Annotated in this window: 52 protein-coding genes and 1 tRNA gene (2 of these 53 cut by a window edge); 30 read left to right on the forward strand and 23 right to left on the reverse strand. The window is 58.3% G+C overall.

From position 1 onward, the window contains the following. The 6 genes from MRBLMR1_RS17165 to MRBLMR1_RS17190 form a co-directional block, all read left to right on the forward strand. Positions 1–259, forward strand: the end of a protein-coding gene (locus MRBLMR1_RS17165) for a DUF4910 domain-containing protein (RefSeq protein WP_500065367.1). 1,073 nt of this gene lie to the left of the window's left edge; the window shows 259 of its 1,332 coding nt (coding positions 1,074–1,332); its start codon lies beyond the left edge, outside the window; it ends in the stop codon at positions 257–259. Further along, positions 256–1,533 (forward strand): class I SAM-dependent methyltransferase, encoded by a 1,278-nt coding sequence (locus MRBLMR1_RS17170; protein WP_148144046.1) that lies wholly within the window; start codon positions 256–258, stop codon positions 1,531–1,533. The genes MRBLMR1_RS17165 and MRBLMR1_RS17170 overlap by 4 nt, the downstream gene beginning before the upstream one ends. Beyond that, on the forward strand, positions 1,533–2,474 hold the full coding sequence (locus MRBLMR1_RS17175) for a DUF707 domain-containing protein (protein WP_148144045.1): 942 nt from the start codon (positions 1,533–1,535) through the stop codon (positions 2,472–2,474). Before MRBLMR1_RS17170 ends, MRBLMR1_RS17175 begins: the two co-directional genes overlap by 1 nt. A gap of 13 nt (positions 2,475–2,487) precedes the next feature. Then, positions 2,488–3,534, forward strand: a complete 1,047-nt coding sequence (locus MRBLMR1_RS17180) for an NAD-dependent epimerase/dehydratase family protein (RefSeq protein ID WP_148144044.1) — start codon at positions 2,488–2,490, stop codon at positions 3,532–3,534. Between the two features lie 43 nt (positions 3,535–3,577). Next, positions 3,578–4,903 (forward strand): FAD-dependent oxidoreductase, encoded by a 1,326-nt coding sequence (locus MRBLMR1_RS17185; RefSeq protein ID WP_210297761.1) that lies wholly within the window; start codon positions 3,578–3,580, stop codon positions 4,901–4,903. 150 nt (positions 4,904–5,053) lie between these two features. Continuing rightward, positions 5,054–6,451 carry a hypothetical protein gene (locus MRBLMR1_RS17190; RefSeq protein WP_148144043.1) on the forward strand — a complete coding sequence of 466 codons (1,398 nt, stop codon included), beginning with the start codon at positions 5,054–5,056 and terminating at the stop codon, positions 6,449–6,451. Here the strand turns inward: MRBLMR1_RS17190 and MRBLMR1_RS17195 are convergent. The 4 genes from MRBLMR1_RS17195 to MRBLMR1_RS17210 all read right to left on the reverse strand — a co-directional run bounded on the left by MRBLMR1_RS17195 (position 6,442) and on the right by MRBLMR1_RS17210 (position 10,619). Further along, entirely contained in the window at positions 6,442–7,356 is a 915-nt protein-coding gene (locus MRBLMR1_RS17195) for a LamG domain-containing protein (protein ID WP_148144042.1), read from the reverse strand. The two genes, MRBLMR1_RS17190 and MRBLMR1_RS17195, sit on opposite strands and share 10 nt — an antisense overlap. Positions 7,357–7,719: 363 nt before the next feature. Continuing rightward, positions 7,720–8,028 carry a hypothetical protein gene (locus MRBLMR1_RS17200; RefSeq protein WP_148144041.1) on the reverse strand — a complete coding sequence of 103 codons (309 nt, stop codon included), beginning with the start codon at positions 8,026–8,028 and terminating at the stop codon, positions 7,720–7,722. Positions 8,029–8,144: 116 nt separating this feature from the next. Next, positions 8,145–9,461 carry a polysaccharide biosynthesis/export family protein gene (locus tag MRBLMR1_RS17205; protein ID WP_343062393.1) on the reverse strand — a complete coding sequence of 439 codons (1,317 nt, stop codon included), beginning with the start codon at positions 9,459–9,461 and terminating at the stop codon, positions 8,145–8,147. 33 nt (positions 9,462–9,494) lie between these two features. Beyond that, positions 9,495–10,619, reverse strand: coding sequence for a glycosyltransferase (locus tag MRBLMR1_RS17210; RefSeq protein WP_183684982.1), 1,125 nt, complete (start codon positions 10,617–10,619; stop codon positions 9,495–9,497). 279 nt (positions 10,620–10,898) lie between these two features. On the opposite strand from MRBLMR1_RS17210, the gene MRBLMR1_RS17215 reads away from it, so the two are divergent. The 4 genes from MRBLMR1_RS17215 (at position 10,899) to MRBLMR1_RS17230 (ending at position 16,588) form a co-directional block, all read left to right on the forward strand. Next, positions 10,899–11,597 (forward strand): sugar transferase, encoded by a 699-nt coding sequence (locus MRBLMR1_RS17215; RefSeq protein WP_500065372.1) that lies wholly within the window; start codon positions 10,899–10,901, stop codon positions 11,595–11,597. A 223-nt stretch (positions 11,598–11,820) separates the two neighbouring features. After that, positions 11,821–13,860, forward strand: coding sequence for a glycosyltransferase (locus tag MRBLMR1_RS17220; protein WP_148144039.1), 2,040 nt, complete (start codon positions 11,821–11,823; stop codon positions 13,858–13,860). Further along, positions 13,857–15,500, forward strand: a complete 1,644-nt coding sequence (locus MRBLMR1_RS17225) for a Wzz/FepE/Etk N-terminal domain-containing protein (RefSeq protein WP_500065373.1) — start codon at positions 13,857–13,859, stop codon at positions 15,498–15,500. The genes MRBLMR1_RS17220 and MRBLMR1_RS17225 overlap by 4 nt, the downstream gene beginning before the upstream one ends. After that, entirely contained in the window at positions 15,497–16,588 is a 1,092-nt protein-coding gene (locus MRBLMR1_RS17230; RefSeq protein ID WP_500065375.1) for a glycosyltransferase family 2 protein, read from the forward strand. The genes MRBLMR1_RS17225 and MRBLMR1_RS17230 overlap by 4 nt, the downstream gene beginning before the upstream one ends. A gap of 11 nt (positions 16,589–16,599) precedes the next feature. Here MRBLMR1_RS17230 and MRBLMR1_RS17235 read toward each other — a convergent pair whose 3' ends face one another. The 5 genes from MRBLMR1_RS17235 to MRBLMR1_RS17255 form a co-directional block, all read right to left on the reverse strand. Continuing rightward, entirely contained in the window at positions 16,600–17,370 is a 771-nt protein-coding gene (locus MRBLMR1_RS17235; protein WP_148144037.1) for an ABC transporter permease, read from the reverse strand. Positions 17,371–17,436: 66 nt separating this feature from the next. After that, a complete protein-coding gene (locus MRBLMR1_RS17240; RefSeq protein ID WP_148144036.1) occupies positions 17,437–18,543 on the reverse strand; it encodes an RkpR, polysaccharide export protein in 1,107 nt (368 codons plus the stop codon). 242 nt (positions 18,544–18,785) lie between these two features. Beyond that, a complete protein-coding gene (locus MRBLMR1_RS17245) occupies positions 18,786–19,445 on the reverse strand; it encodes an ABC transporter ATP-binding protein (protein WP_148144035.1) in 660 nt (219 codons plus the stop codon). Next, positions 19,442–20,212 (reverse strand): ABC transporter permease, encoded by a 771-nt coding sequence (locus MRBLMR1_RS17250; RefSeq protein ID WP_148144034.1) that lies wholly within the window; start codon positions 20,210–20,212, stop codon positions 19,442–19,444. The genes MRBLMR1_RS17245 and MRBLMR1_RS17250 overlap by 4 nt, the downstream gene beginning before the upstream one ends. Positions 20,213–20,397: 185 nt before the next feature. Next, positions 20,398–20,754 carry a hypothetical protein gene (locus MRBLMR1_RS17255; RefSeq protein WP_148144033.1) on the reverse strand — a complete coding sequence of 119 codons (357 nt, stop codon included), beginning with the start codon at positions 20,752–20,754 and terminating at the stop codon, positions 20,398–20,400. Positions 20,755–21,016: 262 nt separating this feature from the next. Between MRBLMR1_RS17255 and MRBLMR1_RS17260 the strand changes: the two genes are divergently transcribed. Continuing rightward, positions 21,017–21,093 (forward strand) — tRNA-Pro (locus tag MRBLMR1_RS17260). A gap of 583 nt (positions 21,094–21,676) precedes the next feature. On the opposite strand, the gene cysN is transcribed toward MRBLMR1_RS17260, so the two are convergent. Genes cysN through MRBLMR1_RS17275 form a run of 3 tightly spaced genes read right to left on the reverse strand, consistent with a single transcriptional unit; the run spans position 21,677 to position 25,000 of the window. Next, on the reverse strand, positions 21,677–23,194 hold the full coding sequence (cysN, locus tag MRBLMR1_RS17265; protein ID WP_148144032.1) for a sulfate adenylyltransferase subunit CysN: 1,518 nt from the start codon (positions 23,192–23,194) through the stop codon (positions 21,677–21,679). 1 nt (position 23,195) lies between these two features. Beyond that, entirely contained in the window at positions 23,196–24,149 is a 954-nt protein-coding gene (gene cysD / locus MRBLMR1_RS17270) for a sulfate adenylyltransferase subunit CysD (protein ID WP_148144031.1), read from the reverse strand. Between the two features lie 53 nt (positions 24,150–24,202). Then, the gene (locus tag MRBLMR1_RS17275; RefSeq protein ID WP_148144030.1) at positions 24,203–25,000 is read right to left on the reverse strand and encodes a phosphoadenylyl-sulfate reductase; all 798 of its coding nucleotides are present in this window, start codon (positions 24,998–25,000) and stop codon (positions 24,203–24,205) included. Positions 25,001–25,361: 361 nt separating this feature from the next. Between MRBLMR1_RS17275 and MRBLMR1_RS17280 the strand changes: the two genes are divergently transcribed. The 8 genes from MRBLMR1_RS17280 (at position 25,362) to MRBLMR1_RS17315 (ending at position 33,304) form a co-directional block, all read left to right on the forward strand. After that, positions 25,362–25,826 (forward strand): RrF2 family transcriptional regulator, encoded by a 465-nt coding sequence (locus MRBLMR1_RS17280; protein ID WP_148144029.1) that lies wholly within the window; start codon positions 25,362–25,364, stop codon positions 25,824–25,826. Between the two features lie 80 nt (positions 25,827–25,906). Then, the gene (locus tag MRBLMR1_RS17285) at positions 25,907–26,419 is read left to right on the forward strand and encodes a GNAT family N-acetyltransferase (protein WP_246435927.1); all 513 of its coding nucleotides are present in this window, start codon (positions 25,907–25,909) and stop codon (positions 26,417–26,419) included. Between the two features lie 252 nt (positions 26,420–26,671). After that, positions 26,672–27,709 (forward strand): sulfate ABC transporter substrate-binding protein, encoded by a 1,038-nt coding sequence (locus MRBLMR1_RS17290; protein ID WP_183684984.1) that lies wholly within the window; start codon positions 26,672–26,674, stop codon positions 27,707–27,709. A gap of 88 nt (positions 27,710–27,797) precedes the next feature. Next, positions 27,798–28,655, forward strand: coding sequence for a sulfate ABC transporter permease subunit CysT (cysT, locus tag MRBLMR1_RS17295; protein WP_148144027.1), 858 nt, complete (start codon positions 27,798–27,800; stop codon positions 28,653–28,655). Next, complete coding sequence (gene cysW / locus MRBLMR1_RS17300; protein ID WP_148144026.1) at positions 28,648–29,508, forward strand: sulfate ABC transporter permease subunit CysW; 861 nt, start codon at positions 28,648–28,650, stop codon at positions 29,506–29,508. The genes cysT and cysW overlap by 8 nt, the downstream gene beginning before the upstream one ends. A 12-nt stretch (positions 29,509–29,520) precedes the next feature. Next, complete coding sequence (locus MRBLMR1_RS17305) at positions 29,521–30,558, forward strand: sulfate/molybdate ABC transporter ATP-binding protein (protein ID WP_148144025.1); 1,038 nt, start codon at positions 29,521–29,523, stop codon at positions 30,556–30,558. A 404-nt stretch (positions 30,559–30,962) separates the two neighbouring features. Further along, complete coding sequence (locus tag MRBLMR1_RS17310) at positions 30,963–31,940, forward strand: GNAT family N-acetyltransferase (protein WP_500065383.1); 978 nt, start codon at positions 30,963–30,965, stop codon at positions 31,938–31,940. Next, the gene (locus MRBLMR1_RS17315) at positions 31,937–33,304 is read left to right on the forward strand and encodes an AcvB/VirJ family lysyl-phosphatidylglycerol hydrolase (protein ID WP_148144023.1); all 1,368 of its coding nucleotides are present in this window, start codon (positions 31,937–31,939) and stop codon (positions 33,302–33,304) included. The genes MRBLMR1_RS17310 and MRBLMR1_RS17315 overlap by 4 nt, the downstream gene beginning before the upstream one ends. A gap of 54 nt (positions 33,305–33,358) precedes the next feature. Here MRBLMR1_RS17315 and MRBLMR1_RS17320 read toward each other — a convergent pair whose 3' ends face one another. The 6 genes from MRBLMR1_RS17320 to betC all read right to left on the reverse strand — a co-directional run bounded on the left by MRBLMR1_RS17320 (position 33,359) and on the right by betC (position 40,510). Further along, positions 33,359–33,718, reverse strand: a complete 360-nt coding sequence (locus MRBLMR1_RS17320; RefSeq protein WP_148144022.1) for a hypothetical protein — start codon at positions 33,716–33,718, stop codon at positions 33,359–33,361. 29 nt (positions 33,719–33,747) lie between these two features. Then, the gene (locus tag MRBLMR1_RS17325; RefSeq protein ID WP_500065386.1) at positions 33,748–35,304 is read right to left on the reverse strand and encodes a S8 family peptidase; all 1,557 of its coding nucleotides are present in this window, start codon (positions 35,302–35,304) and stop codon (positions 33,748–33,750) included. A gap of 96 nt (positions 35,305–35,400) precedes the next feature. After that, positions 35,401–37,050: a choline dehydrogenase gene (gene betA, locus MRBLMR1_RS17330; protein ID WP_148144020.1), complete on the reverse strand. Its 1,650-nt coding sequence runs from the start codon at positions 37,048–37,050 to the stop codon at positions 35,401–35,403. A gap of 100 nt (positions 37,051–37,150) precedes the next feature. Beyond that, a complete protein-coding gene (locus MRBLMR1_RS17335; protein ID WP_148144019.1) occupies positions 37,151–37,510 on the reverse strand; it encodes a hypothetical protein in 360 nt (119 codons plus the stop codon). A 2-nt stretch (positions 37,511–37,512) separates the two neighbouring features. Further along, positions 37,513–38,976 (reverse strand): betaine-aldehyde dehydrogenase, encoded by a 1,464-nt coding sequence (gene betB / locus MRBLMR1_RS17340; protein ID WP_148144018.1) that lies wholly within the window; start codon positions 38,974–38,976, stop codon positions 37,513–37,515. Positions 38,977–38,992: 16 nt separating this feature from the next. Then, on the reverse strand, positions 38,993–40,510 hold the full coding sequence (gene betC, locus MRBLMR1_RS17345; protein WP_500065390.1) for a choline-sulfatase: 1,518 nt from the start codon (positions 40,508–40,510) through the stop codon (positions 38,993–38,995). Between the two features lie 550 nt (positions 40,511–41,060). Between betC and MRBLMR1_RS17350 the strand changes: the two genes are divergently transcribed. The 3 genes from MRBLMR1_RS17350 (at position 41,061) to MRBLMR1_RS17360 (ending at position 44,701) form a co-directional block, all read left to right on the forward strand. Beyond that, complete coding sequence (locus MRBLMR1_RS17350) at positions 41,061–42,866, forward strand: GGDEF domain-containing protein (RefSeq protein WP_148144016.1); 1,806 nt, start codon at positions 41,061–41,063, stop codon at positions 42,864–42,866. A 78-nt stretch (positions 42,867–42,944) separates the two neighbouring features. After that, positions 42,945–43,961 (forward strand): NAD(P)H-quinone oxidoreductase, encoded by a 1,017-nt coding sequence (locus tag MRBLMR1_RS17355; protein ID WP_148144015.1) that lies wholly within the window; start codon positions 42,945–42,947, stop codon positions 43,959–43,961. 593 nt (positions 43,962–44,554) lie between these two features. Beyond that, positions 44,555–44,701, forward strand: a complete 147-nt coding sequence (locus tag MRBLMR1_RS17360) for a DUF1127 domain-containing protein (protein ID WP_148144014.1) — start codon at positions 44,555–44,557, stop codon at positions 44,699–44,701. 78 nt (positions 44,702–44,779) lie between these two features. On the opposite strand, the gene MRBLMR1_RS17365 is transcribed toward MRBLMR1_RS17360, so the two are convergent. After that, positions 44,780–45,517 (reverse strand): DUF3750 domain-containing protein, encoded by a 738-nt coding sequence (locus MRBLMR1_RS17365; RefSeq protein ID WP_148144013.1) that lies wholly within the window; start codon positions 45,515–45,517, stop codon positions 44,780–44,782. A gap of 123 nt (positions 45,518–45,640) precedes the next feature. Between MRBLMR1_RS17365 and MRBLMR1_RS17370 the strand changes: the two genes are divergently transcribed. Together MRBLMR1_RS17370 and MRBLMR1_RS17375 are read left to right on the forward strand one after the other, a co-directional pair. Continuing rightward, the gene (locus MRBLMR1_RS17370; RefSeq protein WP_183684985.1) at positions 45,641–46,648 is read left to right on the forward strand and encodes an asparaginase; all 1,008 of its coding nucleotides are present in this window, start codon (positions 45,641–45,643) and stop codon (positions 46,646–46,648) included. A gap of 78 nt (positions 46,649–46,726) precedes the next feature. Beyond that, entirely contained in the window at positions 46,727–47,350 is a 624-nt protein-coding gene (locus tag MRBLMR1_RS17375; RefSeq protein WP_148144011.1) for a glutathione S-transferase family protein, read from the forward strand. A 45-nt stretch (positions 47,351–47,395) separates the two neighbouring features. Here the strand turns inward: MRBLMR1_RS17375 and MRBLMR1_RS17380 are convergent, their stop codons facing one another. Further along, positions 47,396–47,617 carry a hypothetical protein gene (locus MRBLMR1_RS17380; RefSeq protein WP_148144010.1) on the reverse strand — a complete coding sequence of 74 codons (222 nt, stop codon included), beginning with the start codon at positions 47,615–47,617 and terminating at the stop codon, positions 47,396–47,398. Between the two features lie 101 nt (positions 47,618–47,718). On the opposite strand from MRBLMR1_RS17380, the gene MRBLMR1_RS17385 reads away from it, so the two are divergent. Further along, positions 47,719–48,609, forward strand: coding sequence for a LysR substrate-binding domain-containing protein (locus MRBLMR1_RS17385; protein ID WP_148144009.1), 891 nt, complete (start codon positions 47,719–47,721; stop codon positions 48,607–48,609). A gap of 2 nt (positions 48,610–48,611) precedes the next feature. Here MRBLMR1_RS17385 and MRBLMR1_RS17390 read toward each other — a convergent pair whose 3' ends face one another. Continuing rightward, positions 48,612–49,265 carry a glutathione S-transferase family protein gene (locus MRBLMR1_RS17390; RefSeq protein ID WP_148144008.1) on the reverse strand — a complete coding sequence of 218 codons (654 nt, stop codon included), beginning with the start codon at positions 49,263–49,265 and terminating at the stop codon, positions 48,612–48,614. Between the two features lie 232 nt (positions 49,266–49,497). Here MRBLMR1_RS17390 and MRBLMR1_RS17395 point away from each other — a divergent pair, with 232 nt between their 5' ends. Both MRBLMR1_RS17395 and MRBLMR1_RS17400 read left to right on the forward strand, forming a co-directional pair. Further along, positions 49,498–49,785, forward strand: coding sequence for a type II toxin-antitoxin system ParD family antitoxin (locus MRBLMR1_RS17395; protein ID WP_148144007.1), 288 nt, complete (start codon positions 49,498–49,500; stop codon positions 49,783–49,785). Then, the gene (locus MRBLMR1_RS17400; protein WP_148144006.1) at positions 49,782–50,099 is read left to right on the forward strand and encodes a type II toxin-antitoxin system RelE/ParE family toxin; all 318 of its coding nucleotides are present in this window, start codon (positions 49,782–49,784) and stop codon (positions 50,097–50,099) included. Before MRBLMR1_RS17395 ends, MRBLMR1_RS17400 begins: the two co-directional genes overlap by 4 nt. Here MRBLMR1_RS17400 and MRBLMR1_RS17405 read toward each other — a convergent pair. Beyond that, positions 50,096–51,469, reverse strand: coding sequence for a TIGR03808 family TAT-translocated repetitive protein (locus MRBLMR1_RS17405; RefSeq protein WP_148144005.1), 1,374 nt, complete (start codon positions 51,467–51,469; stop codon positions 50,096–50,098). The two genes, MRBLMR1_RS17400 and MRBLMR1_RS17405, sit on opposite strands and share 4 nt — an antisense overlap. Before the next feature lie 216 nt (positions 51,470–51,685). On the opposite strand from MRBLMR1_RS17405, the gene MRBLMR1_RS17410 reads away from it, so the two are divergent. Beyond that, entirely contained in the window at positions 51,686–53,191 is a 1,506-nt protein-coding gene (locus MRBLMR1_RS17410; protein WP_500065396.1) for a diguanylate cyclase domain-containing protein, read from the forward strand. A gap of 3 nt (positions 53,192–53,194) precedes the next feature. Here MRBLMR1_RS17410 and MRBLMR1_RS17415 read toward each other — a convergent pair whose 3' ends face one another. Beyond that, positions 53,195–53,716, reverse strand: a complete 522-nt coding sequence (locus MRBLMR1_RS17415) for a MarR family winged helix-turn-helix transcriptional regulator (protein WP_500065398.1) — start codon at positions 53,714–53,716, stop codon at positions 53,195–53,197. Between the two features lie 129 nt (positions 53,717–53,845). On the opposite strand from MRBLMR1_RS17415, the gene MRBLMR1_RS17420 reads away from it, so the two are divergent. After that, positions 53,846–55,381: an MDR family MFS transporter gene (locus MRBLMR1_RS17420; RefSeq protein ID WP_148144002.1), complete on the forward strand. Its 1,536-nt coding sequence runs from the start codon at positions 53,846–53,848 to the stop codon at positions 55,379–55,381. Positions 55,382–55,436: 55 nt separating this feature from the next. After that, positions 55,437–56,394, forward strand: partial view of a ligase-associated DNA damage response exonuclease gene (locus tag MRBLMR1_RS17425; protein ID WP_183684986.1) — the 5' portion only. The gene runs 53 nt beyond the window's last position; 958 of the gene's 1,011 nt are visible here — the first part of the coding sequence; its start codon is at positions 55,437–55,439; its stop codon lies off the right edge, out of view.

Consider the following 56,394-nt stretch of genomic DNA (forward strand, 5'->3'; position numbering starts at 1 on the left):
TCAGCGGAATGCCACCTATCGCCGCGTCGACGGCAGGGGCGAACCACAACTCGGGCGCCGCGGGCTTTATCGCGCCATAGCCGGGCAGAAGGAAGCAGGCGGTGCCTCGCAGATGGACCTGCTCTGGGTCCTGAACCAGTGCGACGGCAACCGCTCGCTACTCGATATCGCGGAACGCGCCAAGGCGCCGTTTTCCAGAATACGTGCAGCCGCAGATCTATGTTTGAACGCTGAATTAATCACGGAGGTTCGGCCATGACTATCGCAAGCATTCAGGTGGAAGCATCAACGCCGAAGTCCGGCCGTATCACAGCCTGCAGGTCCTGCGGCGGAAATCATCTCGATACGATCCTCGATCTCGGCAATCAGCCGCTTGCAAACGCGCTGCTCGAACCCGAACAGCTCGGCGTTCTGGAGCCGCTGTTTCCGCTGGAAGTGGTGCTCTGCCAGGAATGCGGCCTCTTGCAGGTCAGCGAGGATGTGCCGCCGGAAATCCTTTTTGGCCAGGATTATCCGTATTTCTCGTCCTTCATTCCGGCCCTTCTTGCCCATAGCCGCGAACACGCACTCGATCTAATCGCGGAACGGGGTCTGGGAGCCGACAATCTTGTCGTCGAGATTGCCAGCAATGACGGTTATCTTTTGAAGAATTTCGTCGAGCACGGCATTCCGGTCCTCGGCATCGATCCTGCCGGCGGCCCGGCCAAGGCGGCGATCGAGATCGGCGTGCCGACGGTCATCGATTTCTTCGGCAAGGACGTGGCAACGAAGCTGGTTGCCGAAGGCAAGCGCGCGTCGGTCATGCTGGCCAATAACGTGCTCGCCCATGTCAACGACATCAACTATTTCGTCGAAGGTTTCGCCATTCTGCTGGCCGATGACGGCATTGCCGAATTCGAATTCCCTTACGTCAAGGATCTGATCGAAACCTGCGCCTTCGACACGATCTACCACGAGCATTTCTTCTATTATTCGCTGGCAGCCCTCGAACCGCTGATGGGCCGTCATGGGCTTTATCTCAACGATGCCAAGAAACTCGATATCCATGGCGGCTCGCTGCGTTTGCGGGTCTCCAAGACCGAGGGCAAGTCCGAACGGCTGCAGAAGATGCAGGCGGAAGAAGATGCGATGGGCCTGACCGGCTTCGATTGCTACCGTGATTTCGGCCTGCGCGTTTCCGGCATCCGTGATGACTTGCGGAAGATGCTCGGCGCCTTCCGTGAAGAAGGCAAGACGATCGCCGCCTATGGCGCGGCCGCCAAGGGTGCGACGCTTCTGAACTATGCCGATCTGCCCGCCGGTACGATCTCCTATGTCGTGGACCGCAACACCCACAAGGTAGGCAAGTTCATGCCCGGCGTTCGCTTGCCGATCCGGCCGGTCGAGGAGCTGGTTACCGCGCCGACCGATTATCTGCTCATCCTGCCCTGGAATTTTGCCGACGAGATCGTCGCCCAGCAGGCGGATTACAAGAAGAAGGGCGGAACCTTCCTCAAAGCCATTCCCTATCCTCAGGAGATCGAGGTGGGCTGATGTCTGACGCCAACAAAGTCCGTAACCTCGTATTCGCACGCGTCGGCCGCCTGTCGCTGCATAGCAACTGGCTGGTCGAGCCGAAGGCGTCGCGAAACTGGGATTTGCAGCTGAGCACTTATGACGAGCAGCAGTCGGATCTCGATGACGGAGACTTTCCGCTCTCCGTCGACACCGGCACGAAATGGGATAGCGCCTGTCGCTACCTGCGGGCCAATCCCGATCTGCTTGACCGCTACGACTACATCATGTTTCCCGATGACGACCTGCTGTTCGAGCCGAATGGCCTGTCGAACCTGTTCGACCTCATGACGTCGAACGATCTGGATATAGGCCAGCCGTCACTCCTCCCGTCGAGCCATATTTCCTATCCGGTCACGGCGCATTGCCCGGGTTTCACGCTGCGATATTCGAATTATGTCGAACCGATGTGCCCGATTATCCGCACGGATTATCTGCGCACGCTCCTTCCCATCCTTGCCCGTTGGCCGACCGGCTGGGGGCTGGATGATATCTGGGCCATGATGATGGCAAAACCGGCCTATCGCGCCGCCTTCATCGATGCCTCGCCGATCCTGCACACCAGGCCGCTTTATACCGGCGCCGTCTACAAGACCTTCGAGAGACTGGGCATGAACCCGGAGGGCGACCTGAGGGAGGTCAGAAGCACGTTCCGGGGCGTGCCGCAGCCGAAACTGATCTATGGCGGCATAACCGATGGCGGCCGCAAGGTTAGCCATCTCGCCGCCAATATTCGCAATGGCCTGCATCTCCTGCGCGCCGCAAGCGCAATGCGCAAACCGCGCGAAGCCCGAAGGGCGGGTTACGGCATGCTGATACGCACGGTCACCCAGATCGGCTACCGGCCGGTGCAGCTTGAAAAGGTGGTCGGGGCGAGCCCCGCCGTCACCGTTCTTTCGACAACCACAACCACAAGATAGAGGCGGTTCGTATATGCGTATCCTGATCACCGGAAATATGGGTTATGTCGGCCCGGTCGTGGCAGCACATTTTCGCTCGGTCTGGCCGGACGCGGAGCTTATCGGGTTCGATACCGGTTATTTCGCCCAATGCCTGACGCTGCCTGATGAATTTCCCGAGCGTGTGCTCGACAAACAGGTCTTCGGCGATGTCCGTGACTTTCCGGTGGAATTGCTCGAAGGCGTGGATGCGGTCGTACATCTTGCAGCGCTTTCCAACGATCCGATCGGCGCCCGTTTCGAAAAGCAGACGGAAGGCATCAATTACCGCGCCAGCGTCGATATCGCCACGGCAGCCGCTGAGGCAGGTGTGAAGAGCTTTGTCTTTGCCTCCAGCTGCAGCGTCTACGGCTTTGCCGAGGGTGGGCCACGCAAGGAAAACGACACGCTGACACCGCTGACCGCCTATGCAAGGTCCAAGATCGCCACCGAACAGGCGCTGGAACAGCTGGAAGCGCCGGACATGGCGATCACCTGCCTGCGCTTCGCCACCGCATGCGGCCAGTCCCCGCGGTTGAGACTAGATCTGGTGCTGAACGATTTCGTCGCAACGGCTCTTTCTACCGGCGAGATCAAGGTCCTGAGCGATGGCACGCCCTGGCGCCCGCTGATCGATGTCAAGGACATGGCGCGCGCCATGGAATGGGCAATCAAGCGCGATAGCGACAATGGCGGCCGCTTCGTGTCGATCAATGCCGGCCGCAACGAGAACAATTATCAGGTCTTCCAGCTTGCCGAGGCCGTCGCCCAGGCGATCCCCGGAACGCGCGTCTCGATCAACAAGGACGCACTGCCGGATCTGCGCTCCTATCAGGTGGATTTCACCCGCTACGCCAAGGCAGCCCCGGACCACCAGCCGGCTGTCTCCCTGTCTGAATCGATCACGCGGTTGGTCGACGGTTTGACGAGTGCAAAACAGGCGGGACGTGAAGTCATTCCGGCTGCGGCCAAGCGACTGACCACGCTTGAACGCCTCATGGATGCGGGGCGTCTGTCCGACGATGTTCGCTGGGTAAACTGAAGCGCCGAGACCAAAAGAGACGAGTGGTGATAAGGGAACGATGATGGAGCATCAGGGATATGCGATCTTGGGCAGCGGAATGGCCGGGTTCGGCGCCGCCAACGTTCTGTTTGCCAATGGCATACGGGCCAGGATCTACGACAAGCGCTCCAGGCCGGGCGGCCTGACCTCGAGCTTCGGCAATGGTGACGGCTTCGTCTTCGACGAGGGCGTGCATATCTCGTTCACGAAAAATCCTCGCGTGAAGGATCTGTTTGCTGAATCGACCGGCCAGAAATTCGAGGTCGGCAATGTCTATTGCAACAACTACTGGCAGGGGCACTGGATAAAGCATCCCGCCCAGGTCAACCTTCACGGCCTGCCGGCCGAGCTGGTGGTCAATTGCATCAAGGATTTCATCGAGGCGCGCCAGATCGAAAACCCGAAGATCACCAATTACGAAGACTGGCTGCTGGCCGCCTTCGGCAAGACCTTCGCCGAAACCTTCCCGGCAGTTTACACCCGCAAGTATCACACCACGGATGCCAGCAACATGTCGACGGACTGGCTGGGACCGCGTCTCTATCGCCCCAATCTGGAAGAGGTGCTGCGCGGCGCGCTGGAACACGAGCCGCTCGACGTTTTTTACGTCAATGAGTTCCGTTATCCGACGGAAGGCGGCTTCGAATCCTTCATCAGCGGCTTTTACGACAAAGCCGAAGTGCTCTGCGACCACGAGATCGCGGCGATCGACACGAAGGAAAAGCAGCTGACATTCAAGGACGGCACGACGCATGACTTCAAGAAGCTGATTTCGTCCCTGCCTCTCCCGATCGTCATTCCGCTGATCAAGGGTGTGCCTGATGATGTTTGCGAAGCTGCAGCGAAGCTCGCCTGCACCCAGGTCGTTGTCGTCAATATCGGGCTCAATCGCCCAATCGAGACCAAGCCGCAATGGTCCTATTTCTACGATGAGGACATCCCGTTCGCGCGCGTCAGCTACCGCGGCAATCTTTCAAAGAAAAGCGTTCCCGATGGCTGCGGGGCTCTGCAGGCGGAAATCTACTTCAGCGAAAAATACCGGCCGCTAACCGGCAGCCCGGACGAGTGGATCGAACCGGCCATCGATGCGCTGATAAAGTCCGGCATCGTGCAGTCGCGCGCCGAGATCATTCACAAGAGCGCAATCATGTTGCCCTTTGGCAACGTGATCTTCGATCTTGACCGAAAAGCCGCCGTCGAAACCGTGCATGCCTATCTCGACGAGGTGGGCATCGAATATTGCGGTCGCTTCGGCCAGTGGGGCTATATCTGGACCGACGCCGCCTTCCTGAGCGGTGAACGAGCCGCACGTGCAGCGCTCGGGCTCACCGGCACTGTCGAGGAGTAGAGCAATTCGCTTCAAGGTGGGAACCGGTTTTACGGCCGGAATTGCGTCAGAACAGGGAGATGGAGCGATCTCGCGTTTTGAGGAAACGCGGAAACGCACTCGCTCGACGGCGCGCCAAACTCACTTCACCACAACGGCGAGGTTGCTGCGATGAGTATTCCGCCCGTCGGTATCTTCACGCTTGTCGTCGGCATCCTCTGCCTGATATCCGGTTATCGCGCCACAGCGATTGCCTTCGGCGTGATGACCATATTCGGCGGAGCGGCTGCGGTGATGATCGGCGGGGCAGGCATTCAGCCCGGCCATCTCTTCGTCGGCTTCCTGGCGCTTGCGACGCTCTCCTACCGTGAGAAGATGAAGGTTGCACTCGACGCGCTGGCCTTTCCGCAACCCGCTTTCTGGCTTCTCTGCCTTCTGACCTATGGCGTGCTTGCAGGGTTTTTCGCTCCGAGGCTGTGGGCGGAGACGATGAACATCATTCCGCTTGGCTCGTCGGAATATCCCGAGACCGGCGGCGCGGTGCCGCTCGGTCCGGTTTCCAGCAATCTCACCCAGGCCATCTACAACACCGCCAATATCGTGACCTTCGTCATGATTGTCGCGATGGCCTCTACCATGGCAGGATTTCGCGCGGCGACCGGTACCGTCTTGGCCTTCTCTTCCGCCAACCTGCTCTTCGGCATTGCCGATCTCGTCACCTACGGAACCCCGATCCAGGAACTCTTCAGCTATATCCGCAACGCACCTTATGCGTTCCATGACGAGGCGATTGTCGCCGGCGTCAAGCGCGTTGTCGGTTCCTGGCCGGAAGCCTCCACATTCGCCGGTGTCAGCCTGGGCGTGGTGGGTTTTGCCGGAACGATGCGCATTTGCGGGCGCTACAGCAAATTGACAGGTTTTCTCTTCCTGCTGACATCGATCATGGTGATCAGGTCCACTTCGTCCGCCGGCCTGTTCGGTCTGCCGGTCTGCCTCGCAATCCTTTACATGACCTGCTTTTTCCGCTGCGGCGGCCAGTCCGGCACGCGGATCAGTGGCGGCGTCGTCCTTTTCGCGCCGATCATCCTCGTCCTCATCGGCATGATGATCGTTATGAACGAGGATCTTTTCCGCCAGCTTTATGCCTATTTTGATCTTCTGCTGTTCAGCAAGGCGAACTCTGCATCCGGCATCGAACGGGGCATGTGGAATGCCTATGGCTGGAGCAATTTTATCAACTCTTATGGCCTCGGCGTCGGGCTGGGCACATCCCGCACATCGAGCTTCATTATTGCGCTTCTTTCCAATGTTGGCATTCCGGGTGTGATTTTCTTCGGCCTGTTCTTTTTGTCTGCCTTTTACACCAGGCGGGGAACGCCGCGGACATTCGACAGTGATGTCCGGCTTGCCGGCCGCAACGGCTGCCTTTGTCTTCTCATCGGCGCTTCGGTGTCGGGATCAACCGTGGATACCGGGCTTTTGTTTTTCGTCATGGCAGGGCTTGCGACAGCGGTGCCGGCCGAAGAGCGTGAGACGTCTTGCGCGCCGCCGGTGCCTGCTCACGCATAGACCTTCACATAGTCCACTCGCATCGATGTCTCCATGTGTTCGGGAAGCAAGGGGTCCGGGTAAGGCACGTCCGCACGCAGCGCGAGGGTCACGAGCGGCCAGAAGAGATCGTTATTGGCCTTGATTTCTGCAGCGCGCCCGATCGGCCAGACGGTCGGCCGGCCGCTCGCGGGATCGATCACTGGCTCACGTTCGAAATACGGCCTGCATTCGCTCTCGGTCACCAGCATCCCGTATCGACAATATTGCGTCGTCATGTCGACCGGCGTCCTGACGCCGACTTCGGCGTGCCGTTCTCCCGGCTGGCCCCATTCGTGCAGGTAGGCACCGTAATTCGTCGGCTCGAACCCCTTCTGCTCGACAACATCGATCTCGATGCTGGTTTTCGGGAAAAGAATGCTTCGGCCATTCATCAGCCAGAAGGCGGGCCATGTGAGCGGATGTTTGGGAAAGATCATCCGGGTCTCGAAATAGCCGGTCCGCCATCCCTTGAGAATTGTCCCGTCTCCGCGGGCAGTCTGAAGATTGCCTGAAATCCATTGCTTCTGCGGATCCCCGTTGCCGTAATAATGCGGCACGGACATTTGCCGTCCGATATATTTTGCCGAGATCTGCAGCGCCTTGCCGTTTGCCGTCGCGTCGTCGTCGACGATTGCGTAAGGATTGAAGCCCTCCTCGCCGGTGCTGCGGGCAAAGGCGGAATTGCCGTAAAAGCCCGGATCGAATGTCGTGGCTTTCCGCCCGGCTTCCCAGATCGTCCAGTCGATCGTTCGGAATTGCTCGTCAAAGATCAGGCGGCGTCCGCTGGTCGGGTCACTTGCTGCCAGCGCCCGGCCACCCAGCATCACCCCGGCCCCTGCCAGTACCGATGCCTTGACGAATGTTCTACGCGGCAGCTTCGACATGTCCGATCCTATCTTCAAGGAAGTTGAGTGTGTCCTGGCAGGTCAGCGGCTCTGGGATGATCGCTTGGATATATCCGTTTTTATTATCCGTATTTTCCGATGTTCGTGAAAGGGAGGTGAATGCTCCATAGATTGATCATCGGTTATTCAGTGTTTCTGTATGTATTGATAGGTTAGACTAGCGATAGACACGGCGTCTATCGAAAATAAACGTCGATACGTATATTTGATTGTCGTATGAAGACTTAGTATATCCCAGGCGCATGGGATGGAATTCGATTGCGAAATTTGAATATTTGCTTCGAATAGGCCGAAATTATCCGCATCCGGCCCGAACACGCCTTCGGCTATCTGCCGCGCTGGTCAGGGGTGTTGCTGATCGTGAAGATATTTGGTGCCAGATTCCAGCTCCGAATGCCGGTGCTTGGCTTTATGTGCCCGGCTATGGGCCACGTAGCGTACGAAATGAGAGGCAATATAACCAGCGCCAAGCGCAGTGCTCAGCATCATGATCCATATGAAGGTAGATGCCAATGAAAGTCCCGACAGGACTGCGGTCAAGAGATAGACAATCGCAACAAACACGGAAAGTATAGTAAAGACAACGACATGAAGCCAGATTCCACAAACGGCGCCAATGGCGGCAGAAAGGATCAGGACCCAAATAGCCATTCATTACTCAATTTTAATTAGGATTCTCTAATATTAATATCGCATGTCTAGGCGTGTTCGATCAAGCCCCGAGCGCTGCCGTGGCGAGTTTTCCTCTCTATTAGGGTTGATGCCGGTTATTGCGAGGCGCCCCCGTTTTGCGTCACCGCATTTTGTTGAGGCTCGACACGAATGACGTCGCCGGGCTGAACGGCATCGTCGTCCTTGACCACGAATGTCTCCGTCGCACCGTTGATCGTGCGGCTGATTTTCGTGATCGTACGCGGGCGGCCTTCGGCATTCAGCGCGGATAGGGCCGCCGGCACGCGCATCTCGATATTCAGGAGCAGTGCCTGCGAGGTTCTCATCTTCTCGTCATTGGCTGCAAGCTTGTCTCTGAGCTCTGATGCTTCCATCAGTGCGGATGCCTTGAACTTCTCCACGACGGCCAATGCGTCCTGGTCGAGTTTCGTCAGATCCTGCTGAGTAGTCAAAAGTGCAAGCGATACGTCGAGATTGCGGCTCTCGAGATCCGCGAGATTCTGGTTCGCGCCAAGCTGGCGTGATGACACGGTCAGCCCTTGTGATACCAGCTTGTTGACCGAACTCAGATCCTTGTTGGCGAGATCGATCTGCTTCGTCAGCGACGCTTCCTTCTGCTTAAGTCCTTCGATCTGGTTCTTGGCAAGAACCTTGGACTGTTCCAGCGCGGTAAGATCGGAATCCATAGAGCGCAGGCGGCTGTCCAGAAGCGCCTGCTCGTTTCGCATCACCTGCATCACGGCGGTCTGGGACGAGCGCTCCGTCAGTTCGCGGGGAAAGCTGATCTTGACGTTCTTCGCCAGCATGGCATCCACGCGGGCTTGTCTCGCCAGGAGACCAAGCCGCTCTGCTTCAAGCTCCCGCATCGTGCCCTGGTTCACAAGGGCCTCGCGCTGAACCTCCATGACCCTAGGATCAACGCTTCCGCTTCCTCCAGCCATGCTGAGCGCCTGGGTTACGGTAAGGCCGGGGAGGAAATTGAACTTGCCGGGTGTCCCAACTGCGCCGGTAACGAAAAATGGCCGGTAGCTGGAGATTTCGATCGATGCATTCGGCCGTTTCTGAAGACCGATCTGGGCCTGAAGTTGCTCGCCGATGATCTCGGAAACTTCCTCTGGTGTCTTGCCGGCAACCGGAATTGTACCCACGATCGGCAGTGAAAGCGTTCCGGAGGCCGAAACCGTAAATTCTCCCGTCAGCGGCACCCACTCATATGCGATACCCGCACTCGGCCGCCATTCGAAAACGCGGATCTTCAACACGTCGAGCGGACCGAGAAGATATGTGGCTGCAAGGGCTTGCCCGATGGTCGATACGAGCATGCCCGAGGCAAGCGCAACTATCCAAGCGCCTGCGGAGAAGGAAAAGAATGCTTTGCGGTTACGGCGGCAGGAGGAATTGGTATGCGTCACGTTCCCTATGCTCCTTCGGCTATTTCACCTGTGTCATGCTATCTGTGCGGGTCTCACGGCCGGCGGCGGCTCCGTGCCGAGGGCCTTGTACGCAAAGTTACTGAACTTCCTGATGAACACAGGTGTTGCGAAATCTGCAGCGCGTGTCACTGCATCGGCCGGATCGAAGTCCATGCGCTCCAGCCGATCAATTGCGTCGATAAGCGTCTCGACGGTTTGATCCTTGAAGAATACGCCTGTCCTTCCATCGATGACCGTCTCGGTTGCTCCACCGCGCCCAAATGCGATCACAGGACGACCGCTCGCCATGGCTTCCAGTGGGACTATACCAAAATCTTCCTCACCCGGAAAGATCAGGGCTCTGCACCGTGCATAGTGATACTTCAGCACGTCGAAGGATTGTGAGCCCATGATCGTCACTGTCGGGCCGGCTATCTTGCGAAGATAGTCCAGCATCTCGCCGCCGCCGATGACGACGAGTTTTTTCTTCATCAGATTGAAGGCCTCTACAGCCAGATCCGGCCTCTTGTAGCCGACGAGTTCGCCCACCATCAGATAGTAGTCGCCGACCTCCTGCATGGGCACCGGGCGGAAAGCTTGAGTGTCGACAGGCGGGTGGATGACATCCGCATCCCTGCGATAATAGCTTCTGATCCGGTTGGCGACTGTGACCGAGTTGGCGGCGAAATGATCAACCCGGCTTGCCGTTCCGATATCCCACGCCCGGAGGCGATGCGCGAGCGGCGGCATCATCAGCCGCGTCATTATACCTGACTTCCGATAGTATTCGTGATACATATTCCAGACGTATCGCATCGGAGAATGACAATAGCAGATGTGAACGGCCGGAGAATTCGGAATAACGCCCTTGGCAGGGCCGGATTCGCTACTGATGACGAGATCATATTGACTTAAGTCCAGCTGCTCCAGCGCCATTGGCATCAGGGGAAGGTACTTTTTATACATACGCTTTGCATACGGCAAAGAATTGATGAACGTCGGGTAAATTGTATGTGAATTGATCGCAGCTGATATGGAAGCCTTGTCATATACATGTGTGTAAATGTCAGCTTGAGGGTAAATCTTGCAGATCGCCTCAAGGACTTTCTCGCCGCCTCGCATTCCGACGAGCCAATAGTGGATAATTGCCACACGCATGAACCACCTCACGAGAATCGTTATATTCTATAAATCGTATTAGTTCCGAGAGTTCTGAGGATAAACCTGTAATTTCGGTTGTTCCAAAGAAGAACTAAGGGAGAACGGTCCGGAAAGTTTCACTAAAGACTTTCTGGAGTTTCTAACATTTTTCAATAGACTACAGTCAATAAATATATTGTCAAACTTTTAAGCATTTGTTAGCAATGATTAACAGTGCTACGCAGTGCATGCAAATCGACTGACCTTTAATCACATCTGCTGATATGGAGTGCGTCAATGCGTGACGTCAATGTAAACGCCGGCGAAAGTGGCATTCAGCGATTATTTGTTTTCGACAAATTCAAGTTAAGGCTGTCTCCTAGGCTATCTTTATTTGCAAAGCGTGCTTTAGATATTTTTTTGTCTCTGACAGCTTTGTTTGTTCTTGTGCCATTAATATTTATAACATCTCTCGTATTGCTGCTGATCCAGGGAAGGCCAATCTTCATAGCTCATAGCAGGATTGGGCGAGGCGGGGGTATGTTCCCATGTCTTAAGTTTCGCACCATGGTCAACAATAACGAAGCGTTGCTTGAAAAATACTTGGCGGATAATCCTGCGGAGGAGGCGGAATGGGCGGCCACGCGCAAGCTGAAGAACGATCCGCGCATCACGCCGTTCGGCGCTTTCCTGCGCAAGAGCAGCATTGACGAGATTCCGCAGCTCGTGAACGTCGTTCTCGGCCATATGAGCATTGTCGGTCCTCGCCCGATCGTTCCCAGCGAGACGGTTTATTATGGCCAGAACTACGCCGATTATATTCGCGTGCGTCCGGGTCTGACAGGATTGTGGCAGGTTAGCGGGCGAAGCGATGCAGATTATGTCAAGCGCGTGCAGCTCGATGCGCTGTATGTCGCCAATCGCAGTCTTGTCGGCGATCTGGTGATTATGGCCAAGACCATACCCGCCGTGTTGAATGCGCGTGGAAGCTATTGAGGAGTAATGCCTTTTGGCATTGCGGACATCATTCGAGCGCTGGTTGGGTCCGGTAATATATCGTCGAAAAATCGGGGTGTATTCCCTTCGTGATTAACTATTTCAACTATTTAGTGCTGAAACTGGAATTTATCGTGCTATTGTTATTGAAGTATCCGGTATTTTTACTGGAACAGGATTTCAACAATAGTTTCTGTAGCAGGGAAGGCGTTGGAATTTATCGATGGGCCTGAAGGATAGTTTCGCAGTCAACGGCCGCTTTCTGACCCAGACGCCAACCGGCGTGCAGCGCTACGCCTTGAATGTGCTGAAGGCCCTGGATGAGGCAAGCGGTGGCGGGGCGGTCGCTTCGCTTCTTGTTCCTTCCGGCGCTGCCGATCCAGGTCTGCACGTTTTTTCGCGGATTGAAGTCGCCAGCCGCCTCAACGGCCATGCGTGGGAACAATGCGTTCTGCCTTGGAAATGGCGTGGCCCCTTGCTCAATCTCTGCAATACGGCTCCTGTCGCCAAGAAGAACCAGATCGTCTGTATCCATGACGGCAACGTTTTTGCAGCTCCTGACAGCTACAGTCTGGCGTTCCGGACGGCCTACAAGTCCATCCAGCCGGTGCTCGCCAGACGGGCGATGCGGATCGCGACGGTTTCGCATGCCTCGGCGCGCCAGCTTGCCCGCTACCTGCCGATAGAGGCAAAGGATATCGCCGTCCTGCCGAACGGCTACGAACATGTCCTGCAATGGAATGCCGACGCGGCCACCATCGCGCCGGGGATCGTTCAGGCGATCGCAGAGCGGTCTCGCCGGTATGTTTTTGCGCTCGGATCCCGCGCAAGGCACAAGAACCTGGCGCTTCTGTTCAAGATTGCCGCGGAACTGGATAGGCTTGGAATAGATATTGTCATTGCCGGGGGGGATTTCGGTATTTTCAGCGAAGGCGCGGCCGGGCAGCACGACAATGTCATAATGGCCGGCCGGGTTTCCGATGACGACATCGCCTATTTTCTGAAACATGCCCTGTGTCTTGCCTTTCCCTCCCTGAATGAGGGTTTCGGCTTGCCCGTCGTCGAGGCGATGGCACTGGGATGCCCGGTCATATCGTCTTACCATTCGAGCATGGCCGAGGTCTGTGGCGATGCCGCGCTGATGGCTTCGCCCTTCGACCCGGCTCAATGGATAGCTTATGTCGAGGCCCTGAGGGACTCTGTTTCGCTGATGGACGACCTGCGTGCGAAGGGTTTCGTCCAGATGCAGAAATTCTCCTGGCGCGAGACCGCTGCAGGATATTGCGAACTGCTTGACGAGCCGACGGCCCGCCTGGCGCCTCCTGCGCCGGCAGCGCCGCCCATTGCCAGGGTTGCTGTCGCCATCGCCACCCGCGGTCGTCCGGTAGTCGTGTCGCAGACCGTCCGTCACCTTCTGGAAACGCAGACATTGGCGCCCGAGCGGGTAATCCTTTCCTGCGTGGACAGCAGTGATGCTGGAGATCTTGCCGATGATGATCGTGTAGAGGTGCTCACCGGGAAGGCGGGCTTGCCGGCCCAGCGCAACAACGCTCTGGATCATTTGCCAACGGGAATTGACGTTCTCGTGTTTCTGGACGACGATTTCGTTGCCGACCCGAACTGGCTTGCCACCGCGGCGCGCGCCTTTGCGGACGAAAGCAGTGTGGTGGGCTTTACGGGGCGTGTGGTCGCCGATGGTATCAAAGGGCCGGGCATACCCTTTGCTGAGGCGGTCAAGCTTGTCGAAGAGGCCCCTGCGACTGAGGGATCGGTCTGGGAGCGTCCCTTCAGCCCCTACGGCTGCAACATGGCGTACAGAGTATCGGCGATAGGCGATAATCGCTTCGACGAGCGTCTCGTTCTTTATGGCTGGCTGGAGGATCGCGACTTTGGTGCATCGCTGGCGAAAAAGGGCGGGGACCTAGTCAAATGCGCCGAAGCCTATGGTGTTCACATGGGAGTGAAGGTCGGCCGGGTCAGTGGCCAGCGCTTGGGATATTCGCAGGTAATAAACCCCGTTTATCTACGTCGGAAGGGAACGATGACGACCAAACAGGCGATCGGCCAGATCTGGCGCAACATGTCGATGAATTTCGCAAAGTCCGTGGCCCCGGAACCGTTTATCGACCGGCGGGGCAGGGTAAAGGGAAATCTAGCAGCCTTGGCTGATCTTCTGTGCGGTAAAATCAACCCGGAAAGAGCGGCCTCTCTGGATGTTCCGCCCACCAAACTCGAGCGCCTTGGCGGAGGTGCCGCACGATGACTTTTGACAGACTTGGTCCCGTCGAGCGAGCGTCACGCATCTGGCCTATAGATAACGTGGCAAAGGATAACAGGGTCGATGGCCCTGTGATGTTCCTTAAACTGGTTTTTGTCATAGCGTGGCGATACAAGCTTCGCCTGCTTGCCTGCATGTTTTCAGGTGTCATTGCCGCAGCGCTTTACGCGCATTCTCTGCCGCGCACCTATGATGCGACAGCCACGATCTTGCTCGAACCGCGCCAGTTCGCCAATGCCAGCTCGATATTGCAGCAGGGGCTTGATCTGAACAGCGCCGAAAGTGAACTGCAGATCATTCTCTCGGAGCGGCTTCTCTCGGCAGTTTTCGAAAGCCTGAAATTGTATGAAAGCCCGGAGCTTGCGCCCCAGCCTGTGAGCTTGCTCAAGTCGGCCATTACCGGCCCGATCGAGTGGGTCCGGTCGACTTTCTCGGGGCAGCCCGCGGAAAATAACGCCACTACGCTCACCCAGAGCCCCGAAGAAAATCTCAAGCGCGTTGCCTTCGCCAACTTCGTTGAGAGAGTGTCCGCACGCCGTGTCGGCCAGTCCTATGTTGTTGCGGTCGGTTATTGGTCCACGGACCCAACCCAGCCCGCGCGCGTCGCCAATGCCATTATCTCCGGTTACATCCTGCAATCCGTCACCTCGAAGGAACAGGTTGCCAGCGCCGGAACCGAAACCCTGCAGGGGCGGCTTGATGCATTATCCGCCCAGATCGCGACGGCCACGCAGGCGATGAAGGAAGGCACGCTGCCAAAGGCCGCGACACCGGATGCCGATGCCAAGATCACTGGCGCCGCACTTCCCCCTCTTGCTCCGTCAAGTCCAAAAACCTCTCTTATCGTGGCATTCGGCGGCGTGCTGGGATTGTTTTTCGGTATGGCTGCGCTGGCCATGAGCATTGCTTTCGATCGCAAGGTCCGCAGTCCCAAGGATCTGGAAACTGAAACCGCGATGCCTTGCATGGCTCAGATACCGGAGGTCGGAGGCAGATTGCAGCTTGCGACACGGGTCGGGGCCGGACAGCGGATGCGGCGCCACGCGGCGGCCATCCGTGACCTGCGCACCTTGATCGATATCTCCTATACCCACAAGAAGGCCGACAAGAACGCCGTGATCGCGCTGGCGGGCTATTCCCGTGACGCGGGCGGATCGGCGCTCGCGCTCAACCTTGCAGATATGCTCAATCGCAGCGGACGTCCCGCAACCGTCTTCTGGTGCGGTGAACAGACCAGGGGCGTATCGGGCGGCCCGCTCGCATCGCTTGCAGATGCCGCCATTTCGGAAGCGGATATCGCGGAGATAACTTTCGAGCGGCGGGACGGCATTGCAATTTTGCCGGTTCTCTCCCGTGATGCGGTGACCAATATCTATTCCAATTTCCGTCACCCGCGCATCCGCGAGATCATTGAAGCGGCGCGTCAGAAAGGTGATGTTATTATCGATCTTCCTGAATTGGATAGTTCGTTGGACGCCCTGGCTCTTGCGTCTCAAGCCGATGTCGTTGTCCTCGTGACGCGATGGGGTCGCACGACGCGTGAAGCCGTCAAGAGCGCCGAGCAGCAGCTGCGCAGGGCCGGAGCCAATCTTGTCGGTTATATCATCAACAGGCAACGGTCATGACCGACGACATTGCCTTGAAAACGCTTGAGTCTATGGTAGCGGGTCAGGGCAAAAACATTTCCATGGATACGCGGGGTGCCGGCTCTCCCAAATTGGCGGTCATCGTTACCTGCTGGAATTATGCCGATTATGTCACCGATGCCATTGAAAGCGTTTTGAGGCAGGGTCGCCGGGATTGTGAACTGGTCGTCATCGATGACGGATCGACAGATAATTCCTGGGACGAAATATGCCGAACTGGCGTCCGGGCGTACCATATCGAAAATGCCGGGCAAAGGCTCGCCTGCCTTCGCGGGCTACAGGAGACGACGGCCCCTTTCGTCCTGTTTCTCGATGCCGATGACGAATTGTTGCCCGGCGCGCTGACGGAAGTCCTCTGGCACCTCGACAAGGATGTGGCGAAACTTCAGTTCCCGTTGCTGAGGATGGATGCGCGGCGGCGGATCATGAGCGGTCCCGTCCCACCGCTTTCCGATTTTCGTGAGAGGGAACTGCTCGTCCGGGAAGTTCTGAAGACCGGATACTACACAAGCCCTCCGACATCCGGAAATGTGTTTCGCAGGGATGTCTGCCAACTGATAGAAGGAGCGGATTACGAACGCGCTGTCGATGGCGTCATCCTGTTCGTGGCTCCTTTCATGGGTGACATCATAAGTCTTTCGAGGCCGCTCGGCCTTTACCGGGTGCATGACCGTAATGATTCTGGTTTCAGCAGTGAATTGAACCCGATCCCGCTCAAGCGCGAGGCGGAGCGTTTCGAGCACCGGCTGGAGCATCTTCGCTCGCTTCTTGATAAGACAGGTCTCGGATCCCGCCTGGTGACCGCCAATCGCGCCTATTTTCATCAGGAACGAAGCTTCTATCTGGCCATTGCAAACAGCGCACGTGTCGGGCTGCGCCAGCTCCTGTTTCTGCTGTCGCTTTTGTGGACCTATCCGTATTCCGCCAAGGTCAAACTGTCGATGACAGTCTTTTTTGCGCTAACCTTCATGCTTTCATCCGAACGGGCAAAGCGCGTCATCAATTATCGCCTGCAGGCGCACAGCAGGTCCGCCATGGGACTTATCAAGGCAATTTTCCGGCGTTAGCCATCCACGTTTCACTCGCGGGCCCGGGCAACCGGGAAAACCGTGAAGAGAAGCATTCCGACAAACAGAAGTCCTGCCGATGTCGTGATAAGAAACGGCATGTCCAGCCCGGTGTCTCCGTGCTGGACGTAAAATCCATCGCGGAATAGCACGACGACCTGGGTTATCGGATTGGCAAGGAGCACGTCCGAGAACGGATGCGGCATATGCGACGGCACGTAGAACACGCCCGATAGCAGGAAAAGCGGCCGCATGACGATGTCGAAGATCTTCTGGTAAAGCGGAAACTTGAAGAACAGCACGGTGTTGCCGAGCGCCACCCCGAGCGCCATGATCCAGGCAAATGCGATCGCCTCGACGATATAGGCCCACTGGATGGTAACCGGCTGGTTCGTCGTCCACAAAGCCGCATAGAGAATGATCCAGGTCACCACGCAGGACGTCATAGCCTGCAGGATGAACCGCGAAATCACCGCATCGAATGGCGATACTTTCGGGTAGCTCATCAGAGCCTTGTTACCGCTGATCGCTGAGACGAGATAACCTTCCATGCCCTTGTACATGCTGAAGGCAAGGTAGCCTGTGGCATAAAACAGGGTAAAGCTGGTCCCGAGCGCCGGCAGTCTTCCAAGTGACCCCAGAAGCAGCGACATCAGCCCGATGAAGGCAACAGGCTCCAGCAAGGCCCACACATAACCACCCGGGCTCCTGCCGTATCGGGTCGCAATTTCGCGGATCACGAAAGCAGTGACGATGCGGATATGGGTGGTCAGGTAGTTCAAGGACGTGCCTCGTCTGCAGGCGAATGAATGGCCGGCGGTGCGGGTTTCCGGACCGCCGGGATACCGTCAGTGTCGGTCGCGGATATTATAGAAGACCATCACGGCAACACCCCAAAGCAGTAAGCCCGCCAGTGTGACCAGGATCGGGTTCAGCAGGCGATGCGGATATTGTGCCATCTGCGACAAGGTAGGTTTGATGAAGACCGCAAGATAACGCTGTTTCGCCCCCGCTTCTACACGGGCCTTTTCGAGAGAGGCGAGCGAAGCCGTATAGGCGCGCTCGGCAAACTCGTTCTGTGTCTGGATTGATTCATAAAGCGCGATACGACCGGCAACATCGGTTGCCTGACCTGTCGAGCGACCGCCTTTTCCGGAAGCGCCGCTACCGAAGCGCTGGCGTTCCTTTGCAATCTGGTCTTCCAGGCTGGAGATCTGCGAACGGATGAGGCGCACGCGCGGAGTGTTGCTGCCCATTTGGGTCAGTGCTGTCGAAAGCTCGGTCTTGAGCTTGACCAGCTGTTCTTCGAGCGAGCCGATCAACTGGGCCGCGAGCTTTGCACCTTCGACCGGGTCGGCTTCCTGCGAGGCGTCGCGATAGCTTCTAAGCGACGCGCGGGTCTGGGTTAGGCGGTCTTCGGCAGTCTGAACCTCGTCCCGTGCCGTCTTGAGCACTTCGTTGCGGGCTGTCAGCGACAGGTCGTTGATCAGCTTTTCGCTCTGGGCGATGACGAAATCGGCAACCTTCTGCGACATTTCCGGGCTGAATGCCTTCACCTGCAGGTCCATGATGCCCGAGGTCTGGTCGAAATTCACGGTCACCATGTTGCGCCAATAGGCCAGCCTGTCTTCGATCGGCATATCCGGGCTGATACCATAGAAGAAATCCATGCCCTGGCGTGCAAATACCGCATCAAGGCCAAAGGCCTCGTCGACCATCTGCACCATCCGCTCGCTCAGGATGAAGTCGACCAGTACGTAGGAATCGGACAGCGTGCTGCCGGATGAACTTTGCGAGAACATGCCGAGCAGGTCGCTCGACGGCGCGGCTTCGATGCTGCGCACGGAGAAGGACGAGAAGCTGTGATACTGGTCGGCCGCGATGAAGGCCATGTAACCGGTGCTGACAACTGAAGGCACTGCGACCAGGGCGAGAAAACCGCCAACGATCGCCATATGCCGCGTTTTCAGTGCTGAGAGCCAACCCCGCTTGGCAGGTTCTGGCGATGCGGGGTCTATCGTGATCTCAGGCGATGCCGGTTGAGCAGGCTGGACAGACGGAGCCGGCACGGACGCAGGGCGTTCGAGCAGCGATTCCAGTAGGCGCAGGTTCCTGCTCTTCGGCGCGGCTTGGCCGTTCTCGGAGGGCAGAGCAACTTGATTGCCTGATACGGTGTTTGGAGCCGTCTGGTTCAAAGTCAGTGCCTCTTCATATTGCTTTCATGCACGGCGATGGCCTCGTTGATGTCATCATAGTAGGTCATCTGTCCATTTTCCAGAACGATGCCGGTCTGGCAATAGTCGCGCAACGTTCCGGTGCTGTGGGAGACCATGATCACGTCGGAATTGCTCAGCTTTTCCTTGAAGGTCTGCTGCGATTTCCGCTTGAAATTGGTATCGCCCACGGCGGTGATTTCGTCGACCAGATAATAGTCGAAATTGATTCCCATGCTCACCCCGAATGCCAGCCTAGCCTTCATGCCCGAAGAGTAGGTTCTGACAGGCGCATGGTAGAATTGCCCTAGTTCGGCGAATTCGGCAACATAGGCAACCAGCTCGTCGGTATTCACGCCATAGATGCGGGCGACAAAGCGGACATTCTGCTCGCCGGAAAGATTGCCCTGGAAGCTGCCCTGAAAGCCCAGCGGCCAGGAGATTTTTCCCTGCCGGATGATGCGGCCGCGGTCGAGTTCGAGCGTACCTGCGATAATCTGAAGCAGCGTCGACTTTCCCGCGCCGTTACGGCCCAAAAGCCCGATGCTCTTGCCACGCGGAAAGGTCACCGACACATTGTCGATGATCATCTTTCTCACGCCTTTCATGCGCACCTCTTTGGTTGCGCGCTCCAATCGGATCATCGGTCTCTCAGCCTTCCCCTGGATGTCGTAAATAGCACAAGCCCAATGAATACCAGGCAGGCCGCGACACTCCAGACATAGAACCCGTCATATCCGGCTGCCCGGTATTGCGGATAAAATCCGGTCCTGAATTGCATGACGATATGAGCCAAAGGGTTAAAAAGTATCACATCCTTGGCGATCGGTGGCAGTGAATCCGGCAGGAAGAATACGCCGGAGACGAGGAAAAGCGGGCGGGTGACGATGCCATAAAGCTTTTCGTAGATCGGGTACATGACGAACAGCACTGCATTCGCGAGCCCAATGCCGAGCGCGATCAGGCTCGCCGCTACCATTGCTTCTAGGATAGGCGGGAGATGGATGGAAACGGGATGGCGGACCGTGAACACGATATAACCGAGCACAACGATGGCGACGATTGTCGTCGTCACGATCTGCAGCACGTAGCGTGCAGCAACCGTGTCGATCGGCGCCACGCTCGGATAACTGAGCAGGGCCTTGTTGCCGCTGACGGCGCTGTTCAGATAGCCGGCCAGCGCCTGGTAGAACTGAAAGCCGATATAACCGGTGGCAAAGAACAGCGGGAAGCTGGTTCCAAGCGGCGGCAGATGGGCGATCGCCATGAAGATGACGGACAGGAAGACGATATGGCTGACCGGATCGAGGAAGGCCCAGAGATATCCGCCCGGCTTTGCTCCGAAGCGCGTCGACATTTCACGCATTACCAATGCGCTGACGACACGAGCGTGAGTTGCTAGATAGGACAAGCGCGTCTGGGAACCCTGGTTGAAGAACGGCCGGAAACTGACGCCAAATTATGTCAAATCGGCGGTTTATGCTACCAAAAACAATGGCGGCTCCAGACGGCTACCCTGATTTGCAGCCATCGCGCGTGTTCTGAAGCGTAGCACCGGTCCGGGGAGCGGTGCTACGCAAGTCTCTACAGGTGCTGTTACGCGCCGGCCAACAGTTCCTCGCAGTAGCTAGGTCCGGTTGCGCCGGGGCGGTCGGCGGTGATCTCGATATTGCGGATCGTATAATCGGAGGAAACGGTGATCTTGGCCGAGCAGCTGACGCTGGCGCTCTTGCCGTTCTCCAGCTTGATGCGCTTGTAGCCGCCGCGCCAGCTATAGACTGTGCTGGAACCGGACGTAACGTCATCGAGCGGCGGATTGTATTTTGCAAAGAACTCGCCGGCAGAGTGGCCGACCCAGCGCTTGGATATCGGGCTGTCGGTTATGGTAACGGTCGTGCAGCTGGAAAGTGCAAGCGCGAGAAGGGCGGTCGATGCGATGAGGCGGCGGCTCATGATCCGTGAAAATCCTTGTGTGATGGGCTGGTCCCCAAGCAATGCCTGCGGGACATATGTCATGTTCCAGCTAGCAGATTTTCCTGGCTAACCGCGAGATCACGGGACGGCTTTGACATCAAATTCTTGAAGCGCCGCTTTTTTGCAACGGATTCACGGCAGTTCCACGAGGTGCGACAAACGAATTAAGCCTTGTCACATTTTTTTCGAAAACGGTGCTTGTCGAAGGAAAAATGCTGTTCTATAGAGGCGCCACTGGTCACGGAGTGTAGCGCAGTCTGGTAGCGCACCACGTTCGGGACGTGGGGGTCGCAAGTTCGAATCTTGCCACTCCGACCAGTCAAAAGCCTTTCCGAGCAAAGGTTGCAACTCCCGAAAGACTTTCTCCGAAGAATTCCTTTTCTGATAAACTGACCGATTGCGGACTGTTTCATCGCTTGGGCTTAAGAACGCGTTTGTCGGCGCGATCTGAACGTCTCAGTTTGCATGTATGCACTCTGTTTAAACCCTTTCGCTGCCGCCTTGCACTACCGCTTCCGAGATCGATGAATCTCGAACCAGCAGGTCCTGTATTCTCATTTTTGGGAACAGCTGAAGAGACCTGGCGTTATCAGCCCATCGAAACCGATGGAGGTGACTATGCTTAAAGGTATCGCATTGTGGGCAATGGGAGTTCCTATCTTTGTAATCGTTCTGCTCTACATGTTTGTTTTCTAGCCGCAGCCACTTGTTGCGCCATTGAGCAAAAGCAGCTCAGCCTAGCATTATCGGCTGCAAAGCAACGAACGCAGATGAAAAGGCCCGCTTTCGCGGGCTTTTTTGTTTCGGTAATTTGTGATCTGAGAGCTACTGGCGCTGAGAGTTACAGCGCGCTTGTCGTAACAGGAAGGCGGCTTGCGCCGCCCTCATGACATTCTTGCAGTCAGATATCGCTTCCGGCATTGGAGAAGAACTCGGCTGCTTCTGCGGCCGTCAGTCTCCTGATCTCCGCTTCGTCGCGGCGTGATGCGAACAGTTCGCTTGCCATCAGTTGTTCGGCCAGATCCGCGGGCAGCGAAAGCACGATGCGCTGTTCACCTTCCTTGCCGCGATGGATGCCGCCGACATCTGCGCGCTTCGCGGTAACCATGCCGCCGGCAACCGTATTCAGCGTGTCGGGATCGATCAGGACGAAGGCGCCGGTGGCGCGGTTCTGCTCATAGGCATCGAACACCGCCGGTTCTTCGAAGGAAAGATGCACCTTGCCGATCGCGTTCATCGAAAGCAGCGAGGCATGCGGCTTCCACTGGCCGGTCGAAAGATCGAGCTGCGACGTGGGTTCGATCGTTACCCGCTGCCGGCGCGAGCCGCTTTTCAGCCAGTAACGCTTGCCCGGCTCGATGCCGCCCGGCTGAAGCGACACGAGCTGCGCGTCGAAGGATGTGCCGGTCATCGGCTGGCCGTCGATGGAGACAATGATGTCGCCACGCGACACATCCACCTGCCGGTCGAGAACGAGCGTGATCGCATCGCCGGCGACTGCTGCATTTCGCACGAGATCGAAGGTGACGATCTGCTTCACATTGGCGACGGTGCCCGAAGGCAGGATCGCAACCGAGTCACCCGGCTTGATCGCGCCGCCTGATACCGTACCCTGATAACCGCGAAAACTCTCGCCGGGGCGCACGACACGTTGCACGGGGAGGCGGAAACCGCCGGCCTGGGTGGAACGGCTGGTGGCAAGCTCCAGCGCTTCGATCAGCGTCGGGCCTTCATACCACGGCATCGCCTGATTGCCTGAGAGAACGACATTCTCGCCCTTCAAGGCAGACATCGGAATGGCGGTGATCTGCCGCACACCGAGTGCCAATGCGAATTCGCGGAATTCGGCCGCGATCTTTTCGAACACTGCCTTGTCGTAACCGATCAGGTCGATCTTGTTGACCGCCAGCACGAACTGCCGGATGCCCATCAGCGCCGCGATCGTTGCGTGCCGACGGGTCTGTTCGAGCAGGCCGACGCGGGCGTCAGCCAGAAGGATGGCGAGATCGGCGGTAGAGGCGCCGGTCACCATGTTGCGGGTATATTGCTCGTGGCCGGGTGTATCGGCGACGATGAAGGAGCGGCGATCCGTGGAGAAATAGCGATAGGCGACATCGATCGTGATGCCCTGTTCGCGTTCCGCCTGCAGGCCGTCGAGCAGCAGCGCGAAATCCGGCAGGCCGAGATCGTTCTGCGCGCCACTGTCACGCGCAAGCGTCGCCGCCTGGTCTTCCTTGACCGCCTTGGTGTCCCAGAGAAGCCTGCCGATCAGGGTCGACTTGCCGTCATCGACTGAGCCGCAGGTGATCAGGCGCAGCGGCCGCGTATCGCGCGAAACGCGGGCGGCGGATTCGGCGAAGGGAATGACATTCGCCGAAGCAGCGACGGGCGTAGTTGTGGCTGTAGCTGTGGCGCTCATCTTAGAAATATCCCTCGCGCTTCTTCTTTTCCATGGAGCCGGACTGGTCACGGTCGATGGCGCGGCCCTGTCGTTCGGAAACGGTTGCGATTTCCAGTTCCGCGATCACCTCTTCGAGGTTGGATGCCGTCGAGCGGATCGCACCGGTGAGTGGGAAGCAGCCGAGCGTGCGGAAGCGGATCATGCCGTGCTGGATTTCTTCGCCGGGCTGGAGTTCCAGCCGCGGATCTTCCGCCAGGATCATCATCCCGTCGCGCTCCACATAGGGGCGCTCGGCGGCGTAATAGAGCGGCACGAGCGGAATGTCTTCCGCCTGGATGTATCGCCAGATATCGACCTCGGTCCAGTTCGACAGCGGGAAGGCGCGAACGCTCTCTCCCTTTTTGATCATGCCGTTATAGATGTTCCAAAGTTCCGGCCGCTGGTTGCGCGGGTCCCATTTGTGGTCCGGCGTCCGGAACGAATAGATGCGTTCCTTGGCGCGGGAGGCTTCCTCGTCGCGACGGGCGCCGCCGAAGGCCGCATCATAGCCGCCTGCATCGAGTGCCTGCTTCAACGCTTCCGTCTTCATCACGTCGGTATAGAAGGCCGATCCGTGGGTAAACGGCGTGATGTTTTCTTCGGCACCGCGCTTGTTGGTATGGACCACGAGATCGAGGTCGTATTTTTCGGCGATCTGGTCGCGAAACTCGATCATCTCCTTGAACTTCCAGGTCGTGTCGACATGCAGAAGCGGGAAGGGGACGCGGCCGGGGAAGAAAGCCTTGCGTGCCAGATGCAGCAGCACGGATGAATCCTTGCCGATCGAATAGAGCATGACCGGGTTTTCGAACTCCGCGGCAACCTCGCGAAAGATATGGATCGCTTCGTTTTCGAGGGCTTTCAGATGCGGATCGAGCGGCGGGCGGGAAACGGGTGGGTTCCTGATTTCCGTTTCCTGTGCAGACAGGGACATTTCGGTCTCCGGTAGATTTTGAATGTTACACACAAAGAGTGGGGATTTGGGCCTCAGCGGGCGATGGAACTCGCGAGCGGTGCTGAAGCCGGTATCGGCTGAGACGCGCTTTCCGGGACATGCAGTCCGCATTCGCGTTTCTCGTCGTTTTCCCACCACCATCGTCCGGCGCGTTCAGGCTCGCCGGGCTTGATGGCGCGGGTACAGGGCTCGCAGCCGATGGAGGGGTAACCGCGGGCATGCAGCGGGTTGACCGGGATATGCTCAGCCGTCACATGGGCATTGATCGTGTCGATATCCCAGTCGGCCAGCGGGTTGACCTTGATGAGGCCGCGCTCGGCATCATATTCGGCAAACGGTGTGGTTGCGCGATTGCCGGACTGGCCGCGGCGCAAACCGGTCACCCACACCTGCGCTTGCGAAAGCGCCTTGGCGAGCGGGATCAGCTTGCGCACATGACAGCAGGCGTGCCGTGCTTCGACACTGTCGTAGAAACCGTTCAGGCCATATTTCGCGGCATAGGCATCGATGTCGTCCTGTTGCGGATAAAACCGTCGGATCGTCATGTCGTAACGCTCCTCGGTTTCCGAGATGAGCGCGACCGTTTCTTGGAACAGACGTCCGGTTTCCAGCGTGGAAACTTCGATAGGAAGGCGATGCGTACCGATTGCGGCGGTGATGACCTGGTCTTCTATTCCAAGCGAGGTGGTGAAAACGGCGTGGCCAAGTTCGGCAGCAGCGGAAAGACGGCCGGCAAGATCGAGGCTTGCAAGTCTGGCGTTCAATTCTTCGGCGAGGCTCTCGTTGCCTTTTGCATACGCGGTACGCTTAATCACATCATGCGAGGTCATGGTTCTTCTTTCATCAGCAAGTGCTGTAGTATTGCGACTTGCAGGGGCTGATGACAGGAAAAGCCGTTTCTTCCGCCGGTTCTGGGGAGCAAATATCTCTAGAAAGCCGGGCCTACACAGAAAACCTGCCGCCTTAACCAAATGTGACTGTTTTTACGGCAGCAGATGCCCGCATAGGTTTGTATTTTCTGCATGTTTGCGGTACTCCAGAACGGAGTGTGCAATGCGGCATAGCCGTGTGCACGAACGCGACCGCGGATGTCGCATCCAAGATATTCGCGAGGCGCAGGGATACGAAGTGTGAAGCGGCGACGTGAGGGCAAAAAAGCCTCGCGGCGGCGTTGCTGTTGATGGTTGCGTGATGATATCCCAGAAAGCGAAATATGCGCTTCGAGCCTTGGCCGCTCTGGCGCAGGCCGACCCGGATGAGCCGATGCTGATCTCGGAGATCGCGGTCCAGCAGTCCATTCCGAAGAAATTTCTGGAACAGATTCTGCTCGACCTGAAGCGCTCCGGCATCGTCATGAGCCGCCGTGGCAAGCAGGGTGGATATCTACTGCTGAAGCCCGCCGACGCGATCTCCTTCGGTGAAGTCCTGCGGCTTGTCGACGGCCCGATCGCTCCGCTTCCCTGCTTGTCGCAAACCGCCTATCGCAAATGCGATGATTGCGATGGCGAACACCTGTGCGAAATCCGCCATGTCTTCGCCCGTGTAGCCGACGCCACCCGCGACGTTCTGTTCAATACCACGATTGCCGATGCGATCGAGGGGGCAGGCGAAGGTACACATAAGCCAGCCCAGGTGAGAGAGCTTCTGACGGCGTAAGCCCTCTTGCTTAATTGATATTGGCGTCTGCCTACGTGCAGCAGGGCATGCTAATGTACTCTCCTTGTCGAGAGGCTGGCATGTTTTCTGTGTCCATCGCAAAATCACCGAAGGACTTCGAGATCGCCGCGGCGCTGTGCCGGGAACTGGCGGATTGGGATATCGCCATGGCCGCGACCCATGGCGTCGATCCTCAACTGGTGACGGATCTTTATCACGGTGAGACTGCGGCAAGCCTTGCCCGGCGTTACGCGCAATCGGGGACAGGAATGCTGCTGGCATCATGGGATGGCCAGCCGGCGGGATGTTTGGCATTTTCCATCTTCGACGATACGGCCGACGAACTTCACAAATTCTACGTGGGCCCCGATTTCCGGCAAAGAGGCATCGGCGGCGCAATGATGCGGGCGGTCATCCATGCTGTCGAAGCGCGTCGGAAGAGCACGCTGCTTGCGCACACCACCATCTATATGACCGATGCTATCTCGATCTATCGCGCCTGCGGTTTCGACTTCTGCCCACCCTTTCGAGACGTGCCCAAAGCGGTTGGCCATACGGAGATTTTCCTCAGGCGCGACTCTCCGCCGGGTTGAAATCGAGCCTCTGGAACGAATTTCGGCCGGATTGCGTTTTTGCCGTTCGGTGTTTTCCCGATGCTGCTGTTCTGTGAACTGATGCTCATGGAACGCATTCTTTGTCGCGCGAACCCGCCCGAGGGAAACAGTTTTGCCTTCTTTTCGCCGTGAATTGACTAAGACGACCTGACCGATAGAGTTTAGCCCATATCAAATGGCCCGATGATCACGGGACACTGGTCATGGGACAAGGATCACAGGAGAGACTCTATGCTGAACTTCACCGATGGGATTGGAAAGCGGCTGGCAGTGGTTGCGCTCGGCGTGACGCTCGCTGCAGGAAGCATAGCGCCGGCCTTTGCCGCGAGCCAGCTTCTGAACGTGTCCTACGATCCAACACGCGAGCTCTACAAGGATTTTAACGCCGCCTTTGCCAAGCACTGGAAGGCGGAAGGTGGTGAGGATGTCACAATCCGTCAGTCGCATGGCGGCTCCGGCGCGCAGGCCCGCTCTGTGATCGATGGCCTTGAGGCCGATGTCGTGACGCTGGCGCTGGAAAGCGACATCAATGCCATCCAGAAGACCGGCAAGATCAAGGAAGACTGGCGCACCCGCCTGCCCAACAATGCTTCGCCCTACACCTCGACGATCGTCTTCCTCGTTCGCAAGGGTAATCCGAAGGGCATCAAGAACTGGGGCGATCTGGTGAAGGGCGACGTGCAGATCGTTACGCCGAACCCGAAGACATCCGGTGGTGCTCGCTGGAACTATCTGGCTGCCTGGGCTTGGGCCAATGAAGAATTCAAGGGCGATCAGGACAAGATCAAGGCCTATATCGGCGACCTCTACAAGCGCGCTCCGGTTCTCGATACCGGTGCCCGCGGATCCACCGTCACCTTTGCCCAGCGCCAGATCGGCGACGTCCTGCTCGCCTGGGAAAACGAGGCCTATCTGGCCGGTGAGGAATTCGGCAAGGATGCGTTCGACATCGTCGTGCCGCCGATCTCCATCCTCGCCGAACCGCCGGTCGCAGTCGTCGATGCCAATGTCGACGCCAAGGGCACCCGCAAGGTCGCCGAAGCCTATCTCCAATATCTCTATTCCGACGAAGGCCAGAACATCGCGGCCAAGCACTTCTATCGTCCGTCCAAGCCGGAAGTGGTGAAGCCGGAACTGTTGAAGCAGCTGCCTCCGATCAAGCTCGTCACCATTGACGATCCGCTCTTCGGCGGCTGGAAGAAGGCGCAGCCGGAACACTTTGGTGATGGCGGCATTTTCGACCAGATCTACAAGCCCGGCGCCAAATAATCACTCAAGTGACACTGGAGGCACGGTGCGGTAGTTTGTTGCCGCACCGTTGCCATGTCGGGCCTGAACGTAGAATTCGGAACCAAGCATGACCGCATCCGCTACCGCTTCCACGGCGGGCTGGAGATTGAAACAGCCGAGCATCATCCCGGGTTTCGGGTTGACGCTCGGCTTTTCGCTCGCCTACCTGTCGCTGATCATTCTCATCCCCATCGCCGGCCTGCTCTGGCGCACGGCCGAACTCGGCTGGTCGGGCTTTTTTGCCATCCTCTCCGATGAACGGACGATCCGGGCTCTTTATGTATCCTTCGGCACGGCCTTTATCGCGGCAGTGATCAATGTCGTCTTCGGCACGCTGCTCGCCTGGGTGCTCACCCGTTATCGGTTTCCCGGACGCCGGCTGATCGATGCGATGGTCGATCTGCCCTTCGCCCTTCCGACGGCTGTTGCCGGTATCGCGTTTGCCTCGCTTTATGCGCCGAATGGCTGGATCGGCTCGCTGTTCATGCCCTTCCGCATTGCTTTCACGCCGATCGGCATCGTCATCGCGCTGATCTTCATCGGTCTTCCCTTCGTCGTGCGCACCGTGCAGCCGATCATGGAAGAGATCGACAAGGAGGTGGAAGAGGCGGCTGCCACGCTTGGCGCCAACCGGTTCCAGACGATCTTCAACGTGCTTCTGCCCGGTCTTACGCCAGCCCTTCTCACAGGCTTTGCGCTCGCCTTCGCGCGCGGTGTCGGAGAATACGGCTCGGTCATCTTCATCGCCGGTAACATCCCTTACGTGTCTGAAATCGCACCGCTGCTGATCGTCATCCGGCTGGAAGAATTCAACTATGCCGGCGCGACCGCCATCGCCACGATCATGCTTCTGATCTCCTTTGCCATGCTTCTGGTGATCAACCTAATCCAGGCCTGGAGCCGCAGGAGATATGGCAATGTCTGATAATCGCCGTATCTCCTTCCGTAACCCGGCCGACGAAAGCTTCTCCACCAAGCTGATCCTTGTCGCCCTGACGCTCGTCTTCCTCGCCTTCTTCCTGTTCCTCCCGCTTGTCTCGGTTTTCTACGAAGCCTTTCGCGAAGGATGGGTCACCTACGAGGAGGCGTTGCTGGAACCCGATGCCTGGGCAGCGATCCGGCTGACGCTGATCGTGGCTGCCATCGCCGTGCCACTCAATCTCGTCTTCGGTCTGGCCGCCTCCTGGGCGATCGCCAAGTTCGAGTTCAAGGGCAAGGCGTTTCTGATCACCCTGATCGATCTGCCGTTTTCGATCTCGCCGGTCATCTCCGGCCTGGTCTATGTTCTTCTCTTTGGCAGCGGCAGCCTTCTCGGCCCCTGGCTGAAAAGCTATGGCATCGAGATCCTGTTTGCCGTGCCGGGCATCGTGCTTGCCACCGTCTTCGTGACCTTCCCCTTTGTTGCGCGCGAACTGATCCCGCTGATGCAGGACCAGGGCACCGGCGATGAGGAGGCGGCACTGTCTCTGGGTGCTTCCGGCTGGCAGACGTTCTGGTATGTGACGCTGCCCAATATCAAATGGGGCCTGCTTTACGGCGTGCTGCTCTGTAACGCTCGCGCGATGGGTGAGTTCGGCGCCGTCTCAGTCGTTTCCGGCCGTATCCGCGGCCTCACCAACACCATGCCGCTGCATGTCGAGATCCTCTATAATGAGTACAACATGGTCGCGGCCTTTGCCGTGGCATCCCTGCTGGCTCTTCTGGCACTCGTCACGCTCGCGTTGAAAACCTTTCTCGAACTTCGGTTCGGTGCCGGCGCTGCCGGCGGCCGGCACTAGGATACCCCGCGTATGGAAGTCAAAATCAACAATATCCGCAAGGAATTCGACCGTTTCGCCGCGCTGAATGACGTATCGCTCAATATCGCTTCGGGCGAATTGATCGCGCTGCTCGGCCCGTCCGGTTCCGGCAAGACGACACTGCTTCGCCTGATCGCCGGCCTGGATTTCCCGACTGCCGGCCAGATTTTCTTCGGTGAGGAAGATGCCTCCCGCCATTCGGTCCAGGAGCGCAATGTCGGCTTCGTTTTCCAGCATTACGCGCTGTTCCGTCACATGACCGTGGCGCAGAATATCGGCTTCGGCCTCAAGGTCCGTCCGTCCGCCAGTCGCCCGCCGAAAAGCGAGATCAAAAAGCGGGTTTCCGACCTGCTCGACATGGTGCAGCTCTCGGGTCTTGAAAATCGCTATCCCAACCAGCTTTCCGGCGGTCAGCGCCAGCGCGTGGCGCTTGCCCGTGCCATGGCGATCGAACCGCGCATCCTTCTGCTCGACGAGCCTTTCGGAGCGCTCGATGCAAAGGTCAGAAAGGAACTGCGCCGCTGGCTGCGCGAATTCCACGATCGCACCGGCCACACGACCGTGTTCGTCACCCACGACCAGGAAGAAGCGCTTGAGCTTGCCGACCGTGTTGTCGTCATGAGCCAGGGCAAGATCGAGCAGGTCGGTTCAGCGGATGATGTCTACGACCGCCCGCAGTCGCCCTTCGTCTTCTCTTTCATCGGCGAATCCTCGCATCTGCCGGTCGAGGTGAAGAATGGTACGGTTCTGTTCCAGGGCGAGCCGATCGGCATTTCGGAAAAGACCGATGCGGCCGGAGACCTGTTCTTCCGTCCGGAAGACGTGGTCCTGACCGACGAGAAGGACGCATTGTTCGGCAAGGTTACTGCCTGTCGCCGTCTTGCCGGCACCCGTATTGCCGAGATTGACATCGCCAACAACGGCCACGATCCCTTCCATGTCGAGGTGGAGGTACCATTGCATGCTCCGGTCGAGCTTGGTTCGGAAGCCCGTTTCCGCCCGACCCGCTGGAAGATCTTTAATAAGTAACTGCCGGACGGTTTACGGCCGGAGGCCGTGAGCTTGTTGATGTTCCAGCCCTGTCCGAAGATCAAGGAGGGGCTGGAATACTATTCCATCCAAGCTTCGTCTGTCGTCTTGCCCGCATCGGTTTGTATATCCGGCTCATGTGTCGCAGCCGCTACATCTTTAAGGCGTAAGATTCGATAAATACAAATACGCTAAGGCAATTGCGGTTCAACGTCTTTAATAGGCTTAAAATGTCGGCTCATGTCGATGAAACCTGCCAACAGAAGCAGCATGAGCTGCTGCCCCCACCTGTAGTCGATACAGTTTCGGCATCCCGTCAGCCATTGTTCGGGCGTTTTCTGCGCGGCGCTGGCCAAGCGCAATCCAGAGGGCGCACCCTTCGGCAAGGCCCTCCGCCGGAAGATATGGCGAAGGCGCTGGCCATCCTTGCAAACCAGCCGAATGCCAGCGCTGGGCTTGTCCGGCTTGGAGACAAACAGATCCTGTTTTCCGATTGCGAGCAGGCGTTTGTCATGTATGCCCGGCACGGCCACTCGCTGGTCGCGCTGTTCGATCCCGTCGGCCCGCAGGAACTGTGGCCAAACCTGCTTGAAAAGTTCATGGCGACGGCGCGTCATCTAGGCAGCCGGCCGGTCTTCTATCAGGTTTCGAAAGCTTTCCTGCCGCACGCCTTCGACTGCGGCCTGCGTCCATACAAGCTCGGCGAGCAGGCAGTGGTAGACCTGACCCGTTTCGACCTCAAGGGCGGTGCCTGGCTGAAACTGCGCCGCTCGATCAATCGCGCCGAACGCGACGGGCTGGAATTCTCCATGCTTTCACCCGATGAGGTGCCCGAGGTCATAGACGAGCTGCTCTCGGTCTCGCGTGCCTGGCTTGCCTCGCACAATGCCTCGGAGAAGGGTTTTTCGCTCGGCACATTCGATCTAGCCTATGTCAAGGCATGCCCGGTGGCGATCATCCGCTTGGAAGGGCGCATCGTCGCTTTTGCAAACATTCTCGAAGCCGGGCAGCATGGCGATGCCTTCATCGACCTCATGCGCCACATTCCCGAGACGCATCGCGGAATGATGGATCTGCTCTTCGTACGCATTATGGAGCATATGAAGGCGCGGGGTTTCCGCACGCTCAATCTCGGCATGGCGCCTCTCGCGGGCCTTGCCGATCATCACTATGCGCCGCTGTGGAACCGGCTCGGCCGGGAGATCTTCGAATTCGGCGAGCGTTTCTATAATTTCCGCGGCGTGCAGGCTTTCAAGTCGAAGTTCGATCCGATCTGGCAGCCGCGTTATCTCGTCGTTTCGGGCCGCGGTCTTCCGCTCGCTTCCATCTTCGATGTAACGATGCTGATCGGCGGCGGGTTGCGCGGGATCTTGCGCAGATGAGGGCTTTGCCGGTTATCGTTGCAGCGCTCACGCTGGTTGCCGGTGCCGTTGAACTCTATCACATGCAGTTCGCTCAGAATGAAATCGTCAGCCTGCCGACCTCCCGCATCAGCGATCCGCAGGTGCAGGAAAAAGGCATCGTCGTGCTTCTGTCGGACGCCGATGGCTGGGGCCGCGAAGAAGACCGCATGTCGGATGCGCTGACAGCCGATGGTGCTGTAGTCGTCGGCGTCGATCTGCCCGACTATTATGCCGGGCTTGGCGAAGAGAAGCGGGACTGCCTCTATCTCGTCTCCGATATCGAGGAACTGAGCCGCCAGATCCATCGCGATCGGGACATGACGACCTATCGCGCTCCGCTGGTGGCAGGCATCGGCGCCGGCGGATCGCTGGCTCTGGCGATTGCCGCCCAGACACCGTTCTCCACCATCGGCGCGACGCTGGCGGTCGACCCGGATCCGTCGATCGCCCTGTCGAAAATACTCTGCACGCCGGCGCCGAAAAATCAGGTCGATGGCGGTATGCGCTATGGCCTGACCGAAGGCGAGCTGCCGAACAATATCGACGTCGTATTCACGCCCGAAGCCGCAAAGGCGGGGCGCGAGCATGTCGAAGATCTGAAACGCACCCACCCCGACATCGAGGTGACTGCGGATGACGAGGCTTCCGAGGAAGCTTTGCTTGCAGTTTCACGCAGCGTGATGACAGCCGCTGAGGCCACCGGTTCTCCGCTGGACCTTCCGATTGTGCCGATCGAGGCCGCGCCGCGCCGCAATACGATGGCGATCATCTATTCCGGTGACGGCGGCTGGCGTGATATCGACCAGAAACTCGCGGCATATCTGAAGGACGAGGGAATCCCGGTCGTCGGCGTCGATGCCCTGCGCTATTTCTGGAACGAAAAGACGCCGGCACAGACGGCAGCCGACCTTTCCCGCATCATCGCCACCTACCGCCAGCGCTGGAATGTCGAGAATGTCGTTCTGATCGGCTATTCCTTCGGCGCCAACATTCTGCCCGCCACTTACCGGCTGTTGCCGAAAGATGACCAGGATGCGGTTCGTCTCATGTCGCTGCTGGCACTGTCGCATCAGGCCGATTTCGAAATCGCCGTCACCGGATGGCTCGGTTATGCCGGTGCCGGCAAGCATGGTGACCCGGTGGATGACTTAAGAGCGATCGAGCCTCTTAAGATCCAGTGCGTCTATGGGCTTGAGGAAGAAGATACGGCCTGCCCGGATTTGGGTGAAATCCCGGGTGTCGACATACAGCCGCGCAAGGGAGGTCATCATTTCGACGGCGATTACCGCGCACTCAATCAACTCATCGTTGATCGACTGAGCCAGCTTCTGTCAGTGATGTGACAGTGAAATTCGGTTGTTGCCACGGCAAGCGCAACGGAAAGATCGTGGCGTGCTTTAGATCGCCGCGAAGCTTGCTTCATTGGGCAGGAGATCGACCTGCTGTCCGTCGAACAGGTCCGAATGTTCGCCGATCGCCTGTTCCCAGGCGGCTGCCGGTCCCTGGGCGATCAATTGCAGCGAACCGTTCATGGGGTTGACGACCTTCAGTCCGAGCGGCTCATAGGCATTCAAGGCATCGATGACCGGTGCCTTGGCGCGCAATGAAACGTCCCGCAAGGCCGCCTTGCGGGCCATGATATCCGATATCTCTCGAGCCTGAGACATTTCCTGATCGGCATTCACTTCGACGATGAAAACGATCGAGTCCTGCGGCGACGAGCTCGAAACGATATTCCTGACTCTGGCATTCAGCATGGTCAGTCCTTTCGATGGAAGAGCCGGCGTCATGGCAGCAGGCCTTCCAGGTCAATGCAGCCACGCCCCACTCTTGGGGCAATATTGGCCCAATTTTGATTACATCTAGTAAACTCCATCAGCGTTTCCGTCAAACGTCGAGGCTGGCCGGTGAGTTCCGGATACTTCTCAAGAATGAGCGCCAGAGCTGATGAAATACATGGCGCCGAGAGCGAGCTGCCGTTCATGGAGGCGTAGCCGCCGCCGGCGAGAGCACTGTGTATATCCACGCCCGGTCCTACGATATTCGGTTTGCTCGGGGCTTGCCGCGCTGTATCGCCGTAGGAATAACCCCAGTCGCTGAAGGCCGGGACGCGGTCGTCCCTGTCGATCGCCCCGACGGCGACGACATGCTCAAGCTTGGCGGGAAAGCAATGGTTGCCCATACCCAGGTTGCCGTTGTTGCCGATTGCCGCCACGACCACCGCACCCTGGTCGGCAGCGTTGCCGATCGCCTTGTAAAGGCTGCTGATATCCTCTCGGGTCAGGTTTCGTGTGCCGAGCGATGCGTTGACGATCTGGACGCCGTCGCCTTGAGGGCCGGCTTCGTTGACGAGCCAGTTCAGGCCGCCAAGCAACTGCGCAAAGTAGCCTCGCAATCCCCCGTTCTCCGACTGCTCCGTCAGCACGGCCGCAACCGAGAGATGGACCTGCGGTGATATGCCGGCGTTCTGGCCGGCGCATATGCCTGCCACGTGTGTTCCGTGGCTGCCGAAATCCCGCGGACTTGCGCCCGGCACTTCGACGCCGTTGAGGTCGAACTGCCGGTAGACGATATGTTCGCCTTTCCTGTGTGAAAATTCAGGATGATCGACATCGATGCCTGTGTCCAGAAGGCCGATGGAGATGCCGTTGCCCCGGTATGCCTGGGGAAGCTCGCCTCGATTGGGAAGAATGCGACGGTGCCAGAAGTCGGGTGAAGTTTGCAACTCCCGGATCTCCGGCGGACGCACCAGGATTTCCGAGTTCGGAACGACCTCGACGCCCTGTTCTTCGAGGATATCGATCATCGGCTGTTCCAGTCGAGGCAGGATCACCGCTCCCAGCGCTTCGAGATAGACCCCGCGCAGAAACAGTCGCTCGCCGCGGCTCACCCGCGCAACCGCTGGCAAAGCCTGCCGATAGGTGTTGGAGGCGTTGATGAGATCCAATGTCGTTTGCGATCGGGACGTCATCGCCACATGCATCAGCCGCCTCAATTGTTTGCGGGAATCCGTCTGGCTCGTTTGCGGAAAGATGATTTTGTTCTCGGAACCCGGACCGGCCTTGTCGCTCTGTTCGTCCAGATAGCGATTGTCCGGAAGGAGAATGATTACGGACGATTTGGGCGAAACCTCGATATCAGCCGCAAGCCCGCCGATCTCCGGGCGGCTGTACCGGGCAAGCGACTGGATGCCGCGCTTGTTCTTGTAAAGGCGGATCCAGCGCCTTCTCAGATCTCGCCGGTGGCGTTTTCCTGCAAAACCGCCGCTTCCGCGCCAGACGGACGACTGCTTTGCAAGCGCACGCACAAACTCTTCCGGCGCCAACGCCAGAATCCTGCTCATCATGATTCGCCCCCAACTTTTGACTGAGGCGAGAATATTATCGCTATTTAAGATTGCAACAATTTCCTGCGCAACCAAAGGGTGAGGAGGGTTGCATCAGCGGTCGCTGAGTGCTGCCCGCGGATTGACCCAGGGCTCTTGATTGCTCCGGGGCAGGGGAACTTTTCCGAGGATATGATCTGCCGCCTTCTCGCCGGTCATGATCGAAGGCCCGTTGAGATTGCCATATGTGATGTGCGGGAAGATCGAACTGTCCGCGACCCTCAAACCTTCCACTCCGATGACGCGACATTCCGCATCGACGACAGCTTGTCGGTCGTCAGCGCTTCCCATCCGGCAGGTGCCGCAGGGATGGTAGGCGCTTTCCAGATGCTCGCGCAGGAAAGCGTCGATCTCGTCATCCGACAGCAGGTTTTCACCGGGCTGGATTTCCGGTCCGCGATAGTCGTCGAATGCTTTCTGGTTGAAAATTTCACGCGTCAGCCGCACGCAATGGCGGAATTTGATCCAGTCTTCCTCATGGCTCATGTAGTTGAAGCGAATGACCGGATCATCCTTCGGATCCGCCGAACGAAGGGTTACGTTGCCCCGCGATTTGGAAAGATTGTAGCCGACATGTGCCTGAAAGCCGTGGCTCTTGGCGGCAGCTTTCCCGTCGTAGGAAATCGCCACCGGCAGGAAATGATACTGGATATCCGGCTGCTTCAAGCCGGCCTGCGAGCGCAGGAAGGCGCAGGCTTCGAACTGGTTGGAGGCGCCAAGGCCGCCCTTGGACAGCACCCATTGCGCCCCCGCCACCCCCTGCCAGAACCACGGCAGCCAGGAGTAGAGCGAAACCGGCTTGGTCGAGACCTGCTGGAAATAGAATTCCATATGGTCCTGAAGATTGGCGCCGACGCCTGGCCGATCAGCCTTCACCTCGATCCCCATGTCCTTCAAGTGCGCCGCAGGCCCGATGCCTGACAGCATCAGAAGCTTGGGCGAGTTGAAGGACGAGGCTGCCACGATCACCTCGCGATTGGCTTTAACGATCTCCGGCACGCCGCGCCGCAACACCTCGACACCGGTCGCCCGTCCATTCTCGATGACGATCTTCTGCGCCAGACCATAGACGATCTCGACATTCTTCCGCTTCATCGCTGGCCGCAGATAGGCATTGGCGGCAGACCAGCGGCGGCCCTGATGGATCGTCTGTTCCATCAGCCCGAAACCCTCCTGTTTCGAGCCGTTATAATCCTCGGTCGTTTCGAAGCCTGCCTCGGCACCCGCCCGGATGAAGGCATGAAAGAGCGGGTTATTCACTGGCCCGCGCTGCACATGCAAAGGCCCGTCGGTACCACGCCAGCCTTCCTCGCCGCCATGGCTGTGCTCCATCCTCTTGAAATAGGGCAGCACGTCGGCATAGGACCAGCCTCGCGCGCCAAGCTCCTCCCAACGGTTGTAATCCTCCGCATGGCCGCGCACGTAAACCAGCCCGTTGATCGAGGATGAACCTCCCAGAACCTTGCCGCGCGGCGCGGTGATGCGGCGGTTGTTGAGATTGGGTTCGGGTTCGGAGAGATAACCCCAATTGTACCGCTTCATGCTCATCGGCCATGCCAGCGCTGCCGGCATCTGGATGAACGGGCCATAGTCCGACCCACCCGCCTCGATGACGATCACCGAATGCCTGCCATCCTCCGAGAGGCGGTAAGCCATGGCAGATCCTGCCGAGCCGGAACCGATGATGACGAAATCTGCCTGCATGAGTGTCTCTGATCCGATCTATTAGGTATCTCGGTGAATTTTAGCTGGATGCAGTTCTCAGTTGAGTTCCGATGTCTTATTTCTTTGGTAGCGATATCGTTTAGGCGGCGCGTGACCGATGGAAAATAAGCACTTTACCAAGAAGCTCCTGGCGAAGCTTGCGCGTGGCCAGAGTGAAAGGCTCGAAGAGGAGCGCAACCGAACACGCCTCAGCAAAGATATTTCCAACACTTATCGAGATCGCCGGGAAAACCGGCAACCGTTCGCTCGTTGCATGGTGCATCACGCGCGCATGTTTTTCGTAGGCATCGGCATGTTTGTCGGGACTTTGGTGCATTTGCGCTTCGGGATAAATCTGATCATTTGCGTTGCTGCTTTCGCCGCTTGCACTTTCTTCATCTTCGAGCGTTGGAGACAGATAAAGCGCGCACGCGACGCCCATTTCGACTAACGGCTTCACCCTCAATACGGCGCCTCGACCTTGCCCATTCCCACATAAACCGTCTTCAGCTCGGAATAATGCTCCAGCGCCGCAAGCGAGTTTTCCCGTCCGAAACCGGACTGTTTCGATCCACCGAAAGGAATTTCCACCGGGCAGAGATTGTAGGTGTTGATCCACAACGTCCCGGCCTCAAGTTGGTCCACCACCCGGTGCCCGCGCGAAAGGTCGGCGGTGAATACCCCCGCCGACAGGCCGAATTCGGTGGCGTTCGCCCGCGCGATCACCTCGTCCTCGTCGTCGAAATCCAGCACACACATCACCGGGCCGAAAATCTCTTCCCGCGCAATGGTCATCTCGTCGGTCACATCGGCAAATACGGTCGGCTGGATATAATAACCTTCACCGGTCACGTCGTTCGGAATGCCGCCACCGGTCAGAACGGTCGCCCCCTCCGCTTTGCCCTTGTCGATATAGCTCAAGACCTTCTGGCGCTGGTCAAACGAGATCAGCGGCCCCATCTGTGTCGCCTCATCCATAGGCTCGCCGATGATGATCTTTTCCGTCCGCTTCTTCAGCCGCGACAGGAACTGGTCCTTCACCTTGCGCTGCACGAAAACGCGGGTGCCGTTGGAGCAGACCTGACCGGTCGAATAGAAATTCCCGAGCATCGCCCCACCGATGGCCGAGTCGATATCGGCATCGTCGAACACGATCAGCGGCGATTTCCCGCCAAGCTCCATCGTCACATGCTTGAGCTTGCCAGCAGCCGCTGACGCCACCTTGCGGCCGGTCGGCACCGAACCGGTGAGCGAAACCTTGGCGACATCGGGATGGTTGACGAGCAGCGGCCCTGTCGTCCGGTCACCCTGGATGACGTTGTAAAGCCCTTTCGGCAGACCGGCTTCGATCAGGATCTCGGCAATCTTCAGTGCACCGAGCGGCGTGTTTTCCGATGGCTTGAACACCATGGCATTGCCGGCGGCAAGCGCCGGCGCACCCTTCCAGCAGGCAATCTGCTGCGGGTAATTCCAGGCACCGATACCGACGCAGACGCCGAGCGGTACCCGCTTCGTATAGGCAAAATCGCCGCCGAGCGGGATATACTGGCCGTTCAGGCCCGCAGCGATCACGCCGCCGAAAAATTCGAAGCTGTCGGCACCCGAAGTCGGATCGGCGACGATCGTTTCCTGGATCGGCTTGCCGGTATCGAGCGTTTCGAGTTCGGAAAGTTCGTGGTTCCTCTCGCGCATGATTTCGGCGGCGCGTTTCAGGACGCGGCCGCGCGCCGTCGGGCTCATTGCCGCCCATTCCGGCTGGGCGCGTTTGGCCGCTGCGATCGCCTTTTCCACAATCGCCGGCGTTGCCGCATGCAGCCTTGCGATCACCTCGCCGGTGGCGGGGTAAAGGCTCTCGATGACGCTGCCATCGGTGTCTTCCACATATTCGCCATCGATGAAGTGGCTGGCTTTCGGCTGTGCTTTCATTCTCTTGTCTCCGTCCTCACTCCCCACGGGGATAACGCTTGGACTCTTCCAGATTGTCGAGGTTCATGTGGTTGCGCATGTAGCGCTCGGAGGCCTTCTGCAAAGGCTGGTGATCCCACGGATAATAGGCGCCGTTGCGTAGTGCTTCATACACTACCCATCGCCGCGCCTGGCTTTCCCGCACGGCGGCGTCGAAGCCCGCCATGTCCCATTTGGCATCCCGTTTGGTGCGAAATCCTTCAAGAACCTCCGCATGAGCCGGGTCGACCGCAAGGTTCGTGAGCTCCTTCGGATCGGCTTCGAGATCGAAAAGTTGCTCTGGATCGAGTTCGCAATGGATATATTTCCACTTGCCCTCTCGAATTCCGACGAGCGGCGCGTAGGACGCTTCGGCCGCATATTCCATCAGCACCGGCGAGGTCCGTTCGCCGCCATCGATCACCGGCTTCAGGCTTTCGCCATCCGTCCATGGCGCAATCTCGGAGATCGATATCCCGGCAAGTTCGCAAAGCGTCGGCGTCACGTCGAGATTGGAAACGGGAGCTTTGTGCAGGGCAGGGGCAATGCCCGGTCCCGCCACCATCAGCGGCACACGCGCGGAGCCTTCGAAGAAGTTCATCTTGAACCACAATCCGCGCTCGCCCAGCATGTCGCCATGGTCGGAACAGAACAGGATGACCGTATTGTCGAGCATCCGGGTGCGGGTCAGCGTATCGATCAGCTCGCCGACCTTCTCGTCGATATAGGAGATATTGGCGAAATAGGCCTGGCGCGAGCGGCGCACATTTTCCTCGGTAATGTCGAAGCTCGCATAATCGCATGATTTCAGGATGCGCTGCGAATGCGGATCCTGGCTCTCCAGCATCCCGACATCCGGCATCAGATACTCGCAGTCGTTATAGAGATCCCAGAACTTTTTTCGCGCCACGTAAGGGTCGTGTGGATGGGTAAACGAGACCGTCAGCGCCCACGTCCGACGATCCGCATCATCGTTTTCGCGTGCGAGATGATAGAGCTTCTGGTTGGCCAGAAACGCCACTTCATCGTCATATTCCATCTGGTTGGAAATCTCGGCCACGCCGGCACCCGTCACCGATCCCATATTGTGATACCACCAGTCGATCCGCTCGCCCGGCTTGCGGTAATCCGGCGTCCAGCCGAAATCGGCCGGATAGATATCGGTCGTTAGCCGCTCCTCAAAGCCGTGCAACTGGTCCGGCCCGACGAAATGCATTTTTCCCGAAAGTGCCGTGTAATAACCGGCGCGGCGCAGATGGTGCGCATAGGTCGGGATTGACGATACATATTCCGCGGCATTGTCGTAAACCTGCGTCCGGCTCGGCAATTGCCCGGCCATGAAGGATGCGCGGGCAGGGGCACAGAGCGGCGAGGACGTGTAGTTGTTGGCAAACCGCGCCGAGCGCGCGGCAAGTGCCTTCATGTGCGGCGCATGCAGCCACTCCGCCGGTCCGTCGGGAAACAGCGTGCCATTCAACTGGTCGACCATGATGATGAGAAAGTTCGGGCGGTACATGATCGCGGCAGGACCTCTGTAGGCAGGAATGGCAATGTAAGGAGTTATTTTCGATCTTGTTTTCGATCAAGCGATGATTGCGAAACGCGCTATCCCAAATGCGTAGAGCGCATTGAACGCGCCCGGCCACTTAATCATGCAGTCTGATCCGCGCGATTGACGCTACCAAGTGCCGCAGCAGATTTGGATAGTCATCGGAAATGCGGGTAGCGTTTGCCATCAGTGTGATCGCGGCATTTGACGGTCCCGTCATTGCGTCAGGCTGGCCGGTTAACAGCTTGGCAGTGCTTGGCATTTCCCTAAAGTCGGACCTGTTGTCCAAGACTGGTCAACCTCCGCGCCGGCACTTGCTGCACACTGTCCAAACATCGGATAATCCCTCGTAATTCATTGAATTTTAAGCAAATACCGGAAGCTCGTCACAAAACCTTCATGCGATTTTCATAGAGGAGCAACGGATTGTTGACGGGTAGCGCCGCAACCTGCGCAACGTCATTTAAGGCCTTTTTTCGAGCATTTTGAAAAGCGCTCGTGCAGTGGAGTAATGCGTATGTCGTCTGCGGCTGTTCTCGAACCGGGTGTTGTCCGGCGATATGCAGGCGACCAGCTTGTTACCCTCGGGAAACTGGTTCTCGAAAATGCCTTCCAGCCGATTGTCGAAGTGGCGACAGGATCGGTCTTCGGTTACGAATCCCTGCTGCGTGGCCATGAACGGATCGGCTTTTCCTCTCCGCCGGAATTGCTCGACGAGGCCCAGCAGGCAGGCCAGCTTCTGGCGCTTGAGCAGATGATGTCCGGCCGCGCGCTCGCCAAATTCGCGACGCTTCCCGACTATTCGTCAGCCACGCTTTTTCTCAATCTGGATGTCCGGCTGATCCGTCAGGGGCATGAATTCCTCGAAAGAGTGCTTCACCATCTGCGGGCGGCCGAGATCGCGCCGTCTTCGGTCTGTTTCGAATTCTCCGAACGCTTCGACAACACCAGCGTACCGGAATTTGCCGATCTGGTGGCCGATATGCGCAAGGCGGGCTTCAAGCTCGCCATCGACGATTTCGGTGTCGGTCACGGCGAGATGAAGCTGCTCTGTGACTTCCCCGTCGACTACCTGAAGATCGACCGGCATTTCGTGTCCGATATCGACCGCAATCCGCGCAAGCGCCATCTGGTCAAGAATATCGTCAACATCGCCCACACGCTCGGTATCCGGGTCATTGCCGAGGGCATCGAGACGGAATCCGAATTTCTGGCCTGCCGCGAATATGGTGTCGATCTCGTTCAGGGCTATTTCATCGCCAAGCCGACGACCTTCCTGACCGAACTGCAGCCGGCCTTTCCGCATCTTGCCGATATCGGCCGTGCGCGCCGTTCCAGCCAGTCGCTGGACGAGATCCTCATCCGCAAGCAGATCGAAAAACTGCCGACGGTTTTCGAGAATGACGCGATCGATTCTGTATTCGAATTGTTCCGCCGCAATCCGCGCCAGGCATTCTTTCCGGTCCTGAACGCCAATGGCGAACCGCGTGGCGTCATCAACGAATACCACCTGAAGGAATTCATCTATCAGCCATTCGGTCGCGACCTTCTGAAGAACAAGGTCTATGAACGCTCGATCGCTCACTTCGTCGAGCGCGCCCCGATCATCGGGCTGGATGCCGAGGCGGAAGAACTGATGAGCCTTTTTGCCAACATGGAAAACAGTGCCTGTGTCATCCTCACCGAAAACATGCGTTATGCCGGCGTCGTCTCGGCCGCATCTCTCATCAAGGTGGTGAACGAGAAGCAGCTGAAGATCGCGCAGGATCAGAACCCGCTGACTAGCCTGCCGGGTAACCGCGCGGTACGCGATTTCATGCAGGAAGCTGGCCGCGACGACGAGGAAAGCCGCTTTTTCTGCTATTGCGACTTCGACAATTTCAAGCCGTTCAACGATCACTACGGTTTCCAGAAGGGCGACCACGCAATCTCGCTGTTTGCCGCGCTGATGAAGCGTTACTTCTTCTCGGAGGGTGACTTCCTTGGCCATATTGGCGGCGACGACTTCTTCATCGGCATCCGCGATTGGACACGCGAGGAGCTGGACGAAATCCTCGAGCGCCTGCTGTCGGATTTTCACGGCGATGTGATAGAGCTTTATTCCGAAGAAGAACGAGCCTCCGGCAGGATCCGCGGTCATGACCGCTCGGGCCGCGAACGGGACTTCCCGCTGTTGCGCTGCTCTATCGGCGTTCTGGAGCTGCCCAAGGGCCTGCTTCTTGATGATATCGGCCGCATCAGCGTCGAGATCGCATCGGTCAAGGCAACTGCCAAGGAGAGCGAAGGCGGTCTCGTCTTCTCGTCCTTTGGTGAGACAAAGTGACCGGCCACATCCACCGGTCCCTTTCTAAGGCAGAGGTCGTGTCCTAAGTCAGTGGTCTCATGCTGACAGGAGACTTTTATGCCGCTTCCCAATGAGATGCGTTTCATCGATCTGCCGTCCTTCGGTTCCCCCGACGTAATGGTGGTGGCCCGCGGGCCGCTGCCGAAGCCACGTCCCTGCGAAATTCTGGTCAAGGTCGAGGCAGCGGGCGTCAATCGCCCCGATGTGGCGCAGCGTCAGGGCAATTATCCCGCGCCCAAGGATGCAAGCCCGATCCTTGGGCTGGAGATTGCCGGCGAAGTCGTGGCTCTCGGAGAAGGTGTTTCGGAATATTCGGTAGGCGACAAGGTCTGCGCACTGGCGAATGGCGGCGGTTATGCAGAATATTGCGCAGTGCCGGCCGGCCAGGCTCTGCCTTGGCCGAAAGGCTATGATGCGGTCAAGGCGGCTGCCGTTCCGGAAACCTTCTTCACCGTCTGGGCCAATCTCTTCCAGATGGCCGGCCTGACCGAGGGTGAGAGCGTGCTGATCCATGGCGGCTCAAGCGGCATCGGCACGACCGCAATCCAGCTTGCCAGGACCTTTGGCGCAACCGTCTATGCAACGGCCGGATCTAAGGAGAAATGCGACGCCTGCGAAAAGCTCGGCGCCACGAGAGCGATCGACTACAAGTCGGAAGACTTTGCCGAAGTCATCAAGGCAGAGACTGAAGGGCAGGGCGTCGATGTCGTGCTCGACATGATCGGGGCGGCTTACTTCGAGAGGAATCTCTCCGTGCTGGCCAAGGATGGCTGTCTGTCGATCATAGCTTTCTTAGGGGGAGCGAAGACCGACGCCATTGATCTGAGACCCATCATGGTCAAGCGCCTGACGGTGACCGGCTCGACCATGCGGCCGCGCACCGCAGACGAAAAGCGCGCCATTCGCGATGATCTCGTCACCGAAGTCTGGCCGCTGCTGGAACAGGGCGATATCGCCCCGGTCATCCATTCGGTGCTGGACTTCGATCAGGTTGCGCAAGCCCATATGCTGATGGAAACGAGCAGCCATATCGGCAAGATTGTTCTGAAGATAGGGGAAGGAAAGGTGGCTTGAAGGAATCACAATCCGGTTCAGGCTTGCGAATGCTAAGCCGGGATCGGTGATTTTGCAAAGCACTTATATTCGCGCAGCGTTACATAACTTGCCTTGCAAGACATGCGTATGACACCTACCTTCTAGTCATCGTCAACGTAGTGAAAGGAAGGTGATCCAATGTCTAATGAGATTTCGGTCTGCGTAACGGGCAATGGAAAGGTGGCGGTCTTGACGGGGCAGCCCTCGGCCTGAACCACATCTTCTTTCGGACTGTCGAGAGACGGGCCGGGTTCGTTGAACGGACCAGATTTCATGGAAGGGTCGCCTCGGCGGCCCTTTTCCTTTTCTGCGGCAGGCATACGCGCGCGGCATGCCCGCAGCGAGGCTTCGCAAAATTGATGCGATTTTTTTGAGCTTAATTCTTTCAGGAATGCCTATTTTTAGCGCGGTTGCTTTGACCGAGATCACAAAAATCCCTGCTCATTTGGCAAGGGTGTGCTGCTAATCGAGTGCTACTTCAAGACGGTCTTCGCGCGTATAACAAACGCATCGAAACAAGAGGGCGCCACCTACCGGCCGCCGTTTCGAAAGCCCAGGAAAGGGGGACCATCATGAACGTGAAACGCACTTTGACCAATTGGCGCAACTATCGTCGGACGGTTGCCGAACTGGAGCGGATGACGACGCGCGAACTGGCCGATCTCGGGATCACCCAATACGAGATCCGCAGCTTCGCTCGGACCGCCCACGGTTTCTGATCGAAAAACAGGCAAATACTTCGATGAAAACGCCCGCCATGACGCGGGCGTTTTGCTTTTGTGGGATTACTCGCCGGATCAGATGCCTATCCGCCCGAGTGCCGGTATCTTGAGGCCGGGTCGGGCAAGATCGAAGCCCGCGACAAGTCCGAGAAAATGCACTTCCAGACCGCTGCGCTGGCCGACCGAGAAACCGGCAAGTCCACGCAGCGTTACATGAAGGTCGCGCCGGTCTTCGTCCAGATGAACGAATTCACCATTCGGCAGATAGTCGCGCCCCACCGCATGCGGCGGCAGCACGGCGCCGATTTCCGGCACGGTGCGCAGCACATAGGCGACGAACGTATTGGAATTCGGCCCGGGCCAAATCGTGTAGCCGCCGGGTTCTGCATAAGGATAGGCCGCGATCGCGCCTTCTATCTTCGGGATCAGTAACTCGGCCTTCGATCCCGTGACCGTGGCGACCAGCTGCGGTTCGTTCGAATACCAGTAGGCGTCGGGCGCCCGGTGATTGCGCCTGATCGGCGATCCCCAGCCCACCTTGTCGTAACGGGTATAGGCCGATGCGCCTTTTTCCTTGGTGACGATCCAGGCGTGGCTGGCGACAGAACCTTTAAGCCCACCCGTCATGGCGGAAAAGATGTAGATCGCCGCATCCTTGTTATCCTCGGGCTTGGGCAGGATGCCCGCCGAGGTCCAGCGCGCCGCACTCCACCCGGATGGGTGATCTTTCATTGCCCAAAGCCCCGCAGACGCGAAGGTCGGCAGCAGGTAGACGATGAAGATGATGATCAGCAGACGTTTTACCGATTTCATAAGCATTTCCCGTGCAAGTCTTCCGCGAACAGGATAAGAGCCTGCCACCAATCTCTTGTTGCCATATAAGAGCCTGCCACCAATCTCTTGTTGCCATAGAAGCCAGCAAAATCAGGACAGACCATGCAAAATCCCGTTACCGTTGAAGTGACCCGCGGTTCTTCCGTCGAAAGCCGTCACAGAGGATTGGGTGTGGTTGTCGATGGAAGCGGAAAGACCGTGTTTTCCTTCGGCGATGCCGAGGCCGGCGTCTTCCCGCGTTCCTCCTGCAAGGCCATGCAGGCGCTGCCCTTGATCGAGAGCGGTGCTGCGGACGCCTATGGCTTCGGCAATGCCGAACTCGCCTTTGCCTGTGCCTCTCACTCCGGCGAGGATCGTCATGTCGAAATGGCGGCATCCATGCTGGCGAAGGCCGGGCGCGATGTCTCTTCACTCGAATGCGGCGCGCACTGGTCTTCCGATCAGGCAACCCTGATCCATCAGGCGCGAACCATCGACAAGCCGACGGCGCTGCATAACAACTGCTCGGGCAAGCATTCCGGCTTCGTTTGCACCTGTGTCCATTCCGGCGCGCCGGTCGAAAATTATGTCGGTTACGATCACCCGCTGCAGCGCGAAATCCGCGAAGTCATGCAGAGCCTGACGGGCGCAGTGCTAGGCACCGACAATTGCGGCACGGATGGCTGCTCCATCCCGACCTATGCCGTGCCGCTCAAGGGACTGGCCCATGGTTTCGCGAAAATGCTGACCGGCGAAGGGCTTGCCGCATCGCGTGCCAAGGCGTCACGGCGCCTGATCGATGCCTGCATGGCCGAGCCTTTTTACGTCGCCGGCACTGATCGCGCCTGCACGAAGCTGATGGAAGTGGCGCCGGGCAAGATCTTTGCCAAGACCGGTGCCGAAGGCGTTTTTGTTGCAGCACTCCCCGACCAGGGCCTCGCCATGGCTGTCAAATGCGAAGACGGCACGACCCGCGCCGCCGAAGCGATGATCTTTGCGCTGATTTCCCGCTATTTCGAAAAGGGCGGCGAAACCCAGACGAAGCTGATGGCCATGGCCAACCGCCAGATGAAGAACTGGAACGGCATGCCTGTCGGTGATGTCCGCGTAACCGACGCCATGTTCGCCTGATAGAAGCGTATCGGCATCGCTCTGCACTGGTCTGCGTCTCCTGTCATGTTATGACTGTTGCAGATCAGGAGGATGTTGATGAACACGTTCTATTTTTCGCCCGGCAGTTGCGCGCTTGCCAGTCACATCGCACTCGCCGAATCCGGCCTGCCTTATCAGGTGAAGAAGCTGAACTTCGCCGAGGGCGAGCAGCGGTCTGAGGCCTATCTGGCGATCAATCCCAAGGGGCGTGTCCCGGCGCTTGTCACGGATAAGGGCGTGGTAACGGAAACTGTTGCCATTCTCGGCTATATCGCCCAGGCGGCACCGGAAGCGAGACTTGCGCCGCTTGCCGATCCCTTCCTCTTTGCCAAGATGCAGGCCTTCAACGCCTACATGGCGTCCACCGTGCATGTTGCGCATGCGCATGGCCGGCGCGGTTATCGCTGGGCCGATCAGGAAACCTCATTCGAGGACATGAAGAACAAGCTGCCGCAGGTGATGAGCGAGTGTTTTCGCATTATCGAGGACGGCATGCTCGAAGGCCCGTATGTGCTGGGAGAACACTATGCGACCGCCGATCCCTATCTCTTCCTGATGTCCGGATGGCTGAAGAGCGACCGGGTGGAGATCGCGGATTTTCCGCGCGTACACGCGCATTACCGCATGATGCTGGAGCGTCCCGCCGTGCAGAAGGCACTGGCGGAAGAAAAGGCAGCCTGAAGCAGAAGCAGCAACCGGTTTGCATCCCAAATTGCGGTGAACGCTTTATGCGCAGCGCGCGAGTGGCATGCTTTCCGGCTGAGCTTCGGCATCGGCTACCATCGGTGCCGGCATCGGAAGATAAGGCATGGGCAGGTCTGCGAGCTGCAGCAGATCCATCGCCCGAATGTCAGGATGGTCGAGAGCGTCTTGTCGGAAGGCCTCGGCCGTCGAGCGGGCCGACATCGTTTGTAGTATCGTGTTCAAGAAAATCTTGAGGGGGTTCATTATTCACCTCGCAAATGGTGGTTTCATTTGCAGGTTGAATATGTGCCTCGTTCGGCGTCACCACAATCGACATTATCAGGCACTCGTTATAGGTTTTCTATATGAGTAATCTGAATCTTGTCCATCTGAATGGTCTTCGGGCACTGGAGGCTGTCGCGCGTTTGGGCTCGCTGCAGGCCGCAGCGGCAGAGCTTGGCGTTTCGCTCGGCGCCGTCAGCCAGCAGGTGATAAAGGCGGAAGCGCAGCTTGGTCATCCTGTCTTTCAACGCCTGCCGAAAGGCATGATGCCGCTGGATACGGCAAGGCCTATGCTGGCGCGACTGACGGACGGGTTCCGCAGCCTTTCGGAAGCAGTGGCCGTCGGACGAGCGCGGGATGACAAGCTGCTGACGATCTCCGTGGCGCCGGTCTTCGCAGCCCGTTTCCTTGTACACCGGCTCGACCGGTTCACGGCATTGCATCCCGAGATCCGCCTGCGCATCGATGCGACCACCGCTCTGGCGGATTTCATTACCGATGGCGTGGATATCGGCATTCGTGTCGGGGCAGGAAAATGGCAGGGTGTGAATGCGGACCTGCTGTTGCCGCAGCTCGTTTTTCCCGTCTGCGCGCCGGCTCTGGCGGCGAAATTGCGCGAGCCGAAGGACATTCTCGAACTGCCCACGATCATCGACGGGCATGCGATGTTTTCCTGGGATGTCTGGCTTCGTTGCGTGGGCCTCGAGGGGAGGCAGATGCAGGTCCGTCACGTCTTCAATGAAGCCTCGCTCTGCCTCGACGCAACGATAAGAGGCGAGGGCGTGATGATCGCCTGGCAGACGCTTGCCGATTATCCGCTGGCGCAGGGCAAGCTGGTTGAGCCCTTTGCCATTCGCGCCGCGACCGGCTTCGGCCATTATTTCGTCACGCCGGCCGGAATTCGCCAGCCACCGAAGGTCAAGGCCTTTCATCGATGGCTGACGCAGGAGCTTGAGGCCTTGCAGCCTGAATAGTCTTATGGATTTGCCGGTTCGGCGTTCCGCTTTGCCCACATCGCCTGATAGCCGGGGCGATGGGTGCAGGCCTCATACCATGCCTTGAGCGATGGACGGTTGTCGAACAGCGGGTGATAACCGCGTGCATAACGCAGGATTTCGATGACATTGATATCCGCGGCGGTAAACCGATCGCCAACGAGATAATGTGTTGTCTCGAGATGCTTTTCGAGCGCATCCAGAGGACGGACAAGGCAGTCGGCTGCATCGTCGATCGCTGCGATGCCTTCCGGTGTGTCGCCCTTGGTTGACTGGATCTTCAGCGCATCCGTTTCGATGCTGGTTGCCGCAAACAGCGACCACTGCACCATCAGCGCTTCTTCCTCGATATTCTTCGGGCCGAGCTCGCCGCCATATTTGCGGGCGAGATAAAGCGAGATCGCAAGCGACTCGTGCAGCACGAAACCGTCGTCGTCCATCGACGGGATCGATCCCATCGGATTGACGGCAAGAAACTCGTCCGAGCGGGTATGCACCGGGCAGCCGGGGGCAGACGTGTCAGCCAGGCGATAGGCCTGGATGATCGGCACGAGCTCGAATGGCAGGCCGATTTCCTCGATAAGCCAGAGTGGCCGCGTCGCGCGTGAACGGTAAACCCCGTAGATCTTCAGCATCGATATCTCCTTGATGAGTTGGCGCGAAGCTAAAGCAATTCCAGCAAAAGTGGGAACCGGTTTTGCGTTCGGAATTGCGTGAAACAAATGATTAGAGCACTTCTGGCGAAATCCATTTTCGCCAGAAGTGCTCTAAGCAGGTTCGGTGACGAACGGAAGATCATCCTGCGTTGGACGCCCATGAAAGTTTTCGATAGGATTAAATCGTGTCGGATAACCTCAAGGAGCTTCCATGCGTACCACCCAGTCCCTCAGCATCACGCTTCCGATCGAGATGGCGGAAATGGTCAAGGCCAAGGTCGCATCCGGTGAATACGCATCCGAAAGCGAAGTCATTCGCGACGGCCTGCGCACCCTGATCGCCCGCGACGCGGCGATCGAAAGGTGGCTGGTGGAGGAGGTTGCACCCGCATACGATGAGATGAAAGCTCATCCGGAGCGAGCGCTTTCGATTGAAGAAGTGGATCGCCGGCTCGATGTGACAATGGCACAACTACTTCAAGAAGAACGGAAGTCATGATCTACGACGTCGTTTTCTCGCCTCGGGCAATCAGAGATCTCGATGAAATTTTCCGATATCTGGCATCCGAAATGGGGGTTGCTGCGGCGCGCGGATATATAGGCAAGATCCGTAATTATTGTGCGGGATTTGCTACCTTCCCGCATCGAGGAATGCGGCGAGACGATATTCGCCCCGGCATTCGCATGGTGGGATATCGATATAAAGCGACGATAGCGTTTGATATCGAAAAACAGACGGTCACCATTCTTCGTATCTATCACCGCGGCCGCGATATCGATGCTGATGACGAAACGTTCGACCTCGATCTCTAGCTTACCCGGTTGCCCTCGATCGTCAGATGCGAAAATCGCTCTGCTCCGCCCTTTGCCAGATCCCCGGTCGATGCTTCTCTCCACCGATACCCGATGATCGCGCCCCGTCTCGCCCCCTGAAAGATGTTGTTGGCGATGATAGCGTCACCTGCACCTTCCACCACCGTCACGACGCAGCTCACCCCAGCGTCGCGCACGATATTGCCGGTCGCCGTGACATTGCGCAGGTAAGGCCCGAAACCGAATGCCAGGCCGCCATAGGGCGCGTTCTCGACCACATTACCCGTCACCGCCGTATCCGCCTCGGCGCTGATGCCGACGCCGAAGATCGGGTCCTCGACCGTGTAGGGGCCAACCAGGCGCAGGTTGCGCACGATATTGTTGGAGATGGTGGCAAGCCTGCCGCCCTCGTTGAAATTGACGACCGAAATGCCGTTGGCCGCGCCATCCACCAAGTTGCCCGAGATCATCGCGCCTTCGAAGGAGAATTCCGCGTAGATCGCCGTCTCGCCGGATGCGCTGCAGTGATTGCCAGATATCATCGCGTTCGAGGCGCTGTTGGCGCGGATCGCGGAAAAGGCCGAATTCGAGATGTGATTGCCGGAAACGATCACGTCATCGGCGCGGTAAAGGTTGATCGCATTGCCATACTGGCCGGTGCCGCCATTACCCGCGCCGGTGCGCGAGATGCGATTGCCGGAAACGATCGTCCCATCCCGACCTTTTTCCCAGCGATGAATGAGAATGCCGCCATTGCCACAGTCCGAGACGATATTGTCGGCGACCGTGAGATTGGTGCTATTGACCGCATAAAGCCCGTATTCGGCAGCGCGCGTCATCCGGTTGCGCGTAATTCTGCCGCCGCATGCCTCCAGATGCAGCCCCGTCTTGCCCCCATTCGCCACGTCGCAATTTTCGATGACGAGGTCCGCCACGTTGCGAAACAGCGCAAGCGCCGGGGCATCTCCACCAGCCGCGCGCCCCGCACCATCGATGGCCAGGCCCGACAGTTCGATGCGGCGCACGTTTTCGGCCCGCAGCAATATCCCGGAGCCGGACAGGATCAGGCGTGTCGCGCCGGCAATCCCGATCAGGCGGGTGCCATCGGGCAGATCAAGGCTCGATATCGGATAGTCGCCGGGCGGCAGGTAGACGGGCATGTTTTTCCCCGCTGCCTCGATAAGCAGGCGCTGGAGGTTGCGATGCGTCGTTTCCCCTCCACCCGGCACGATGCCGTGTGCGCTTGCATCGATGGAGCCACGCAATTCGCCGCTGGAGATAGCCGCTGATCGGGCTGCCGCCGACCGGGCAAGAGCCGCAGTCGAGGCCGCTGCGACCAGCCCTGTCAACAGTCGACGTTTCGAAATCATCCAGCTTGCCTCACCACGTCAATAAATAGTTTCCCATTGCAGTATCTGTGATCGACCTGCGTCACAAATATTTGCGTATCCGGGTAAAAACTTTGCAATCATCTCAACAAGACATGTCATCGCACGATTTTATTAAGCAAGGGGTAGCAATTGCTTTTTAAGGTGTATTGCGTGGGGCATGCAATTTCTGGACGTTTCGGGGGCTTGGAGACGGACATGGTAATTCCCGTATCATATGAGATGACGGTGGAAACACCGAGGGAAGCATTGGAAGATGCGTGCGAGCGATTGCGACGCACCGTTATGGACAGCGGTTGCGCGCTGGACCTTGCGGAGGCGTTGCAGGAGCTGACGGCGCTGAGGGTGCTGGATCAGTTGCCCGATTTCATTTCGATCAAGGACCGCCGTAGCCGGTTTGTCTTCGCCAACGAAGCAGCCTGCCGTGCGGCCGATATCAGCGATTACTCCAGCCTGATCGGCAAGACCGATTTCGATGTCTTTATCGGAGAGACCGCCAACCGGCTTTTCGCCATGGAGCAGCTGGTGATGGAAAGTGGTTTGGCCGTTGAGAAGCAGGACGAATATCTCGTCCGCCATGACGGCAAGACGTTCTGGTTGTCCATCTCGAAAATTGCGCTCAGGAATTCTGCCGGGCAGATAGTCGGTCTGATCAGCATTTCGCGCGATATCAGCGAACGAAAACGGCAGGAAGAGCTGCGCCACGGCCAGGCGCGCCTGCTGGAAATGATCGCGCGTGGTCAGCCACTGGATGTGGTGCTGAATGCGATCGTCCGGCTTATCGATGCTCAGCTTCATGATGTAAAGGGCGCTGTGATGCTGCTTGACGAGGACCGCAAGCGGTTCTCAGGAGGCGCGGCCCCCGGTCTTTCACCTTCCTATGTGCAGCTCATCGAGAGTATAGAAATCGGTCCAAGTCGTGGTTCCTGCGGTACGGCGGCCTGGACCGGTACGCTCGTGACAGTCGCGGACGTAGAGGCCGACCCGCTTTGGGAGCCGTATCGTGAGCTTGGTTCCCTGTTCGGTTTTCGCTCTTGCTGGTCGACGCCGGTCATCGGCGCCGAGGCGCGCGTGCTTGGCACATTTGCGCTTTATTCGCCCACAAGGCGCGAGCCGACGACGATTGAACTGGAGTTGATGGCGATCGCCACCGATCTTGCCGGCATTGCCATAGAGCGTGCTGAAAGCGAACGCCGTATCCGTCATCTGGCGCATCACGATCCGCTCACCGGCCTGCCCAATCGCACGCTTTTCTGGAGCCAGTTCAATCGCAGCCTGCACGAGGCGCGGCGCGAAAGCCGCAAGGTGACGGTTGCCTATATCGACCTCGATAATTTCAAGGCGATCAACGATACCCACGGCCACGCAGCTGGTGATGCAGTTCTCAAGACGCTTTCGGATCGCATGGCTCACTGTATCCGTGCGAGCGATCTCATCGTCAGGCTGGGCGGCGATGAATTCGCCATCGTCTTCTCAAATCCGGATGGCGACCGCAGCGGCGTGTTGCGGCGTCTGGATAAGCTGCGGGCCCTCATTGCCGAACCTGTCTTGGTTGAGGGAGAAAGCATCGGCGCGACCTGCAGCATGGGCGTCGCCTTCTATCCCGAAGACGGCGAGCTTGCAGAGGATCTCCTGGCAAGCGCTGACCGCGCCATGTACGAAGCCAAGGAACTCGGCCGCGACAGGCTGACTATCTGTGGGTGATTGTCAGGCGCTGGTGAGGATACGCGCAGCACTCGGGCTGCCGGCCTTCTCGTTCGGATAGGTTTCTTCGAACTTGCTGACGAACTTGTCGAACAGCCCGGCGAAGACGTTGAGTTCCTCTTCACTCCAGCCATCGAGCATGGAGGCAAGCAGCCGGCGTTTGGTCGCATCGACCTGTGCCATCAGCTGGTCGCCGAGCTCCGTTCGCACGACGATCGACCGGCGTCCGTCAGCTTGCGATGCATCACGGCGCAAAAGCCCTTGCGTCACCAGTTCGGCAACCAGCCGGCTCCCGCGTGATGGATCGAGCCGCATCACATCGGCGATTGCACCGACAGTGACCTCGCCGCCGATACGGTTCATTGCCCGTAATGCATCCAGGTGTGAGATTTCGAGGCTCGGAGCAAGATTGTCGACCAGCGTCCGGCTGATCACCCTGCGGCCGATCAGCAGCCGCATCCTACCCATGACCTCGCTGATATGGGCAATATCGGCGGCGGCTTGAATGGAGTGTTCTTCGGTCACTGTCTTTGTCATGGCGAAGGAAAATAGCAGAGCTGTATATCCGGGCAAGAATTATCTGCCGCTCGCATCTGGGTGCGATTGACAATTATATGCTAAAGGCACATAAATTCGGCTCACACTGGATACGCCATGACACCTCCCGCATCCCCCGTCGTCCCGCTGGTTGCCAGCCACCGCCAGCGATTGATCGTTTTCTGCTTCCTGATGGCGGCGCTTTTCATGGCGACGCTCGACAACCAGATCGTTTCCACGGCATTGCCGACGATCGTCGGCGAATTCGGCCAGATGGAACGTTTCGGCTGGGTCAGTTCCGCCTTTCTGCTCGCCACCAGCGCGGTGATGCCGATCTATGGCAAGCTGGGCGATCTCTTCGGCCGCAAATACGTCATGCTGGCGGCGATCGTCATCTTCACGCTCGGTTCGCTCGCCTGCGGTTTTGCCTGGTCGATGGACAGCCTGATTGCCGCCCGCGTTTTTCAGGGACTGGGCGGCGGCGGCATCATGGTGTCGATCTTTTCGATCAATGCCGATCTCTTCGAGCCGCGCGAACGCGCCAAATACCAGAGCTATTCCAGCCTGATGATCATGGCGTCGGGTAGCCTCGGCCCGGTTCTCGGCGGCACGATGAGCGATCTGTTCGGCTGGCGTTCGATCTTCCTCATCAACCTGCCGCTCGGCGTCATCGTCATCACCGGTCTCGTCCTGATGTTGCCCTATCGCCGCCCGACGCGTCAGCCGAAGATCGACTATATCGGTGCCGCTGTTCTGGCCGCGACGATCACCTGCCTCGTCGCCTTTGCCGACAGCCGCCAGATTTTCGGCTCGCTTGTTGCACCCGCGTCGCTCGCTCTTCTGGCCGGCGGCATCGTCTGCGCCTGCCTCTGGGTCTTCGTCGAAAGCCGGGTGCCGGAACCGATCGTGCCGCTCAAGCTTTTCCGCGATAGCACGTTCTCGCTCTACCTCATCATCTCGCTCTGCGCCGGTTCGGTCGGCATCGGCCTCGTCAACTATTATGCGCTCTTCCTGCAGACGACGACCGGCCTTTCACCCTCTGCCGCCGGACTGTTTTTCATCGCACTGACAGGCGGCATCGTCACCGGCTCGATCTCGGCCGGCAGGCTTATCTCGATTACCGGGCGCTACAAGCCCTTTACTGTCATCGGCCTCGCCATGAGCGTCGTCATGCTGTTCTGCTTCTCGCAGATCGGCCACGATGTTTCTCTGGTCATGGTGGCATTGATCATGTTCCTGCAGGGCCTGTCGGTCGGCTTCGGCCAGCAGGCGCCGATCATCGGTGTGCAGAATGCCGTGCCACGTGGCGATGTCGGCGCGGCAAGCGGCGCCGTGGCGCTGATGCGCATGGGCGGCGCCTCGATCGCCATCTCGCTCTTCGGTGCGATCATCGGCACGGGTTTGAAGGCCCATCCTGTTGAAATCCCCGGCCTGCCCGATATCGAGACGTTGACGCCAAAGATCCTGGCAACTCTGCCCGAGGCATCGCGCCAGGCCGTCGCGGCCGTCTATCACGATGTCTTTTCGCCGCTCTTCCTCGTTGCGGCAACCATCGCCTTGATCGGTCTCGTCGCAGCCCTCTGCCTGAAGCCGATCCAGCTTCCGACGATGCAGGCAGCAAGCCAGCCGAAAGAGGAAAAGGCGGCGGCCTGAGGTCCTCGAAACTGCGCCTCTCGAAAGTCTCGGGTTGTCGCCTATCTTGATAGGCATGAAACCCGAGGCTCTGCTTCATCCGACCCCCGCCGGGCTGTTCTGCCCCATCGGAAATTTCCACGTCGATCCGGTCCGCCCCGTCGAACGGGCGCTGATCACCCATGGTCATTCCGATCATGCCCGCTCCGGCCATGGCCATGTGCTGGCCACCCGCCAGACGCTCGACATCATGGCGATCCGTTACGGCGAGGATTTCGCAGGCAGCGAACAGGCGGCCGCATGGGGAGAGGAGATTTTTGTCAACGGCGTCAAGGTGATGTTCAGGCCGGCCGGCCATGTTCTCGGCTCGGCCCAGATACTCATCGAAAAGGACGGCATGCGCATCGTCGTCTCGGGCGACTACAAGCGCGGCATCGACCCGACCTGCGATCCTTTCGAGCCGATCGCCTGCGATGTCTTCATCACCGAAGCCACCTTTGGCCTGCCGGTCTTCCATCACCCCGACCCGAAGGTCGAGATCGAAAAGCTGTTCACCTCGCTGAAACAGTTTCCCGAGCGCAGCCATCTTGTCGGTGCCTATGCGCTCGGCAAGGCGCAGCGCGTCATCCGCCTGATCCGCGACAACGGTTATTCCGACCCGATCTATATCCACGGAGCGCTGGCGCGGCTCTGCGATTATTATCAGGGGCAGGGGATCGAACTGGGGGATTTAAGACCTGCGACGATCGAGAAGAGCAAGCCCACCGAATTTTCAGGTGCCATCGTCATCGGCCCGCCCTCCGCCTTTCAGGATCGCTGGGCGCGGCGTTTCAACGAACCGCTGATTTCGTTTGCCTCTGGCTGGATGATGGTCCGCCAGCGCGCCAAACAGGGCGGCGTCGAGCTGCCGCTCGTCGTCTCGGATCATTGTGACTGGCCGGAACTTCTGTCCACCATCACGGAGATTGCCCCGCAAAAGGTCTGGGTCACCCATGGGCGCGAGGAGGCGCTGGTAAGGTGGTGCGAGCTGCAGG

This window comes from Neorhizobium sp. LMR1-1-1.1, assembly GCF_040675795.1.
Lineage (GTDB): Bacteria > Pseudomonadota > Alphaproteobacteria > Rhizobiales > Rhizobiaceae > Neorhizobium > Neorhizobium cellulosilyticum.

Excerpts from the sequence above, each read along its gene's own strand:
- MRBLMR1_RS17170 (WP_148144046.1), top strand. The coding sequence starts at position 256 with ATGACTATCGCAAGCATTCAGGTGGAAGCATCAACGCCGAAGTCCGGC.
- MRBLMR1_RS17175 (WP_148144045.1), top strand. The coding sequence starts at position 1,533 with ATGTCTGACGCCAACAAAGTCCGTAACCTCGTATTCGCACGCGTCGGC.
- MRBLMR1_RS17180 (WP_148144044.1), top strand. The coding sequence starts at position 2,488 with ATGCGTATCCTGATCACCGGAAATATGGGTTATGTCGGCCCGGTCGTG.
- MRBLMR1_RS17185 (WP_210297761.1), top strand. The coding sequence starts at position 3,578 with ATGGAGCATCAGGGATATGCGATCTTGGGCAGCGGAATGGCCGGGTTC.
- MRBLMR1_RS17190 (WP_148144043.1), top strand. The coding sequence starts at position 5,054 with ATGAGTATTCCGCCCGTCGGTATCTTCACGCTTGTCGTCGGCATCCTC.
- MRBLMR1_RS17195 (WP_148144042.1), bottom strand. The coding sequence starts at position 7,356 with ATGTCGAAGCTGCCGCGTAGAACATTCGTCAAGGCATCGGTACTGGCA.
- MRBLMR1_RS17200 (WP_148144041.1), bottom strand. The coding sequence starts at position 8,028 with ATGGCTATTTGGGTCCTGATCCTTTCTGCCGCCATTGGCGCCGTTTGT.
- MRBLMR1_RS17210 (WP_183684982.1), bottom strand. The coding sequence starts at position 10,619 with ATGCGTGTGGCAATTATCCACTATTGGCTCGTCGGAATGCGAGGCGGC.
- MRBLMR1_RS17215 (WP_500065372.1), top strand. The coding sequence starts at position 10,899 with ATGCGTGACGTCAATGTAAACGCCGGCGAAAGTGGCATTCAGCGATTA.
- MRBLMR1_RS17220 (WP_148144039.1), top strand. The coding sequence starts at position 11,821 with ATGGGCCTGAAGGATAGTTTCGCAGTCAACGGCCGCTTTCTGACCCAG.
- MRBLMR1_RS17225 (WP_500065373.1), top strand. The coding sequence starts at position 13,857 with ATGACTTTTGACAGACTTGGTCCCGTCGAGCGAGCGTCACGCATCTGG.
- MRBLMR1_RS17230 (WP_500065375.1), top strand. The coding sequence starts at position 15,497 with ATGACCGACGACATTGCCTTGAAAACGCTTGAGTCTATGGTAGCGGGT.
- MRBLMR1_RS17240 (WP_148144036.1), bottom strand. The coding sequence starts at position 18,543 with ATGGCGATCGTTGGCGGTTTTCTCGCCCTGGTCGCAGTGCCTTCAGTT.
- MRBLMR1_RS17245 (WP_148144035.1), bottom strand. The coding sequence starts at position 19,445 with ATGATCCGATTGGAGCGCGCAACCAAAGAGGTGCGCATGAAAGGCGTG.
- MRBLMR1_RS17255 (WP_148144033.1), bottom strand. The coding sequence starts at position 20,754 with ATGAGCCGCCGCCTCATCGCATCGACCGCCCTTCTCGCGCTTGCACTT.
- cysN (WP_148144032.1), bottom strand. The coding sequence starts at position 23,194 with ATGAGCGCCACAGCTACAGCCACAACTACGCCCGTCGCTGCTTCGGCG.
- cysD (WP_148144031.1), bottom strand. The coding sequence starts at position 24,149 with ATGTCCCTGTCTGCACAGGAAACGGAAATCAGGAACCCACCCGTTTCC.
- MRBLMR1_RS17275 (WP_148144030.1), bottom strand. The coding sequence starts at position 25,000 with ATGACCTCGCATGATGTGATTAAGCGTACCGCGTATGCAAAAGGCAAC.
- MRBLMR1_RS17280 (WP_148144029.1), top strand. The coding sequence starts at position 25,362 with ATGATATCCCAGAAAGCGAAATATGCGCTTCGAGCCTTGGCCGCTCTG.
- MRBLMR1_RS17285 (WP_246435927.1), top strand. The coding sequence starts at position 25,907 with ATGTTTTCTGTGTCCATCGCAAAATCACCGAAGGACTTCGAGATCGCC.
- MRBLMR1_RS17290 (WP_183684984.1), top strand. The coding sequence starts at position 26,672 with ATGCTGAACTTCACCGATGGGATTGGAAAGCGGCTGGCAGTGGTTGCG.
- cysT (WP_148144027.1), top strand. The coding sequence starts at position 27,798 with ATGACCGCATCCGCTACCGCTTCCACGGCGGGCTGGAGATTGAAACAG.
- cysW (WP_148144026.1), top strand. The coding sequence starts at position 28,648 with ATGTCTGATAATCGCCGTATCTCCTTCCGTAACCCGGCCGACGAAAGC.
- MRBLMR1_RS17305 (WP_148144025.1), top strand. The coding sequence starts at position 29,521 with ATGGAAGTCAAAATCAACAATATCCGCAAGGAATTCGACCGTTTCGCC.
- MRBLMR1_RS17310 (WP_500065383.1), top strand. The coding sequence starts at position 30,963 with ATGGCGAAGGCGCTGGCCATCCTTGCAAACCAGCCGAATGCCAGCGCT.
- MRBLMR1_RS17315 (WP_148144023.1), top strand. The coding sequence starts at position 31,937 with ATGAGGGCTTTGCCGGTTATCGTTGCAGCGCTCACGCTGGTTGCCGGT.
- MRBLMR1_RS17320 (WP_148144022.1), bottom strand. The coding sequence starts at position 33,718 with ATGCTGAATGCCAGAGTCAGGAATATCGTTTCGAGCTCGTCGCCGCAG.
- MRBLMR1_RS17325 (WP_500065386.1), bottom strand. The coding sequence starts at position 35,304 with ATGAGCAGGATTCTGGCGTTGGCGCCGGAAGAGTTTGTGCGTGCGCTT.
- betA (WP_148144020.1), bottom strand. The coding sequence starts at position 37,050 with ATGCAGGCAGATTTCGTCATCATCGGTTCCGGCTCGGCAGGATCTGCC.
- betB (WP_148144018.1), bottom strand. The coding sequence starts at position 38,976 with ATGAAAGCACAGCCGAAAGCCAGCCACTTCATCGATGGCGAATATGTG.
- betC (WP_500065390.1), bottom strand. The coding sequence starts at position 40,510 with ATGTACCGCCCGAACTTTCTCATCATCATGGTCGACCAGTTGAATGGC.
- MRBLMR1_RS17350 (WP_148144016.1), top strand. The coding sequence starts at position 41,061 with ATGTCGTCTGCGGCTGTTCTCGAACCGGGTGTTGTCCGGCGATATGCA.
- MRBLMR1_RS17355 (WP_148144015.1), top strand. The coding sequence starts at position 42,945 with ATGCCGCTTCCCAATGAGATGCGTTTCATCGATCTGCCGTCCTTCGGT.
- MRBLMR1_RS17360 (WP_148144014.1), top strand. The coding sequence starts at position 44,555 with ATGAACGTGAAACGCACTTTGACCAATTGGCGCAACTATCGTCGGACG.
- MRBLMR1_RS17365 (WP_148144013.1), bottom strand. The coding sequence starts at position 45,517 with ATGAAATCGGTAAAACGTCTGCTGATCATCATCTTCATCGTCTACCTG.
- MRBLMR1_RS17370 (WP_183684985.1), top strand. The coding sequence starts at position 45,641 with ATGCAAAATCCCGTTACCGTTGAAGTGACCCGCGGTTCTTCCGTCGAA.
- MRBLMR1_RS17375 (WP_148144011.1), top strand. The coding sequence starts at position 46,727 with ATGAACACGTTCTATTTTTCGCCCGGCAGTTGCGCGCTTGCCAGTCAC.
- MRBLMR1_RS17380 (WP_148144010.1), bottom strand. The coding sequence starts at position 47,617 with ATGAACCCCCTCAAGATTTTCTTGAACACGATACTACAAACGATGTCG.
- MRBLMR1_RS17385 (WP_148144009.1), top strand. The coding sequence starts at position 47,719 with ATGAGTAATCTGAATCTTGTCCATCTGAATGGTCTTCGGGCACTGGAG.
- MRBLMR1_RS17390 (WP_148144008.1), bottom strand. The coding sequence starts at position 49,265 with ATGCTGAAGATCTACGGGGTTTACCGTTCACGCGCGACGCGGCCACTC.
- MRBLMR1_RS17395 (WP_148144007.1), top strand. The coding sequence starts at position 49,498 with ATGCGTACCACCCAGTCCCTCAGCATCACGCTTCCGATCGAGATGGCG.
- MRBLMR1_RS17400 (WP_148144006.1), top strand. The coding sequence starts at position 49,782 with ATGATCTACGACGTCGTTTTCTCGCCTCGGGCAATCAGAGATCTCGAT.
- MRBLMR1_RS17405 (WP_148144005.1), bottom strand. The coding sequence starts at position 51,469 with ATGATTTCGAAACGTCGACTGTTGACAGGGCTGGTCGCAGCGGCCTCG.
- MRBLMR1_RS17410 (WP_500065396.1), top strand. The coding sequence starts at position 51,686 with ATGGTAATTCCCGTATCATATGAGATGACGGTGGAAACACCGAGGGAA.
- MRBLMR1_RS17420 (WP_148144002.1), top strand. The coding sequence starts at position 53,846 with ATGACACCTCCCGCATCCCCCGTCGTCCCGCTGGTTGCCAGCCACCGC.